At 68.3% G+C, this 56,656-nt stretch carries 51 protein-coding genes, 1 tRNA gene, 2 pseudogenes and 1 riboswitch (1 of these 55 cut by a window edge); of the genes and pseudogenes, 30 read left to right on the forward strand and 24 right to left on the reverse strand.

Going from position 1 to position 56,656, the window contains the following annotated elements:
• The first annotated feature begins 738 nt into the window (after positions 1-738).
• Together E3T25_RS09235 and E3T25_RS09240 are read left to right on the forward strand one after the other, a co-directional pair.
• The gene (locus E3T25_RS09235; protein WP_104100201.1) at positions 739-2,460 is read left to right on the forward strand and encodes an ABC transporter ATP-binding protein; all 1,722 of its coding nucleotides are present in this window, start codon (positions 739-741) and stop codon (positions 2,458-2,460) included.
• Entirely contained in the window at positions 2,457-4,262 is a 1,806-nt protein-coding gene (locus E3T25_RS09240) for an ABC transporter ATP-binding protein (RefSeq protein ID WP_134373831.1), read from the forward strand. The genes E3T25_RS09235 and E3T25_RS09240 overlap by 4 nt, the downstream gene beginning before the upstream one ends.
• Before the next feature lie 28 nt (positions 4,263-4,290).
• Here E3T25_RS09240 and E3T25_RS09245 read toward each other — a convergent pair whose 3' ends face one another.
• From E3T25_RS09245 to E3T25_RS09255, 3 genes are all read right to left on the reverse strand, one after another.
• Complete coding sequence (locus tag E3T25_RS09245) at positions 4,291-4,737, reverse strand: cupin domain-containing protein (RefSeq protein ID WP_198411461.1); 447 nt, start codon at positions 4,735-4,737, stop codon at positions 4,291-4,293.
• A gap of 64 nt (positions 4,738-4,801) precedes the next feature.
• Positions 4,802-5,122, reverse strand: a complete 321-nt coding sequence (locus E3T25_RS09250) for an MGMT family protein (protein ID WP_134373833.1) — start codon at positions 5,120-5,122, stop codon at positions 4,802-4,804.
• Between the two features lie 10 nt (positions 5,123-5,132).
• On the reverse strand, positions 5,133-5,585 hold the full coding sequence (locus E3T25_RS09255; protein ID WP_104100191.1) for a GNAT family N-acetyltransferase: 453 nt from the start codon (positions 5,583-5,585) through the stop codon (positions 5,133-5,135).
• A 191-nt stretch (positions 5,586-5,776) separates the two neighbouring features.
• Between E3T25_RS09255 and E3T25_RS09260 the strand changes: the two genes are divergently transcribed.
• The 5 genes from E3T25_RS09260 to E3T25_RS09280 all read left to right on the forward strand — a co-directional run bounded on the left by E3T25_RS09260 (position 5,777) and on the right by E3T25_RS09280 (position 15,105).
• On the forward strand, positions 5,777-6,991 hold the full coding sequence (locus E3T25_RS09260; protein ID WP_104100190.1) for an NADP-dependent isocitrate dehydrogenase: 1,215 nt from the start codon (positions 5,777-5,779) through the stop codon (positions 6,989-6,991).
• A 140-nt stretch (positions 6,992-7,131) separates the two neighbouring features.
• Complete coding sequence (locus E3T25_RS09265; RefSeq protein WP_134373835.1) at positions 7,132-9,063, forward strand: heavy metal translocating P-type ATPase; 1,932 nt, start codon at positions 7,132-7,134, stop codon at positions 9,061-9,063.
• Positions 9,064-9,219: 156 nt separating this feature from the next.
• A complete protein-coding gene (locus E3T25_RS09270) occupies positions 9,220-12,309 on the forward strand; it encodes a S8 family peptidase (protein ID WP_241980765.1) in 3,090 nt (1,029 codons plus the stop codon).
• 197 nt (positions 12,310-12,506) lie between these two features.
• Positions 12,507-13,724 (forward strand): MFS transporter, encoded by a 1,218-nt coding sequence (locus E3T25_RS09275; RefSeq protein WP_241980766.1) that lies wholly within the window; start codon positions 12,507-12,509, stop codon positions 13,722-13,724.
• A 97-nt stretch (positions 13,725-13,821) separates the two neighbouring features.
• Positions 13,822-15,105 (forward strand): DUF222 domain-containing protein, encoded by a 1,284-nt coding sequence (locus tag E3T25_RS09280; RefSeq protein WP_166785979.1) that lies wholly within the window; start codon positions 13,822-13,824, stop codon positions 15,103-15,105.
• A 402-nt stretch (positions 15,106-15,507) separates the two neighbouring features.
• Here E3T25_RS09280 and E3T25_RS09285 read toward each other — a convergent pair whose 3' ends face one another.
• From E3T25_RS09285 to E3T25_RS09295, 3 genes are all read right to left on the reverse strand, one after another.
• Entirely contained in the window at positions 15,508-15,798 is a 291-nt protein-coding gene (locus E3T25_RS09285) for a hypothetical protein (protein WP_134373841.1), read from the reverse strand.
• A gap of 82 nt (positions 15,799-15,880) precedes the next feature.
• Positions 15,881-16,237 carry a YrdB family protein gene (locus E3T25_RS09290; RefSeq protein ID WP_233191284.1) on the reverse strand — a complete coding sequence of 119 codons (357 nt, stop codon included), beginning with the start codon at positions 16,235-16,237 and terminating at the stop codon, positions 15,881-15,883.
• 28 nt (positions 16,238-16,265) lie between these two features.
• A complete protein-coding gene (locus E3T25_RS09295) occupies positions 16,266-17,138 on the reverse strand; it encodes a formyltetrahydrofolate deformylase (RefSeq protein WP_134373843.1) in 873 nt (290 codons plus the stop codon).
• Positions 17,139-17,304: 166 nt separating this feature from the next.
• On the opposite strand from E3T25_RS09295, the gene E3T25_RS09300 reads away from it, so the two are divergent.
• Complete coding sequence (locus E3T25_RS09300) at positions 17,305-18,621, forward strand: MFS transporter (RefSeq protein ID WP_134373845.1); 1,317 nt, start codon at positions 17,305-17,307, stop codon at positions 18,619-18,621.
• Positions 18,622-18,702: 81 nt separating this feature from the next.
• Here the strand turns inward: E3T25_RS09300 and E3T25_RS09305 are convergent, their stop codons facing one another.
• Both E3T25_RS09305 and E3T25_RS09310 read right to left on the reverse strand, forming a co-directional pair.
• On the reverse strand, positions 18,703-19,122 hold the full coding sequence (locus E3T25_RS09305) for a GreA/GreB family elongation factor (protein WP_104100180.1): 420 nt from the start codon (positions 19,120-19,122) through the stop codon (positions 18,703-18,705).
• Positions 19,123-19,228: 106 nt separating this feature from the next.
• Positions 19,229-20,824 carry an amino acid permease gene (locus E3T25_RS09310; RefSeq protein ID WP_134373847.1) on the reverse strand — a complete coding sequence of 532 codons (1,596 nt, stop codon included), beginning with the start codon at positions 20,822-20,824 and terminating at the stop codon, positions 19,229-19,231.
• A gap of 118 nt (positions 20,825-20,942) precedes the next feature.
• Here E3T25_RS09310 and E3T25_RS09315 point away from each other — a divergent pair, with 118 nt between their 5' ends.
• From E3T25_RS09315 to E3T25_RS09350, 8 genes are all read left to right on the forward strand, one after another.
• Positions 20,943-23,858, forward strand: coding sequence for a Na+/H+ antiporter subunit A (locus tag E3T25_RS09315; RefSeq protein ID WP_134373849.1), 2,916 nt, complete (start codon positions 20,943-20,945; stop codon positions 23,856-23,858).
• The gene (locus tag E3T25_RS09320; RefSeq protein ID WP_104100177.1) at positions 23,855-24,343 is read left to right on the forward strand and encodes a sodium:proton antiporter; all 489 of its coding nucleotides are present in this window, start codon (positions 23,855-23,857) and stop codon (positions 24,341-24,343) included. Before E3T25_RS09315 ends, E3T25_RS09320 begins: the two co-directional genes overlap by 4 nt.
• Positions 24,340-25,899, forward strand: coding sequence for a Na+/H+ antiporter subunit D (locus tag E3T25_RS09325; protein WP_134373851.1), 1,560 nt, complete (start codon positions 24,340-24,342; stop codon positions 25,897-25,899). Before E3T25_RS09320 ends, E3T25_RS09325 begins: the two co-directional genes overlap by 4 nt.
• Complete coding sequence (locus tag E3T25_RS09330) at positions 25,896-26,522, forward strand: Na+/H+ antiporter subunit E (protein ID WP_104100175.1); 627 nt, start codon at positions 25,896-25,898, stop codon at positions 26,520-26,522. The genes E3T25_RS09325 and E3T25_RS09330 overlap by 4 nt, the downstream gene beginning before the upstream one ends.
• On the forward strand, positions 26,522-26,785 hold the full coding sequence (locus E3T25_RS09335) for an MrpF/PhaF family protein (RefSeq protein WP_134342227.1): 264 nt from the start codon (positions 26,522-26,524) through the stop codon (positions 26,783-26,785). Before E3T25_RS09330 ends, E3T25_RS09335 begins: the two co-directional genes overlap by 1 nt.
• The gene (gene mnhG / locus E3T25_RS09340; protein ID WP_134373853.1) at positions 26,782-27,120 is read left to right on the forward strand and encodes a monovalent cation/H(+) antiporter subunit G; all 339 of its coding nucleotides are present in this window, start codon (positions 26,782-26,784) and stop codon (positions 27,118-27,120) included. Before E3T25_RS09335 ends, mnhG begins: the two co-directional genes overlap by 4 nt.
• 6 nt (positions 27,121-27,126) lie before the next feature.
• Positions 27,127-27,216: riboswitch (ZMP/ZTP riboswitch) on the forward strand.
• A gap of 42 nt (positions 27,217-27,258) precedes the next feature.
• Positions 27,259-28,557 (forward strand): serine hydroxymethyltransferase, encoded by a 1,299-nt coding sequence (gene glyA, locus E3T25_RS09345; protein WP_104100172.1) that lies wholly within the window; start codon positions 27,259-27,261, stop codon positions 28,555-28,557.
• 244 nt (positions 28,558-28,801) lie between these two features.
• A complete protein-coding gene (locus tag E3T25_RS09350; RefSeq protein ID WP_104100171.1) occupies positions 28,802-29,686 on the forward strand; it encodes a bifunctional methylenetetrahydrofolate dehydrogenase/methenyltetrahydrofolate cyclohydrolase in 885 nt (294 codons plus the stop codon).
• Between the two features lie 172 nt (positions 29,687-29,858).
• Here E3T25_RS09350 and E3T25_RS09355 read toward each other — a convergent pair whose 3' ends face one another.
• Positions 29,859-30,407 carry a gamma carbonic anhydrase family protein gene (locus tag E3T25_RS09355; protein ID WP_104100170.1) on the reverse strand — a complete coding sequence of 183 codons (549 nt, stop codon included), beginning with the start codon at positions 30,405-30,407 and terminating at the stop codon, positions 29,859-29,861.
• A gap of 49 nt (positions 30,408-30,456) precedes the next feature.
• Here E3T25_RS09355 and E3T25_RS09360 point away from each other — a divergent pair, with 49 nt between their 5' ends.
• On the forward strand, positions 30,457-30,933 hold the full coding sequence (locus E3T25_RS09360) for a YbaK/EbsC family protein (protein WP_104100169.1): 477 nt from the start codon (positions 30,457-30,459) through the stop codon (positions 30,931-30,933).
• Positions 30,934-31,132: 199 nt separating this feature from the next.
• Positions 31,133-32,029 carry an ABC transporter substrate-binding protein gene (locus E3T25_RS09365; RefSeq protein ID WP_104171829.1) on the forward strand — a complete coding sequence of 299 codons (897 nt, stop codon included), beginning with the start codon at positions 31,133-31,135 and terminating at the stop codon, positions 32,027-32,029.
• Between the two features lie 178 nt (positions 32,030-32,207).
• Here the strand turns inward: E3T25_RS09365 and galK are convergent, their stop codons facing one another.
• Positions 32,208-33,368 carry a galactokinase gene (galK, locus tag E3T25_RS09370; RefSeq protein WP_134373855.1) on the reverse strand — a complete coding sequence of 387 codons (1,161 nt, stop codon included), beginning with the start codon at positions 33,366-33,368 and terminating at the stop codon, positions 32,208-32,210.
• Entirely contained in the window at positions 33,365-34,579 is a 1,215-nt protein-coding gene (gene galT / locus E3T25_RS09375) for a galactose-1-phosphate uridylyltransferase (RefSeq protein ID WP_134373857.1), read from the reverse strand. Before galT ends, galK begins: the two co-directional genes overlap by 4 nt.
• Positions 34,580-34,663: 84 nt before the next feature.
• On the opposite strand from galT, the gene E3T25_RS09380 reads away from it, so the two are divergent.
• Together E3T25_RS09380 and E3T25_RS09385 are read left to right on the forward strand one after the other, a co-directional pair.
• Positions 34,664-35,533 carry a DeoR/GlpR family DNA-binding transcription regulator gene (locus tag E3T25_RS09380; protein WP_134373859.1) on the forward strand — a complete coding sequence of 290 codons (870 nt, stop codon included), beginning with the start codon at positions 34,664-34,666 and terminating at the stop codon, positions 35,531-35,533.
• A 9-nt stretch (positions 35,534-35,542) separates the two neighbouring features.
• A complete protein-coding gene (locus E3T25_RS09385; RefSeq protein ID WP_134373861.1) occupies positions 35,543-36,526 on the forward strand; it encodes an aldose 1-epimerase family protein in 984 nt (327 codons plus the stop codon).
• A gap of 88 nt (positions 36,527-36,614) precedes the next feature.
• Here E3T25_RS09385 and E3T25_RS09390 read toward each other — a convergent pair whose 3' ends face one another.
• From E3T25_RS09390 to E3T25_RS09395, 3 genes and pseudogenes are all read right to left on the reverse strand, one after another.
• On the reverse strand, positions 36,615-37,667 hold the full coding sequence (locus E3T25_RS09390; protein WP_241980767.1) for an APC family permease: 1,053 nt from the start codon (positions 37,665-37,667) through the stop codon (positions 36,615-36,617).
• A complete protein-coding gene (locus E3T25_RS17460; RefSeq protein ID WP_241980768.1) occupies positions 37,664-38,071 on the reverse strand; it encodes an APC family permease in 408 nt (135 codons plus the stop codon). Before E3T25_RS17460 ends, E3T25_RS09390 begins: the two co-directional genes overlap by 4 nt.
• A 130-nt stretch (positions 38,072-38,201) precedes the next feature.
• Positions 38,202-38,924 (reverse strand): annotated as a pseudogene (locus E3T25_RS09395) (aldehyde dehydrogenase family protein); the annotation flags it as partial.
• A gap of 17 nt (positions 38,925-38,941) precedes the next feature.
• Between E3T25_RS09395 and E3T25_RS09400 the strand changes: the two are divergent.
• The 3 genes and pseudogenes from E3T25_RS09400 to E3T25_RS09410 form a co-directional block, all read left to right on the forward strand.
• Positions 38,942-39,157, forward strand: a pseudogene (locus E3T25_RS09400) (copper amine oxidase); the annotation flags it as partial.
• Between the two features lie 81 nt (positions 39,158-39,238).
• Positions 39,239-40,561, forward strand: coding sequence for a DUF445 domain-containing protein (locus E3T25_RS09405; protein ID WP_134373863.1), 1,323 nt, complete (start codon positions 39,239-39,241; stop codon positions 40,559-40,561).
• A gap of 123 nt (positions 40,562-40,684) precedes the next feature.
• Complete coding sequence (locus E3T25_RS09410) at positions 40,685-41,881, forward strand: GAF domain-containing protein (RefSeq protein WP_134511195.1); 1,197 nt, start codon at positions 40,685-40,687, stop codon at positions 41,879-41,881.
• A 35-nt stretch (positions 41,882-41,916) separates the two neighbouring features.
• Here E3T25_RS09410 and E3T25_RS09415 read toward each other — a convergent pair whose 3' ends face one another.
• Both E3T25_RS09415 and E3T25_RS09420 read right to left on the reverse strand, forming a co-directional pair.
• Positions 41,917-42,354: a GlgC family sugar phosphate nucleotidyltransferase gene (locus tag E3T25_RS09415; protein WP_134373867.1), complete on the reverse strand. Its 438-nt coding sequence runs from the start codon at positions 42,352-42,354 to the stop codon at positions 41,917-41,919.
• A gap of 169 nt (positions 42,355-42,523) precedes the next feature.
• A tRNA-Lys gene (locus E3T25_RS09420) sits at positions 42,524-42,596 on the reverse strand.
• A gap of 119 nt (positions 42,597-42,715) precedes the next feature.
• Here E3T25_RS09420 and E3T25_RS09425 point away from each other — a divergent pair.
• From E3T25_RS09425 to E3T25_RS09440, 4 genes are all read left to right on the forward strand, one after another.
• Complete coding sequence (locus E3T25_RS09425) at positions 42,716-43,345, forward strand: DNA-directed RNA polymerase subunit beta (protein ID WP_104100162.1); 630 nt, start codon at positions 42,716-42,718, stop codon at positions 43,343-43,345.
• 234 nt (positions 43,346-43,579) lie between these two features.
• Complete coding sequence (gene sigK / locus E3T25_RS09430; protein WP_198411460.1) at positions 43,580-44,176, forward strand: ECF RNA polymerase sigma factor SigK; 597 nt, start codon at positions 43,580-43,582, stop codon at positions 44,174-44,176.
• Complete coding sequence (locus E3T25_RS09435) at positions 44,173-45,021, forward strand: anti-sigma factor (protein WP_134373869.1); 849 nt, start codon at positions 44,173-44,175, stop codon at positions 45,019-45,021. Before sigK ends, E3T25_RS09435 begins: the two co-directional genes overlap by 4 nt.
• A gap of 69 nt (positions 45,022-45,090) precedes the next feature.
• Positions 45,091-45,993, forward strand: a complete 903-nt coding sequence (locus E3T25_RS09440) for an aminodeoxychorismate lyase (protein ID WP_134373871.1) — start codon at positions 45,091-45,093, stop codon at positions 45,991-45,993.
• Positions 45,994-46,170: 177 nt separating this feature from the next.
• Here E3T25_RS09440 and pstB read toward each other — a convergent pair whose 3' ends face one another.
• The 8 genes from pstB to E3T25_RS09480 all read right to left on the reverse strand — a co-directional run bounded on the left by pstB (position 46,171) and on the right by E3T25_RS09480 (position 55,199).
• Positions 46,171-46,950, reverse strand: coding sequence for a phosphate ABC transporter ATP-binding protein PstB (pstB, locus tag E3T25_RS09445; protein WP_134373873.1), 780 nt, complete (start codon positions 46,948-46,950; stop codon positions 46,171-46,173).
• A gap of 41 nt (positions 46,951-46,991) precedes the next feature.
• Positions 46,992-48,092, reverse strand: a complete 1,101-nt coding sequence (pstA, locus tag E3T25_RS09450; protein WP_134373875.1) for a phosphate ABC transporter permease PstA — start codon at positions 48,090-48,092, stop codon at positions 46,992-46,994.
• Positions 48,092-49,036, reverse strand: a complete 945-nt coding sequence (gene pstC / locus E3T25_RS09455; protein ID WP_104100157.1) for a phosphate ABC transporter permease subunit PstC — start codon at positions 49,034-49,036, stop codon at positions 48,092-48,094. The genes pstA and pstC overlap by 1 nt, the downstream gene beginning before the upstream one ends.
• A 144-nt stretch (positions 49,037-49,180) precedes the next feature.
• Positions 49,181-50,269, reverse strand: coding sequence for a phosphate ABC transporter substrate-binding protein PstS (gene pstS, locus E3T25_RS09460; protein WP_370247629.1), 1,089 nt, complete (start codon positions 50,267-50,269; stop codon positions 49,181-49,183).
• Between the two features lie 176 nt (positions 50,270-50,445).
• A complete protein-coding gene (locus tag E3T25_RS09465) occupies positions 50,446-51,384 on the reverse strand; it encodes an NUDIX hydrolase (protein ID WP_134373879.1) in 939 nt (312 codons plus the stop codon).
• Positions 51,381-53,555, reverse strand: a complete 2,175-nt coding sequence (locus E3T25_RS09470; RefSeq protein ID WP_104100155.1) for an RNA degradosome polyphosphate kinase — start codon at positions 53,553-53,555, stop codon at positions 51,381-51,383. The genes E3T25_RS09465 and E3T25_RS09470 overlap by 4 nt, the downstream gene beginning before the upstream one ends.
• A 56-nt stretch (positions 53,556-53,611) precedes the next feature.
• Positions 53,612-54,532, reverse strand: coding sequence for a mycothiol synthase (gene mshD / locus E3T25_RS09475; RefSeq protein ID WP_241980769.1), 921 nt, complete (start codon positions 54,530-54,532; stop codon positions 53,612-53,614).
• Positions 54,507-55,199, reverse strand: coding sequence for a response regulator transcription factor (locus tag E3T25_RS09480; protein WP_104100153.1), 693 nt, complete (start codon positions 55,197-55,199; stop codon positions 54,507-54,509). The genes mshD and E3T25_RS09480 overlap by 26 nt, the downstream gene beginning before the upstream one ends.
• Positions 55,200-55,273: 74 nt before the next feature.
• Between E3T25_RS09480 and E3T25_RS09485 the strand changes: the two genes are divergently transcribed.
• The 3 genes from E3T25_RS09485 to ygfZ form a co-directional block, all read left to right on the forward strand.
• Positions 55,274-55,537, forward strand: a complete 264-nt coding sequence (locus tag E3T25_RS09485) for a hypothetical protein (protein ID WP_104100152.1) — start codon at positions 55,274-55,276, stop codon at positions 55,535-55,537.
• A gap of 206 nt (positions 55,538-55,743) precedes the next feature.
• Entirely contained in the window at positions 55,744-56,358 is a 615-nt protein-coding gene (locus E3T25_RS09490) for a heme-binding beta-barrel domain-containing protein (RefSeq protein ID WP_134373883.1), read from the forward strand.
• A gap of 66 nt (positions 56,359-56,424) precedes the next feature.
• Positions 56,425-56,656, forward strand: partial view of a CAF17-like 4Fe-4S cluster assembly/insertion protein YgfZ gene (gene ygfZ, locus E3T25_RS09495; protein ID WP_134373885.1) — the 5' end (the start) only. Its footprint extends 968 nt past the window's final position; only the first 232 of its 1,200 coding nucleotides appear in the window; it begins with the start codon at positions 56,425-56,427; the stop codon falls past the right edge of the window.

Here is a 56,656-nt window from a genome sequence, read left to right on the forward strand (position 1 = left end):
GCGGTAGCCGCCCCGGGCGGCTCCCCGGTCGCTTCGCCGGCGCTGCGCGCGTGCTGCGCCGCTCCGCGCACGACACGCCACGCGCGGGGCGGCGCATGACCGGCGCGCCGAATCCGAGCCACCCATCTCCGACTTCGAGAAGCTCGAGGGCTGCGTCACCTGCCTGAGCGTACGGGTGCGCTGAATCCCGATCCCCGAATTCGGCGCTTGCGCCCGAGGCCCCGGAACCGTAGTCTGAGAGGCTGCCTGATCAGGGGGGCACAGCTCAGACACCACGCGCTCAGGAGGCCGACATGACCAAGACAGCACCGTTCACGATCGCAACGTGTGCGAACGACGGCGCGCGCCTTGGCGCAGCCACCTCGTTCCCGCGCGCCGCTTAGCCTGCCCCCTCCCGCGATCTCCCGCCCCGCCTCGGGCCTGACCCCGGGCCGCTGACACCCAGCGACCGGCTCCGCCCCGCAGGCCGGCAGCCATGCTGCCCCCGGAAGCTACGGCTTCCACCCCCGCCGACCGACGTGCTCGTCTTCGGCCTCCCGGCGCCGCGCGCCGCCGTTCACTGGAACCAGACTCGTTCAGGACTCACTCGTGACCACGCTCACCGACCACAGCCATCCGCCCGACCCCGACCCCGCAGCGGGAACCGACCCCGTTGCCCTGCCCCGGAGGAACACCCTCCAGGTGCTGCTGCGCCTCTACCCCTTCGCCCGGCCGGCCCTGCCGCGGCTGGCCCTCGGCATGCTCGCCGCCCTGCTGGCGGCGCTTGTGGCGCTCACCATCCCGCAGGTGCTGCAGCGCCTCGTCGACGGGGCCCTGACTCAGCAGGACGCCGCCCAGATCTGGCCGGCCGTCATCGTGGTACTCGCCCTCGGCGTGATCGAGGCGGTGCTGATCGCACTGCGCCGCTGGTTCGTTCTCGGCCCCGGCACCCACATCGAGGCCCGGATGCGCAACGCGCTCTACGCCCGGCTGCAGGACCTCCCGGTCACATTCCACGACAAGTGGCCGAGCGGCCAACTGCTCTCCCGCGCCGTCAGCGACCTCAACCTGATCCGCCGCTGGATCTCGTTCGGCCTCGTGCTGCTCATCGTGAACGTCGTCACCGTTGTGATCGGCGCCGCCATCCTGGTGTCGATGAACTGGATCCTCGGCCTCATCTTCCTCGTCTGCTCCGTGCCGCTGTGGATCGTCGGCTACCTGTTCGAGGAGAAATACTCCGTCGTTGCGCGGCGCAGCCAGGACCAGGCCGGCGACCTCGCGACGGCCGTCGAGGAGTCGGTGCACGGCATCCGGGTGCTCAAGGCCTTCGGGCGCGGCAAGTTCGCGTTGAAGAATTTCTCCGACCAGGCCGAGAGCCTGCGCGGCACCGAGATCGAGAAGGCGCGCGCCATCGCCGGCATCTGGCTGTGGCTGCTGATGATCCCGGATGTGGCCTTCGCCCTCTGCCTCGTCGCCGGTGTCTGGCTGGCCGGCCAGGGCGAGTTCAGCGTGGGCGGGCTCGTGGCCTTCTTCGCCACGGCCACCGTGCTGCGCTGGCCGATCGAGTCGGTCGGGTTCCTGCTGTCGATGACCTTCGATGCCCGCACCGCGACCGACCGGTTCTTCGACGTGCTCGACGCGCCGAACGCCATCACCGACCCCGAGCATCCCGTCACCGTCGACCGGCCCCGCGGCCGCCTCGCGTTCGAGAACGTGCACTTCCGCTACCCCGACTCGCCGAGCCGCTTCCCGGACCTGCTCGACGGCGTGGACCTGGTGCTCGAACCGGGGGAGACCATGGCGCTCGTCGGTCTGACCGGCTCCGGCAAGTCCACCCTGACGGCGCTCACCACCCGCCTCTACGACGTGACGGAGGGGGCGGTGACCCTCGACGGGGTCGACGTGCGCTCCCTCGGCCGCGAGGAACTGCGTCGCCACCTGTCGATGGCGTTCGAGGATGCGACGCTGTTCTCGGCATCCGTGCGCGACAACGTGCTGCTCGGCCGTCCGGAGTGGGCCGAGCGCTCGCCCGAAGCGGATGCCGCACTCGAGGAGGCGCTCATGGTTGCCCAGGCCGGCTTCGCCCACGACCTCCCGGAGGGCGTGGACACGCTCGTCGGAGAGGAAGGGATGAGCCTCTCCGGCGGCCAGCGGCAGCGGATCGCGCTCGCGCGGGCGGTGGCGGCGAAACCCGCCGTGCTTGTGCTCGACGACCCGTTGTCGGCGCTCGACGTGAACACCGAGTCCCTTGTCGAAGCCGCGCTGCGCGAGGTGCTCTCCGCGACCACGGCGCTGATCGTGGCGCACCGGCCGTCCACCGTGATGCTCGCCGACCGGGTGGCGCTGCTCCAGAACGGGCGTGTCACCGCGATCGGACGGCACTCCGATCTACTCCGCGAGAGCGAACACTACAAGTTCGTCATCTCGAGCCTGGAAGACGAAGAACGACGAGAGTCCGCACGAGAGGAGGCGGCGCGATGACCGTCACCGGTGTCGAGGGCGAAGACCGCAGCAACTTCACCGCCGCGGAGAGCAAGCAGATCCGGGGCCGGTCGCTGCGCCTGCTCGGGTCGCTGCTGCACCCGGTGCGCTTTTCGGTCCTCGCGGCAATGCTGATCGTGGTCGTGTCCACGGCCGCGCAGGTGGCCGGCCCGGCCCTGATCGCGTTCGGGATCGACCGCGGTCTGCCCGCGCTGATGGAGCAGGACTGGGTGCCGCTGGCCGCCACGGGGGTGGTCTACCTCGCCACAGGTGTGGTCGGGGCCATCCTGATCGCCTGGTACACGATCATGTCGGCGCGGATCAGCCAGGCCGTGCTGATCGACCTGCGCAAGAGGGTCTTCCTGCACACGCAGCGGCTGAGCCTCGAATTCCACGAGTCGTACACCTCGGGGCGCATCATCTCCCGGCAGACCAGCGACCTCGACGCCATCCGGGAACTGCTGGATTCGGGCATCAACCAGCTCGTGCAGGGGCTGCTGTACATGGTGTTCACGGCGATCGCCCTGTTCCTGCTCGACGGTACGAGCGGGCTTGTCCTGCTCGCGTCGATCGTGCCGTTGGCGCTGCTCACCCGCTGGTTCCAGGTGCGCTCGCAAACGCTCTTCCGCCGGTCGAGAACGGCGTCGGCGAGCCTGATCGTGCAGTTCGTGGAGACCATGACCGGCATCCGTGCGGTCAAAGCCTTCCGGGCGGAGAAACGCAACGAGAAGGTGTTCGGCGAACTGGTCGAGGACTACCGCAAGGTGAATGAGCGGGTCATCCAGCTGTTCGGCATCTTCGATCCGGGTCTCGTGTTGATCGGGAACGTGGCCGTCGCGGTCGTTCTCCTGGTCGGCGGGTTCCGCGTCGTCGACGGCCAGCTCTATATCGGCGCGCTGCTCGCGGCCCTGCTCTACACCCGCCGGTTCTTCGACCCGATGGAAGAGATGGCGATGTTCTACAACTCCTACCAGTCGGCCGCCGCGGCGCTGGAGAAGATCTCCGGGGTGCTCGAGGAGCATCCCGGAGTGCCGGACCCGGTGACGCCGGTCGACCTCTGGGCGGCAAAGGGTGCGGTCTCGTTCGAGAACGTGCAATTCGAATACCAGAGCGACCGGGTCATCCTGCCGCAGTTCGACCTGACGATCCCGGCCGGGCAGACCATCGCCCTGGTTGGGTCGACCGGGGCCGGCAAGTCCACCCTGGCCAAGCTGATGGCGCGTTTCTACGACCCGTCGATGGGTCAGGTGACCCTCGACGGCGTCGACCTGCGCGACCTGCACCCCAAGGACCTGCGCCGAGCGATCGTCATGGTCACCCAGGAGGCCTACCTGTTCAGCGGTTCGGTCGCCGACAACATTTCGATCGGCAAACCGGATGCGACGCCCGCCGAGATCGTGGCGGCGGCCCGAGCGGTCGGCGCGCACGACTTCATCGCGGGGCTGCCGAACGGGTACGACACCGACGTGAACAAGCGCGGCGGGCACGTCTCCGCCGGGCAGAGGCAGCTGATCTCGTTCGCTCGGGCGTTCCTGGCCGACCCGGCGGTGCTCATCCTCGACGAGGCCACCTCGAGTCTGGACATCCCGAGTGAACGCCTCGTGCAGCAGGCGCTGCAGACACTGCTCGGGGGACGCACCGCCGTGATCATCGCGCATCGCCTATCGACTGTGGCGATCGCCGACCGGGTGCTCGTGATGGAGCACGGGCGCATCGTGGAGGACGGCACGCCCGACCACTTGATCGCCGGCACCGGCCGGTTCGCGCAGCTGCACGCCGCCTGGCGCGACTCGCTGGTGTGATCGGCGACGCGACTCGCGGCGCGAGCGGTTAGGCGAACCCCCAGGCCTTTTCCTCGTCGCTCGAGTCGTCGGAGAGCGGCGTGCCCGTCAGGGGGCGGTTGGAGGCGACCGGTCCGAGCGGGTGGTAGCTGGGATCCCGCGGGATCGCGGGCGATTCCTTGAGTTCGACGAAGATCGCGTGCGTCGGCGTGCGGCCGATGTTCACGCCGGCGTGCTCCTGGGCCGGCAGCCAGCGGGTCTCACCGGCGGGCAGCTCGACGTCGATTTCGCGGCCCTCCGACGACAGGCGCCGGGCGTAGGCGCTGAGCGTGATCATGACGCTGTCGGGATGCTCGTGGGGATTGGTCTCATCGCCGGGAGCGTCGAGGAACTCGAGCACGCGAACGCGGTCGTTCTCAAGCAGTACTCGGTAGGCGCCCGGGTCGGTGACGACGGGATCGAGGGCGGTGTGTGCGGCTGTGCTTTCGCTGTCCATGAAAAACGGTAGCATCCGGCGCAGCCTCGAACCAAGCATTGCGGGCAACCCCGGGCGGTGATCGCTATGCGGGGCTCCAGCGCGCCGCCGCGTAATCGATGCGGTAGCCGTATGCCCCGGCCTTCAACGGGGTGCCCTCCGCGGTGTAGTGGGGGAGCGCGCGCTCCTCGTGCCCGATCGGCGGGCGTCCGCCGGCCCGGATCACACGCCACCAGGGCAGCGCGGCGCCGTGGCGCGCCATGATCTGCCCGACCAGGCGGGCCCCACGGGAGCCGAGCACGGCCGCGACATCACCGTAGGTCATCACGCGACCGGCCGGGATCGACTCCACGATTCCGAGAACGTGCGTGACGAAGGCAGGTTCCCGGGTGCCGGCATCCGTCATCGGCTGCGAGTCAGAGCTGCAATGCGCCGATAATCTCGCCGTAGACGGTTTGGCCGATGTCGCTGAAGCCCAGGCGGTGGAAGAACGACTCCGGCCCCTCTTCGCCGGGTTCCCAGATCACGGTAATGTGGTCGAAGCCGCGCTTGCGGGCCTCGGCGGCGAGTGCGTCTGCGGCGAACTTGCCGACACCCTTGCCCTGGGCCTCCGCGTCCACGTTGATGCGCCAGATGCAGGCACGGAATTCTTCGTGCGGTGAGTCGGGGTCAAAGTTTCCGTGAATGAAGCCGGCAACCTCGCCGTCCAGCAGAACGACGCGCTGCCAGGCGGTCGCGGGGTTGATGACGGACGCCGCGACCGCGTAGGAGACGGGGGCGATGAACTGCTCCTGACCCGGTTTCAGGCTCAGGCTGTTCGCCGCGACGATGTTGCGCGCGGACAGTTCTTCCAGTCGTAGTTCACCCATGCGAACAGGCTAACGTGCACCGGAGCCGGCCGGTAGTCGGGTTTTCGGACGACAGGGCGTGGGGGGGGGGGGGGCCCATCCGGAAGATCCGGAAACTGTCTCGATGTCAAGATAGTTGCGTCGCTCCACTAGAATCGGTGTGGCTATTCTTGCCCCCCGATATTCTGAGGAGATTTCCATTNAGATTTCCATTGGCGAAGATCAAGGTTGAAGGCACTGTCGTCGAGCTCGACGGGGACGAGATGACCCGCATCATCTGGCACGCGATCAAGGAGACCTTGATCCACCCGTACCTCGACATCGACCTCGAGTATTACGACCTGTCGATCCAAAAGCGCGACGAGACCGACGACCAGATCACGATCGACTCGGCCCGCGCCATCCAGAAGCACGGCGTCGGCGTCAAGTGCGCGACCATCACGCCCGACGAGGCGCGCGTCGAGGAATTCGGCCTGAAGAAGATGTGGGCGTCGCCCAACGGCACCATCCGCAACATCCTCGGCGGCACCATCTTCCGCGAACCCATCATCATCTCGAACATCCCGCGCCTCGTGCCGGGCTGGAATAAGCCGATCATCATCGGCCGCCACGCGTTCGGCGACCAGTACAAGGCCACCAACTTCCGCTTCGAGGGCGAGGGCACGCTCAGCATGACCTTCACCCCGAAGGACGGCTCGGCCCCGCAAGAGTTCGAGGTATTCCAGGCCCCCGGCAGCGGCGTCGCGATGGGGATGTACAACCTCGACGACTCCATCCGCGACTTCGCCCGCGCGTCGTTGAACTACGGCCTCGAGCGCAAGTACCCGGTCTACCTGTCGACGAAGAACACGATCCTCAAGGCTTATGACGGCCGCTTCAAGGACATCTTCCAGGAAATCTTCGACGCCGAGTTCAAGGCCCGCTACGACGCGGCCGGCCTCAGCTACGAGCACCGCCTGATCGACGACATGGTCGCCTCTGCCATGAAGTGGGAGGGCGGTTACGTCTGGGCCTGCAAGAACTACGACGGCGACGTGCAGTCGGACACCGTCGCGCAGGGCTTCGGCTCGCTCGGCCTGATGACCAGCGTGCTCTCCACGCCTGACGGCAAGGTCGTCGAGGCCGAGGCCGCGCACGGCACCGTGACGCGCCACTACCGCCAGCACCAGCAGGGCAAGGCCACCTCGACCAACCCGATCGCCTCGATCTATGCCTGGACCCGCGGCCTCGCGCACCGCGCCAAGCTTGACGGGAACCCGGCGCTCGCCGAGTTCGCCAACACGCTCGAAGACGTGGTCATCAAGACCGTCGAGAGCGGCAAGATGACCAAGGACCTCGCGCTTCTCGTGGGCCCGGAGCAGGCCTTCCAGACGACCGAGGAGTTCCTCGCGGCCATCGCGGAGAACCTCCAGGCCCGCATGGCCTAACCCGCAGCGACAGGGCGGCAGTCTCACCCCCCCCGGGGTGAGGCTGCCGCCCTTTTTTAGGCGTTTTTCCGGGTTTTCCCGGCCCTGAGGGGAGGCTTTCCTTGCTGGCGGTGGCCGGCGAGTGAGGCAAGAATATGACCATGTCGTCTCTGGTCGCCGCCGTTCGTCGTTACCCGCTCGTCGCCACGACCGTGCTGCTCGGGCTCATCGGCGCGGTGCTCGCCCTGGGCGGTCAGACGGATGCCGTGCGCTGGCTGTTCAGTGGATTCGGCCTGCTGGTCGCCGGTTACGAAACGATCGGCATGGTACGACGGCTGCTGCGCGGCACCCTCGGTGTCGACGTGCTCGCGATCACGGCCATCGTCGCCACGGTGCTGGTGGGCGAATACGTGGCCACCCTGATCATCGTGCTGATGCTCACCGGAGGCGCGGCCCTCGAAGACTTCGCCGTGAACCGGGCCAAGCGCGAGCTCGACGCCCTGCTCCGGCGGGCCCCGCAGATCGCGCACCGGCTCGGCGCCGGCGCCGGCACCGATACCGATACCGATACCGACACCGGAAACGGCGAGGTCGAGGACGTGCCGGCCACCGACGTGCGGCCGGGCGACCTGCTTCTCGTTCGCCCTGCCGAGATCGTGCCGGTCGACGGCGCTCTGGTCTCAGTCAGCGCAGTCTTCGACGAGTCCTCGCTCACCGGGGAGAGCCTCCCGGTCGAGCGTGAAGCCGGCGACGCCGTGCTCAGCGGGTCGATCAACGGCCAGGCTGCCGCCACCATCCGAGCCACCGCGACCGCCGCGGACAGCCAGTACCAGCAGATCATCGCGCTGGTCGAAGAGGCATCGGCCAGCAAGGCCCCCGTGGTGCGCCTGGCGGACCGCTACGCCGTGCCGTTCACTGCGGTCTCGCTCTCGATCGCCGCCCTGGCCTGGATCGTCAGCGGCGACCCGGCCCGGTTTGCCGAGGTGCTGGTGGTGGCGACCCCCTGCCCACTCCTGATCTCCGCACCGGTCGCCTTCATGGGCGGCATGAGCCGGGCCGCCCGCAACGGCATCATCGTCAAGGGCGGTGGGGTGCTCGAAATGCTCTCTCGGGCCAAAACCGTGGTCTTCGACAAGACCGGCACGCTCACCCACGGCAGCCCCACCATCGCCCGCGTGCTTCCCGAGCCCGGCTTCGACGAGGACGAGTTGCTCGTACTCGCCGCGTCCGCGGAGCAGTACTCGTCGCACGTGCTCGCGGCATCCGTGATCGCGGCGGCCCAGACCCGCGGGCTGGAGCTGATCGGGTCGGAGACCGCGAACGAGGTTCCCGCGCACGGCGTCGTGGCCCGGCTGGGCGCCCGCGAGGTCACCGTGGGCAAGCTGTCGTTCATCCGGGAACGGGCGACGGATGCCGTGGCCGCCCCGATCGAGGGCGGCGAACTGGCCATCTACATCGCCGTCGACGGGCGCTTCGCCGGCAGCATCGTCGCCAGTGACACGCTGCGGGAGAACGCACCGCAGACTCTGGCGGATCTGCGGGCGCTCGGCCTGCGGGACACCGTGATGCTCACCGGCGACGCTCGGCCCACCGCCGAGCACATCGCGGCGCTGGTGGGGATCGAGCAGGTGCAGGCGGACTGCCTGCCCGCCGACAAGGTCAACGCCGTGCGTGGCCTGGCCCACCGCCCGGTGATCATGGTCGGCGACGGGGTGAACGACGCACCCGTGCTGGCCGTCGCCGACGTCGGTATCGCCATGGGAGCCCGCGGGGCCACGGCCGCGAGCGAATCGGCCGACGTCGTCATCTTGATCGACGACCTGACCCGCGCGGCCCGCGCGGTCGCGATCGGCCAGGACACCATCCGGATCGCGCTGCAGAGCATCTGGCTCGGCATCGCTCTGAGCCTCGGCCTGATGGTCCTGGCCGCGTTCGGCTTCATTCCCGCCACCGCGGGAGCACTATTGCAGGAATTCGTCGACCTGGCCACGATCCTGAACGCGTTGCGGGCGATCGGCGGCCGCCGGGACGCCTCGGTGCAGGCCCAGATCGCCGCTCGCAAGCCGGCGGCGGCCGGCGCGCTGAGTCGCTGAGTCGCTGAGTCGCGTCACCCTACTGTGCTGGATGCCCCCAGTTCAGGTGTCAACGCGTGCAAGTTGCACAGTCTGAGGTCGAATTCAGCTAGCTTCAAGTTCATGTGCCTCCGTTGGGGGTCAACCTTTCGTCGTTGAACGGATTGGATGATGCACGTGAACTCACGAAATCGGCATTTCTCACCCTGGGACCTCGACCCCCGGCCGCCGCGCGCACTGTGCAGGGCCACCGCGGTGGCCCTGACCGTCGGGCTGGTGGCTACCGCGGCCCTCGTCGGCGGCACCGTCGCAGCCGGCGCCGCACCGCAGCAGGCTCCGCGGTTGGCCATTGAAAAACCGGCCACCGCCTTCGAGGCCGGCCGCTACGTCGTCACGCTGGCCGCCAGCGCGGTCGCCGCCTACTCCGGCGGCGTCGCCGGTTTCGACGCCACCAAGCCGGCCCCGGGCCGGCAGCTCGACGCGAGCTCGAAGAACGCGACCGCTTACGCCGCGCACCTCGCAACCGAGCAGAGAAGGGTCGCCGCGGCCGCCGGGGTGAGCGTCAGCGTCTCCTACACGACCGCACTCAACGGATTCGCCGCCGAACTCACCGCGGTCCAGGCCGCCGCGCTCTCCGCGAACCGAGAGGTTCTCGCCGTCGAGAAGGACGCGATCCGCCGGGTCACGGCGCAGTCCTCGACCGACTTCCTCGGGCTCGGTGACGCCGCCGGCGTCGGCGGGGTCTGGGACGCGGTCGGCGGCGTTGACGCGGCCGGCGCCGGCGTCGTCGTCGGTATCATCGACACCGGCATCGCCCCGGAGAACGGGTCCTTCGCCGGCGACCCCCTCGGCACCGATCTCGGCGACGCTCCGTTTCGCACGGCCGACGGCGGCATCCGCTTCGGCAAGTCCGACGGCGGCACCTTCACCGGCGCCTGCGTCGTGGGTGTGCAGTTCACCGCAGACGACTGCAGCACCAAAATCGTCGGTGCCCGGTACTACGTCGACGGGTTCGGCGCCTCCCGGATCGGTGCCGAAAGCGTCGGCGAGTACCTTTCGCCGCGCGACGGCGACGGCCACGGCTCACACACCGGCGGCACCGCAGCCGGCAACCACGCCGTCGGCGCGTCGGTCGGTGGCATCGACTTCGGCACCATCTCGGGCGTTGCGCCCGCGGCGAAGATCGCCGCGTACAAGGTCTGCTGGTCCGGCCCCGACCCGGTCAGCCAGGACGACGACGGATGCGCCACCAGCGACCTCCTCTCGGCGATCGACCAGGCCACGGCCGACGGTGTCGACGTGATCAACTTCTCGATCGGCGGCGGTGCGGCCCAGACCACGGTCTCCGCCACCGACGTCGCCTTCCTGGGCGCGGCATCCGCCGGCATCTTCGTGGCGGCGTCGGCCGGTAATGCCGGTCCCGACGCCTCCACGCTCGATAACGCGTCGCCGTGGATCACCACCGTGGCGGCCAGCACCATTCCGAGCTACGAGGCCACCGCCACCCTCGGCAGCGGCCCTGCCTATGGCGGCGGCTCGATCACGGTCCCTGCCGTCGGCGTGACCGGTGCGCTGGTGCGCGGTGACCTCGTCGCCGCCCGGCGCGGAACAGACCCCTTGCTCTGCGGGCCGAACTCGCTCGACCCGGCCAAGGTGACCGGCACGATCGTGTTCTGTCAGCGCGGCGTCTATGACCGGGTCGCCAAGTCCGTCGAGGTGAAGCGTGCCGGGGGTATCGGCATGGTGCTGGTGAACAAGACGGCCAGCTCGCTCGACCTCGACCAGCACGCGGTGCCGACGGTGCACCTCAACGCCGAAGCGTTCGCCACGGCCTTCGCCTACGCAGGCACCGCCGGGGCGACCGTGACCCTCACGCCGGGCAATGCGCTCGGGACCACTCCGCCCACCCCGCAGGTCGCCGGGTTCTCCTCGCGCGGACCGGTACTTGCCGACGGCAGTGACATCATCAAGCCGGACGTCTCGGCGCCCGGGGTTGCGATTCTCGCCGGCGGTGCCAACGCTGCGGGCGCGGCAGGCACGTACCAGTTCCTGTCCGGAACGTCTATGTCGTCGCCGCACGTGGCGGGCCTTGCCGCCCTCTACCTGGGCCAGACGCCGAGCGCGAGCCCGGCCGAGGTGAAATCGGCCTTCATGACCACCGCCTACAACACGGTCACCGGCTCCGGCGCTGCCGTGACCGACCCGTTTCTGCAGGGCGCCGGCCACATCGACCCGACGAAGTTCTTCAGACCGGGACTCGTCTACCTGAACGGGGAGAGCGACTGGATGTCCTACATCAAGGGCGCCGGCTACACCGGGGGCGGCCTGGACGCCGTCACCGCGGTCGACCCGTCGAACCTCAACCTGGCCTCGATCGGCATCGGTTCGCTCACCCGGCCGGAGACGATCACCCGCACGGTGACGTCGACCCAGGCGGGCACCTTCGACGCCTCGGTGTCCGGCCTCGCCGGCATCGACGTGACGATCGAGCCGTCCACGCTGATCTTCGGCGCGGCAGGGGAGACTCAGTCCTACACGGCGACGTTCTCCCGAACGGATGCGCCCGTCGACACGTTCGCGACCGGCTCGCTCAGCTGGACCAGCGGCGCGACCGTCGTGTACAGCCCGGTGGCGGTCAAGCCCGTCACCCTCGAGTCGCCGATCACCGCCGACGGAACCGGTCTGGCCGGCTCCGTCGGCATCCGCGTGACGCCCGGCACGACAGCCGACATCCCCCTGGCGACCGACGGCCTCGCGGCCGGCGTGCTGCTCAGAGAGAAGAAGGGCGGCCCGGGCAAGGCCTACACCGGAACGGGGCTCCCCGGAACGGAGATCGTCTTCACCGTGCAGGTTCCGGCGGGAACGGTGTTGCAGCGCTTCGACCTTGATTCACTAACCGACGCCGCCGACCTTGACCTGGTGGTCAACCGATTGAGCGGCAAGGGCGGCACGCCGATCGAAGGCTGGCAGTCGGCCACGGCGGCGACGGACGAACACGTCGACCTGCTGAACCCGACGGCCGGGTACTACCAGGTTGTTGCGTCGGTCTTCAGTGGCACCGACCGGTACGACCTGACCACCTTCACGGTCGCGCCGGGTGCCGGCGCCGGAGCGTTCACCGTTGCCCCGAACCCTCTCCCGGGAGTGCAGGGCGTTGAAGCGACCTACACGGCCTCGTGGAGTGGTCTGGCCGCGGGCACGGATTACCTCGGGCTGGTGCGCTACGGCGACACTGGCTTCTCGACGGTCGTGGCGGTGGAGAACTAGCGGCCGCCAGGTTCGTCAGCGAGGTCGGACTCGCCCCCTGCGTCCGGCGTCGAACCAATTCGACGGAGATTTTGCGACACGAGGCCGCTTGCGAGCTGTTTCGAACCCGCTTTGGGCAAAATCTCCGTCGAATTCGTCAGGGGTGCGGTTCTGGGCGGGCGGCGGACGGACACCGAGCGAAGGCTTACCCTGAGGGAATGCGATTCGCACGAATGCGCCGAGGCGGCGAGACCCTCGGCGTGAGCCTGCCGCGGCTGTCCCGAGAGGTCTACGTGCTCGGCGTGATCGCGTTCTTCGTGATGGTGGGCTTCGGCGTTGTCGTGCCGGTGCTGCCCGTCTACGTGCGCAGCTTCGGGGTCGGCTACCTGGAAATCGGCGCCGTCGTCTCCGCGTTCGCGCTGATGCGCTTCGTCTCCAGCCCGTTCACCGGGCGCCTGATCGACTGGGCCGGCGAACGCGTGATCCTGGCCTCCGGCATCGGGATCGTCGCCGTTTCCAGTGGGCTGGTCGGCGTGGCCCAGAACTATCCGCAGCTGCTGCTCCTGCGCGGAGCCGGCGGCGTCGGTTCGGCCATGTTCACGGTGGCGGCCATGACTCTCCTGCTCGGCTCCACGGCACCGGGATTCCGGGCCAGGGCCATCGGGTTCTACCAGGGTGGGTTCCTGCTCGGCGGGATGGCCGGCCCCGCGCTCGGCGGACTCCTCGCCACGATCTCGCTCACCGCGCCGTTCTTCTTCTACGCCGCGACACTCGCCGTTGCCGGCATCCTCGGGCTCGTGCTGCTGCGCCCGGTGCGGGGTGGGGTCGTCGCCGCGGCCGGCCCGGCGCCCGAGCGCATCCCGTTCCGAACGGTGCTGCGGGACACCCGGTTCCGCGCGGCGTGCATCGCCAACTTCTCCACCGGCTGGAACTCGTTCGGCGTGCGCAACGCGCTGATCCCCGTGCTGGTCGTCGAGGTGCTGCGGGGTCCGACCGCCTGGAGCGGCATCGCCTTCGCCTTCGCGGCCGTCGCCCAGACGGTGGCACTCGCGCCGGCCGCGCGGTTCGTCGACATTGTGGGCCGTCGCCCGGCCATCATCGGGGCGTTCCTGGTTGCCGGGCTGACCATCCTCGCGGTCCCGTTCTCACCCAACATCATCGTGCTCACCATACTGCTCTGCCTCTACGGCGTGGCCTCGGCGTTCATGGGCACCGCCCCGGCCGCATCCGTCGGCGACGCGGCCGGCGCCGGTGGTGGTCGACCCGTGTCGGTCTTCTCGATGTTCTCCGACCTGGGTGCCATCGTCGGCCCGCTCGCGGCCGGGTTTCTCGTTGACAGCGCCTCCTATCCGGTCGCCTTCGGCGTCGGCGCCTTGCTGTTCTTCGCGACCTCTGTCTACGCACTGCGGATGCCGCGGCAGGCCCGCCCGGCGTAGTCCCGCCCCGAGAGGGGTCGAATAGAGCTACGAAACTGTCACCAATAAATAGTGACAGACACTCGACTTCATGTGCGCAACGAGGTATCGTCGTAACATGACGAACCTCGCGGAAGACCTCAGGCAGGCGGCCGACGCCGTCGCGCTGTTGGGTTCCTCGAGCGCCGACCTCGCAGCCCTTCCCGACGCCGAGGCGCCGGCCGGCCAGAAGCGAATCGCATGCGCCCGCCGTCTGCTCGACACCTATGCCGCGTTGATGGCCGCAACCATTGCTGACCGTTCGAGGCCGGAGCTCGGCCATTCGGGGTTTGCCGCGCAGCAGGGGTACTTGTCCCCGGAAGCCCTGATCCAGAACTGGACGGGCTCGTCCAAGGGTGACGCCTACAAACTGGTCGCAGTCGGCACGATGATGGCCGACACCGAGGCGGCCGAGAAGCTGGTCAAGGAGGCGCTCTCGTCGCCCGACACGGATGCCGCCGAGGTCGCCGAATTCGTCGCGAAGGTGCCGTGGCAGGCGCCGATCGCCCGGGCCGTCACCGCCGGCACGCTCTCGGTCGACGCGGCCGAGTCGATCCGCGGCGGCCTCGGCCAGATCGACGCCGCCGTCACCGCCGAGAAGCACGTAGCGGCGCTGGAGTCCCTGCTGGCCGAGGTGTCAACGTTGAACGCCGACGAGGTCTTCAAACGCGCAAGACGGATGCGTGACCACCTTGACGAGGCCGGCATCGCCGCCCGGGAGAAGCAGGCCCACGACGCCCGCTACCTGAAGGTCTACCGGCTCAGCAACGGGAACGTGCGCCTGAACGGCCTCTTCGCCACCGAAGACGGCGAGTTCGTGCTTTCGACCTTTGACTCCATCACCGGCCCGCGCCGCGGCGGGGTGCGATTCGTCGATAAGGAGCGGGCCGCCTGGGCCGAGAAGATGCAGGCCGACCCGCGCAGCAACGAGCAGATCAACGCGGACTCGCTCGTCCAGCTGCTCACGATCGCCGGCGAGGCCGACCCCGGCCGCGTGTTCGGCGGGCGACACCCCTCGGTGCGCGTGATCGTGACCGAAAAGACGCTCAAGACGGGGCAGACGGTGCAGGCCGGGCAGACCGGGCAGGCCGGGCAGCCGGCTCCGGTTCCGGCCGGGCAGACCGGGCCGGATCAGGCGGCCGAACCCGCCGCGCACGGGCAGATCGAGGGCAACCCGGTCCCGATCTCGCAGGACACCATCGACCGGTTGCTCTGCGACACCGGCACCCGTGGCATCAAATTCGAGGAAGACGGTCAGATCGTCGGCCGTGACGAACGACTCTTCACCGAGGTAGAGCGCGCCACGATGGCAGTGCGTGACGGCGGATGCCTTTGGGTCGGCTGCGACCGATCACCGGCCTAGAGCGAGGCCCACCACATCAGTGAGTGGCTCACGGACAATGGATACACCGACCTCGCCAACGGAGTGCTGCTGTGCCACCCGCACCATTTGCTGCTGCATAATCAGCACTGGAAGATAACCCGCACCAAAACCCAGTACTGGCTGCGTCCACCGGCGGAAGTCGACCCGGAGCAGACGCGTATTGTATTGCAGAGCAAGAGGACCGGGATGTAGGGCGGGGGTCTGGCCCTTGGTCTCGACAGGCTCGATCAGCGTCGCGGGAACCTCCGGAGGACCGGTCGCCGGGTCTTGACAAGCTCGACCAGCGTCGGGGGAACCTTGGGAGGGTTCGTCACCTGGTCTGACAAGCTCGGCCGACGTCAGGGGAACCTTGGGGCCGGGATCCTCCCGGCTCAACCCGGCTCAAACCGGTTCTGCACGGTTCTGCCCGATGCGGCCGCCAGCGCCAGCGCACCGACTCTCCCCGAGCAGTTCCCGGTGCAGCATCGCGGTTGCCACGTTATCCTTCGGGAACCTCATCTCGGCCACGGTGCCGAGCACGACCAGGCAGACTCCGGTCCCCTCGGCAAGCAGGATGGTGCCCAGCGGGAGGGTCGCGAACTTCGCCAGGAGCAACTGGCAGCGCCCGATCGGGTTGGAGACCAGGAGGTCAATGGTGCCTCGGGCATCGGCGCCTGCCCGGTTGTCGGCCACGGCATGCCTAACAGCAACCGGATGGTCGACGTCTTTCCGGCGCCGTTCGAGCCAAGGCAGCCTGACTGTGCGGCGGCCGCCCTCAATGCAGTTCTGCGCGGCCCGAGATGACGCCGCTGACCGTGGCCACCAGGGCGAAGATCACGGCGACCAGCGGCAGGCCGAGGTCCCACCAGGCCAGCGCGGCGGCCCCGAAGACGCTGATCTCGACGATGGCCTTGCCGAACGGGTCTAGGCGGAAGACCGCCTTGGGCGAGCGGAACAGCGCCCAGAGCACAATGGCGAAGGCAGGGGCCAGGATGCCCATGAGCATGCCCGGCCACGGCAGCGGCCACGCGGTGAAGCCCCAGATGCCCAGGCTGATGAACGCGAACAATTCGAGCAGGAAGCGCACGATGTCGTTGGGGCTGGTACTGGTCGTCGCGCTCGTATCGGTCACTCGCCCCATCCTACCGAGAGGCGGGAGGCTACCTGAAGATGATGGTGCGGGCGCCGTCGAGCAGGACCCGGTGCTCGGCGAACCAAGTGACCGCCTGGGTCAGGGTGCGGCTCTCCTCGTCCTGTCCGATGGCGACGAGTTCGGCCGGGCTGCGCGAGTGGTCCACCCGCACGACGTTCTGCTCGATGATCGGACCCTCGTCGAGGTCACCCGTGACGAAGTGGGCCGTCGCCCCGATCAATTTCACCCCGCGGGCGTGCGCCTGCTTGTAGGGGTTGGCGCCCTTGAACCCGGGCAGGAAGGAGTGGTGGATGTTGATGGCGCGGCCTTCCAGCAGCGTGCAGAGTGCGGGGGAGAGGATCTGCATATACCGGGCGAGCACCACGAGCTCGATGTCGTGCTCGGTGATGGCATCGACGACGCGAGCCTCGAAGGCCGCCTTGCCGGCGGCATCCGTCACCGGACGCGACTCGAACGGCACCCCGTAGAAGCCGACCAGGTCGCGCAGCGTGCCGTGGTTGCTCAGCACCAGCGGAACCTCGATAGGCAGCTGACCCCCGCGCTGGCGGAAGAGCATATCGTTGACGCAGTTTCCGGCGGTCGAGGCCAGGATCAGGGTGCGCTTGGGACGCCCGACGATATCGATGACGGATTCCATGGCGTATCTGCGCACGACCGGGGCGAGCTCGTCCTCGAGATCAGCCTGGCTCGCCGCGGATTCCACCTGCAGCCGCATGAAGAACCGGCCGGTGTCGGCGCTGGTGAACTGCTGGCTCTCGGTGATGTTGCCGCGCGCCCGCACGATCGCGCCGCTGACCGCGTGCACGATACCCGGCTGGTCGACGCAGACGAGAGTGATCACCCAATGGTGGCGCGGGTTCGGTGCAAGGGAAGAGGTCATCGGACTAGGTTACCGGCCCCCTGCCGCACACTCGGCCCGTCGGCTAGGCTGGAAAGCGGTCGGCGCAGCACGCCGGCCCCGGGCGCGCACGTCGGCGCGCAGTCGATCCGGACCGGCCCGCGGCACACCCGCGCTGCCCCTGTTCCCGTCTGTGAGCCACAGAGCCATGTCATTCACCGCACCCATCAACCTGCCCTCGCTTGAAGCGCTGGAAGCGCCGCACGCGCCGGAGAGCATCGCGGCCGCCGCCCGACCCTTCCCCTGGGTGGGCCTACTCGCCCTGGCCGCCGCCGTCTTCCTCTCCGTCACCTCCGAGATGCTTCCGACGGGCCTTCTACCCGACATGAGCCGGGCGCTCGGGGTCACCGAGGGACAGGTCGGCCTGCTCGTTTCCTGGTTCGCGTTCACCGTGGTGCTCACGAGCACCTCGCTCGCCCACCTCACCCGCCGCCTGCCGCGGCACGGTCTGATTGTGCTCGTGCTCGTGGTGCTGGCGATCAGCAATGTGCTCACCGCCATCGCCCCCAACTACGCCTTCATGGTCGGCGGGCGCATCATCGGCGGAATGGCCCACGGCCTGTTCTGGGCCGTCGTCGGCGCCTACGCCGCGCACCTCGTGCCGCGGGAACAGATCGGCCGCGCCGTGGCCATCACCGTCTCGGGCGGCACGCTCGCCTTCGTGTTCGGGGTGCCCATCGCCACCGCCGCCGGGCACCTGCTCGGCTGGCGGCTGTCGTTCCTGGCCCTCGCCGCCCTCATGCTGATCGGCGCGGTCGTCGTCTGGCGGTTCCTGCCGCCGGTGTCGCACTATGGTGCTCGTGTGACGGATGCCGCGGCTAGCGATCCGACCGCGGCCGGCAACGCGGGGGCCGCCGCCGCACATGCCGCCACTGCTATCGCTGAACCGCGTCGCGACCCGACCATGCGCGCCGTGATCCTGCTTTCCGTGATCACCGGCCTGACCATGGTCGGGCACTACACGTTCTACACGTACATCGCCCCGTTCCTGATCGACGAGATGGGCGTGGACTCCGGCGCGGTCGCCCCGCTCCTGTTCGCCTATGGGATTGCCGGTGCGGTCGGCCTGGTGCTCTCCGGCACGGTCTTCGGCCCCCGGCCGCAGCTCGGGCTCGTCATCGGCATCGCCGTGTCGGCGCTGAGCGTGACCGTGCTGGCCCTCTTCGCGGCGACGCTGCCGGTTGCCATCACCGCCTTCGTGCTCTGGGGTCTGGCCTTCGGCATGCTGCCGCCGCTGCTGCAGACGCGGCTGCTGCGTACGGCCTCGCTCCGCATCCGTGACACCGCCAGCGCCATCTACACGACCGCGTTCAACGCCGGGATCGGCGGTGGCGCCCTTCTCGGCGCCGCGCTGCTCGGCTCGGCCGGAATGCAGGCCGTGCCGCTGGTCTACGTCGGAATCCTGGTGCTGGCCTTCGTGCTGGTGATCGTCAGCGACGTCGTCGTGCGCCGCCGGGCGGCCTGACCGGCGGCGTGTCGACCTGAAACGGCTGAGACGACACGATTGCGGGGCGCGGAAGCATCCGCACCCCTCAATCGTGTCGGTTCACCGGCCGCCGGTGTACGGGACCGCTGCGAGGATCTCGATCTGGATGCTGACGTTGGTCGGCGTCGTGTACGCGACGGTGTCGCCGACGTGGGTTCCGATGATGGCCTGGCCGATCGGTGACGAGGGGGAGTACACGTCTACCTTCACTTCAGGGTCGAGGGAGACAAGTTCACGCTCGCCAAGGAGGAACACGGTCGCCCGGGTGTCGCCGGAGAGCATCGCGGTGATCCTCATCCCGGGCTCGACCAGGCCGTCGTCCGGTTTGACCGAGGCCTCGGCCTGGCGGAGGGTCGTGCGCAGCTCCCGGATTCGCTCGGACGTGGCCGCGTTCGGGGTGGGGTCGCTGCCCAGCACAGCGAGTTCCTCGATCAGGAGGGCGAGCGAGCGGGGTGGCAGCCACACCGATTCGGTGGTCATAGAGTTCTCCGTAAATCGCGAGGCAATCTGCCGCGCAGTGATCAGTCGGCCATGCTAGCCGCCCCGGCTCCACGCATGGGGGAATCGGCGATCGGTGGCGTGGCGGCTACTCCTCGCGGTCGGCGTCCTTCCGGTCGGCGCCCCGCAGCTGGTCCGACAGCGGGCGGCTGGGAAGGATCGGCACCTGGCCGGTGAACCCCTCGCGGGCGCTCGCGATCTCGAGAATGCGGCCGCGGCAGGCGTACCAGCCCACGATCAGCAGCGGGATGATGATCACGAGCGAGCTGATCGTGAGCGTGCCGACCGGCCAGTCGAAGGCCATCAGCACGAGCACGGCGACGAGGAAGACCAGGCTGGCGTACCCCGAATACGGTGCTCCGAACATCCGGAACGCCGGTCGCCGCAGGATGCCGAGCTTCGACCAGGCGTGCAGGCGCAGCTGGCAGAGCACGATCATGCCCCAGGCGCTGATGATGCCGATGGCGGCCATATTCAGCACGATCTCGAAGGCCTTGTCGGGCACGACGGCGTTCAGGGCGACGCCCAGCAGGGTGACCACGCCGGTGAGCAGGATGCCGCCGAACGGCACACCCGTGCGGCTCACCTTGCCGGCGAAGCGCGGCGCCGATCCCGCCAGCGCCATCGACCGCAGGATGCGCCCGGTCGAGTACAGGCCCGCGTTGAGCGAGGACAGGGCCGCGGTGAGCACAACCAGGTTCATGATCACGTCGACGCCGCCGACGCCGATGGTGCCGAAGAACGTGACGAATGGGCTCTCGCCGGCCTTGTACGCGGTGTAGGGCAGCAGCAGGGAGAGCAGCAAAATCGAGCCCACGTAGAAGACGGCGATGCGAATGATGACGGTGTTGATCGCCTTCGGCATCACCTTCTCCGGGTTCTGGGTCTCCCCGGCGGTCGTGCCGACCAGCTCGATCGAGGCGTACGCGAAGATGACGCCCTGCACCACGAGAACGGATGCGATCAGCCCGTTCGGCAGCCAGCCCCCGTTGTCCCCGATCAGGCTGAAGCCCGTCTCCTGGCCGGGGATCGGCGTGCCGAAGATGACCATCCAGGTGCCGACCAGCAGGAAGGCCACGATGGCGAGCACCTTGATCAGCGCGAACCAGAACTCGAGTTCGCCGAATACGCTCACTGACAGAAGGTTCAGGGACAGCACGACGGCGAGGGCGGCGAGCGCGTACAGCCACTGCGGCACATCACCGAAGGGTGCCCAGTACTTCGCGAAGAAGTTCATGTACAGCGCCACGGCCGTGACGTCGACGATGGCGGTCATCACCCAGTTCAGCCAGTACAGCCAACCGGTGACGAACGCCGTCTTCTCGCCGAAGAACTCGCGGGCGTAGGAAACGAACGAGCCCGACGAGGGGCGGTGCAGCACGAGTTCGCCGAGCGCGCGCAGGATCAGGAACGCAAAGAAACCGCAGATCGCGTACACGAAGACGAGGGAGGGCCCGGCGATGGCCAGGCGTCCTCCTGCCCCGAGGAACAGGCCGGTGCCAATGGCCCCGCCGATGGCGATCATCTGCACCTGGCGGGCCTTGAGGCCCTTGTGCAGCCCCTCATCCTCGTGCACATTGAGGGCGTCCGAGATGTGCTCGAACGGCGTCTCCACGCCACGACCGTGGTATTCGGGGTGGTCAGGTTTAAGGGGGAGTTGTGGCTTCCGGCTTGCACGCGTCATGGGGCTCTTCCGATAGATCCGGTTTTGGCCAACCCTAGCCGCCCCCGCACGGGGTCGGCGTCCACGGCCTCCGGTAGACTGACTCGATATTCTGACTTCACGAGAGCCGGGAGGCCGCATGGCGACAATCCTCCTGACCTTTGTTGCCCTATCCACGCTCACCCCGATCCTCACGCGGTGGCTCTCGCTGCGTGTTTTCTACGTCATCGCATTGCTCCCCGCGACCGTCTTCGGTTATACCCTCACCCAGACCCGGGCCGTGTCGAGCGGCGGAGCGATCACCGAGAGCGTCCCGTGGATTCCCGCGTTGGGTATCTCGCTCTCATTCCGCGTCGACACCCTCACCTGGCTGCTCGCCCTCGTCGTGACCGGGGTCGGCGCGCTCGTGCTGGTCTACTGCGCCCGCTACTTCAGCGCCGACGAGCCGGCGCTCGGGCGCTTCGCCGCGGTCCTGCTGGCGTTCGCCGGCGCGATGTACGGCCTGGTGACATCCGACGACATCGTCGTCATGTTCATCTTCTGGGAGATCACGAGCGTGCTCTCCTACATTTTGATCGGGCATTACACGTTCAAACGGGCGAGCCGCGGCGCCGCCCTGCAGGCGTTGCTGGTGACCACCTTCGGCGGGTTGATCATGCTCGTCGGGGTCGTCATCCTCGCGGTGGAGGCCGGAACCACGTCGCTCGCAGCGATCGTCTCCGACCCCGTCACCGGCCCGGCTACCACCTGGTCGGTGCTGCTCATCCTGGTCGGCGCGCTGTCTAAGTCCGCGCTCGTGCCCTTCCACTTTTGGCTGCCGGCCGCGATGGCGGCGCCCACCCCGGTGAGCGCCTATCTGCACGCGGCGGCGATGGTCAAGGCCGGCATCTACCTGGTGGCGCGCCTCGCCCCCGGCTATGCCGACACGCCGGGCTGGATGCCGGTGCTCGTCACCCTCGGCGTCGTCACCATGCTGGTCGGCGCGTGGCGTTCGCTGCGCCAGTACGACCTCAAGCTGGTGCTTGCCTATGGCACGGTCAGCCAGCTCGGGTTCCTGATGGTCGTCGTCGGCTTCGGCACCCGGGACGCCGCGCTCGCCGGGGTGGCATTGCTCCTCGCCCACGCCCTCTACAAGTCGGCGCTGTTCCTGACCGTCGGCATCATCGACCACCGGGCCGGCACCCGCGACTGGCGACAGCTCTCCGGCGTGGGGCGCAACGCGCCCGTGCTGGCCGTGATCGCCCTGCTATCGGTCGCATCTATGGCCGGTATCCCGCCGCTGCTCGGCTTCGTCGCCAAGGAGTCCGTGTTCACGGCATTCCTCGAGGCAGGCCTGGCCGGCGACGGATGGGGCTGGGTGGCCCTGGTCGGCACCGTGGTCGGCTCCGTGCTGACGGTCGCCTACAGCGCCCGCTTCTTCTGGGGTGCCTTCGGCACCCGGGTCAGCCTCGCAGACACCGCCCTGCACCCCGCCCGCTGGGACTTCCAGCTGGCGCCGGGACTGCTCGCCGTGGCCACCCTCCTGCTCGGCCCCCTCGTCTTCCTGCTCGACCCGGTGCTGGTCTCCTACGCCGACACCGTTCCCGGCGGCGGCGACTACCGCCTCGCGCTCTGGCACGGCTTCGAACCGGCGCTCGCCCTGAGTGCCGTTGTTCTCCTGCTCGGCGCCGTGCTGTTCTGGAAGCGGCCGGGCGTGGCCCGGCTGCAGGGCACGGTGCCGGCCTACATCGACGCCGGTCAGGGCTACGGCTCCACCGTGCGCGGCATCGACCGGGCCGCGGCGCGCATCACCCACTTCGCCCAGCAGGGCGGGTTGCCGCAGTACCTGTCCACCATCCTCGTCGTCTTCGTGCTGGCCCTAGGCTTCGCGGCCTTCGTCAACCGCAGCTGGCCCGAGGAGGTCGTGCTCTGGGACTACCCGGGCCAGGTCGTGATCGCCCTCATCATGGGCATCGCGGCGGTGATGGCGGCTCGCGTCGGTGAGCGCATCACTGCCGTGCTGCTGGCCGGCGTCACGGGCTACGGCCTCGTCGCGTTCTTCGCCTTCCACGGCGCTCCCGACCTGGCCCTGACGCAGGCCCTGGTCGAGACGATGACCATCGTCGTCTTCGTGCTGGTGCTGCGCCGGCTGCCGCAGAAGATCGCCCAGCACAACCGGCCGATGCACCGGCGGCGGCGCGTGCTGATCGGCGTGCTGGTGGGCGCCGTGATGGGCACCATCGGCGTGATCGCGCTCGGTGCACGGGAGGCCCCAAGCATCGCGGCGGAGCTTCCGCGCCTCGCGGTCGAGGAGGGGCACGGACGCAACATCGTGAACGTGATGCTCGTGGACATCCGTGCCTGGGACACGATGGGTGAGATCTCCGTGCTGATCGTGGTGGCCACCGGCGTCGCCAGCCTCCTCTTCGTCTCGGGCCGCAACGCGGTCGTGCCCCGGCTGCGCGATTCCCGCAAACGCCGGTCGCTGCCGCACCGTCGCAAGGTCGTCGCCGACCCGGCCGCGTCCTCCGAGGGGCATGCGGTCACTCGCCAGTCCTGGCTCCTGGCCGGCCGTACGGTTGCCGAGAAGGACCGGTCGATCATGCTCGAGGTGCTCGTGCGGCTGCTGTTCTACCCGGCCATGATCGTCTCCGTCTACCTGCTCATCGCCGGCCACAACGCTCCCGGCGGCGGCTTCGCCGGTGGCCTGATCGCCGGGCTGGCGCTCGTCTCCCGCTACCTCGCGGGAGGCCGCTACGAGCTGGGCGAGGCGGTACCCGTCGATCCGGGCAAGATCCTCGGGCTCGGCATCGTGCTGGCGGTCGGGATGGCCGTGGTCTCGCTCTTCTTCAGCGGCATCCCGCTGGAATCCGCCTACTTCGAAACCACGGTACCCGTGCTCGGCCCCCTCTCTTTCGGCACCTCCACCATCTTCGACATCGGCGTGTACCTGGTCGTGGTCGGTCTCGTGTTGGACATCCTGCGCAGCCTCGGCAGCGAGGTCGATCGACAGCAGGAAGCCGGCGAGACCGAGCCGCACCCGCAGTCCGAGCAGGGCGCGGTGGTAGCCGGATGAGCGCCTCCCTCACCCTCGTGATCGTGATGGCGGTCCTGTACGCCGCCGGCGTCTACGTGATGCTGGAGCGCAGTCTCACCCGGGTGCTGATCGGATTCCTGCTGGTGGGCAACGCCACGAACCTGCTGATCTTCATCATGAGCGGCCGCCCCGGCAACGCGCCCATCGTCACCGGCACGGCCGCCGACGCTGCGATGGTCGACCCGGTGCCCCAGGTGCTCATGCTCACCGCCATCGTGATCAACTTCGGCATCACGGCGCTCATCCTCGCGCTGATCTACCGGTCCTGGTGGCTGGCCCGGCTGGGCGACGAGGGTGACACGGTCACCGACGAGCATGCGGCCGAGACCGTGGCAAGCACGGAGGAGTCCTTCCGCTCGGTCACCGAGGACGAGGCAGCCAGCCAGGAAGACCTCGACGCGAGCGAGCGCGAGAGCGAGCTCGGTGCCCCTGCCAACGCGCCGGACAAGGGGATGAAGCTATGAATCTCCTCGTTCCTCTGGTCGTCACCATCCCACTGCTCGGAAGCGCTCTGACCCTCGCCCTCGGCCGCCGTCGCCCCCAGCAGATCGTGGTCAGCGTGATCGCCCTGACGCTGGTGGCGATCATCGGCGCGGTCCTGCTGGTGCAGGTCGATCAGATCGGCCCCGCCGTCGTGCACGTGGGCGGCTGGGATGCGCCGTGGGGCATCGTGCTCGTCGTCGACCGGCTCTCGGCGATCATGCTTCTGGTCTCCGCGCTGATGCTGCTCGGCGTGCTCCTGTTCGCCGTGGGGCAGGGCATCGTGGACGGAGACCGGGAAACCCCGGTTTCGATCTTCCATCCCACCTATCTCGTGCTGGCGGCCGGGCTGTTCAACGCGTTCATCGCGGGGGACCTGTTCAACCTCTACGTTGGTTTCGAGATGCTGCTCTCGGCTAGTTACGTGCTGTTGACGCTCGGCGGGACGGGTGCGCGCATCCGTGTCGGTGTCACCTACATCGTGGTGAGCCTGGTCTCCTCCATCCTGTTCCTCAGCGCGATCGCCCTGATCTATGGGGCCACGGGCACCGTCACCATGGCGCTCATCGCCGAGCGGGTGGCGGACCTCCCGCCGGACGTGCAGCTGATCCTCAACCTGCTGCTCCTGCTGGCCTTCTGCGTGAAGGCCGCAGTGTTTCCGCTGTCGTTCTGGTTGCCCGACTCCTATCCCACGGCCCCGGCGCCGGTCACTGCGGTGTTCGCGGGGCTGCTCACGAAGGTCGGAATCTACGCGATCATCCGCGCTCAGACCCTGCTCTTCCCCGAGAGCCCGCTGTCGGTGCCGCTGATGGTGGTGGCGTTGCTGACCCTGATCGTGGGCATCCTCGGGGCGCTCGCGCAGGCGGACATCAAGCGGCTGCTGTCGTTCACGCTGGTGAGCCACATCGGCTACATGATCTTCGGCATCGCGATGGGCACGCCGCTGGCGATCGCGGCCACCATCTTCTACGTCGTGCACCACATCACGGTGCAGACGACCCTCTTCCTCTGCGCGGGGCTGATCGAGCGGGTGGGCGGCACCACCTCGCTGGCCCGGCTCGGCGGACTGTTGACGGCGGCGCCGTTCGTGGCCTTCCTGTTCTTCGTTGGGGCGCTCAACCTCGGCGGCATCCCGCCGTTCTCGGGCTTCCTCGGCAAGATCGCCCTCTTCCAGGCCGGCGCGGACATCGCCGAACCGGTGACCTACATCCTGATGGGCGCCGGCGCCGCCACCTCGCTGCTCACGCTCTACGCCTTGGCCCGCGTCTGGAACATCGCGTTCTGGCGGGGGGCCGGCGAGGTCGAGGACTACGAGTCGCCGATGCTCGATGCGCTCCTGGACGACCCGGACGACGAGGGCACGGTCACGACGCGCACCATCTCGCCGCTGATGACCGGCGCGACGACGGCGCTGCTGCTGCTGACCGTCTCACTCACCGTGTTCGCCGGGCCGGTGTTCGCGTTCACCACCCGTGCGGCGGCCAACATCGAGAACCCGGCCACGTACATCGACGCCGTCTTCCCGAACGGCACGCCATGAGCACCCCGAAGCAGCGCCTCGTCGCCATCGCCAACCAGGCGCCGCTGTTCCTGGGGCTCGTGCTGCTGTGGATGCTGCTCTGGGGCTCGTTCTCCTGGCTCAACCTGCTCACCGGCACGCTGCTGGCCACCCTCGTCTCCGTGGGCTTCTACCTGCCGGCCGTGGAGCTGGGTTTGCGCCTTAACCCGTGGTACACCGTGCTCTACTTGATCCGGCTCGGGTTCGACATCGTCCGGGGCTCGCTGCAGGTGGCAGTCCTCGCGCTCTCCCCGCGCTACACACCCAGCAACGCGATCGTGGCGGTGCACCTGCGCACCCGCAGCGACTTCATCCTGACGCTGACCGGGGTGTCGACGTCCATCGTTCCCGGGGCGATCGTGGTCGATGTGGACCGGGTGCAGTCCACCCTCTATCTGCACGTGCTGAACGTGGCGCATCCGGAACAGGTGGAGCGGTTCCGGAACGGCGTGCTGGCCGAGGAGCGCCGGATCGTGATGGCCCTCGGGTCCCGGGAAGACGTGGAACGGCTCCACCGGGTGAGCGGCGAGGACCGGAGTGAGAAAGACCAGCGCGCACGCGACCAGCATGCGAATGAGAAACTGAAGCGGGGAGGAACCGCCTGATGCACATCGTTGCCGTCATTGCCGGGGTGCTGTTCGGGGCCGGTGCCCTGTGCGCCCTCTATCGAATCGTGCGGGGACCGACCGTGCTGGACCGGGTGATCGCCTCGGATGTCCTGGTCGCGACCGTGATCTGCGCCATGGGTGCGGAGATGGCATTCAACCGGCACACCGACACGCTGCCGGTGCTGCTGGTCCTCGCCCTCTTCGCGGTGCTCGGCTCGCTGAGCATCGCCCGCTTCCTGCCCGTGCGGGATACCGAATGACCGACGAACTGCGCGACGTGATCTCGGCTGTCCTGGTGCTCGCCGGGGCCGTGATGTGCTTCGCGGCCGGAATCGGCGTCATCCGTTTCCCCGACGTACTATCGCGGCTGCACGCCGCCACCAAACCGCAGATCTTCGGCCTCATGGCGATCACGGCCGACGTCGCTCTGAACAACTTTACCGTGGGCACCGTCACCCTCGTCATGGCCATCGTCGTGTTCCAGGCGTTGACCGCCCCGGTCGCAGCGCACATGGTGGGCCGGGCCGCCTATGACACCCACCATGTGCGTGTCGATGTGCTCATAATCGATGAGCTCGGTACCCGGCCCGACTGATAAGATCGTCTCTGTCGCGACTGGCGTAGCACGAAAGATGGGTCACCATCGGGGAGCGACTGACACGGTTAGTGACCGCACGCCTGGGCCACGACGATTGATCATCACGTCGTTAAACAAGAAGTCTGAGGAGACCCCGTGCCCGAATCCGTGCCATCCACCGTTCTGCGGTCCACATTCAACGAGCCCCTTGAGGTCGTCGACCCCGAGATCGCCGCCGTTCTCGAGCAGGAGCTCGGACGCCAGCGCGACTACCTCGAGATGATCGCCAGCGAGAACTTCGTGCCGCGCGCTGTGCTGCAGTCGCAGGGCTCCGTGCTCACCAACAAGTACGCCGAGGGTTACCCGGGACGCCGCTACTACGGCGGCTGCGAGTACGTGGACGTCGCCGAACAGCTCGCCATCGACCGGGCCAAGTCCCTCTTCGGCGCCGCGTACGCCAACGTGCAGCCGCACTCCGGCGCCACCGCGAACGCCGCCGTGCTCTCGGCCATCGCGACGCCCGGCGACACCATCCTCGGTCTGGAACTTGCCCACGGCGGCCATCTCACCCACGGCATGAAGCTCAACTTCTCCGGCAAGCTCTACAATCCCGTCGCCTACGGCGTCGACCCGACCACCTTCCTGGTCGACATGGACGTCGTGCGCGAGACGGCACTCGAGACCAAGCCCAAGGTCATCATCGCCGGCTGGTCCGCCTACCCGCGCCACCTCGACTTCGAGGCCTTTCGCAGCATCGCCGACGAGGTCGGCGCCCTGCTCTGGGTCGACATGGCCCACTTCGCCGGACTCGTCGCCGCCGGCCTGCACCCGTCGCCGGTTCCCTACGCGGATGTCGTGTCCACCACCGTGCACAAGACCCTCGCCGGTCCCCGCTCCGGTCTGATCCTCTCGCGCGACATGGCGCTGGCGAAGAAGCTCAACTCCAACGTGTTCCCCGGCCAGCAGGGCGGCCCGCTGATGCACGTGATCGCCGCCAAGGCGACCGCGTTCAAGCTCGCGGCCGAGCCCGAGTTCAAGGAACGTCAGGAGCGCACCCTGCGCGGTGCCAGCATCCTCGCCGACCGTCTGATGGCGGATGACTCGCGCGCCGGCGGCGTCGACGTGCTCACCGGCGGCACCGACGTGCACCTCGTGCTCGCGGACCTCCGCAACTCGCCGATCAACGGACAGCAGGCCGAGGACGCCCTGCACGCGGTCGGCATCACGGTCAACCGCAACTCGGTGCCGTTCGACCCGCGCCCGCCGATGGTCACCAGCGGCCTGCGCATCGGAACCCCTGCCCTGGCCACCCGTGGCTTCGGCGATGAGGAGTTCACGGTCGTCGCCGACGTCATCGCCGAGGCGCTCAAGCCCGACGCCGACATCGAGGGCCTCCGCGCCCGCGTCAAGGTGCTTACCGAGGCCTTCCCGCTGTACCCCGGTCTGCAGCAGTAACGTCCGCCGCGCACCCGGCCGCCCTCGACCCGGGTGTCAACGCCGCAGGCTCCGCACCCTGGCGTACGGCCTGTGAACGATTTCGACGGAGATTTTGCTGCGAAAGCCCGCTGAAGGCATCCGTCACCGGCGTGTTGCCCAAAATCCCCGTCGGATTCGCACGCGCCTTCGGCACCTGCGCACCTGCGCACCGGAGCACCGGAGCACCTGCAAACGTCAGAACGACCGACTGAATGGATCCACAATGACGGCAATAACCCTCGACGGAGTCACGACCGCCTCCGTGGTCAAGACCGAGCTCATCGACCGGATCGCGGAGCTGCGCGCGCACGGGATCGTGCCCGGGCTCGGCACGCTCCTGGTCGGCGATGACCCGGGCTCGCGCTCGTATGTCGCGGGCAAGCACCGCGACTGCGCCGAGGTCGGCATTGAATCGATCCGGGTCGACCTGCCCGCGTCGGCGACCAGCGCCGATGTGCGCGCCGCAATCGCCGACCTGAACTCCGCCCGCGAGGTGACCGGCTACATTATTCAGCTGCCGCTGCCGGTCGGCCACAACGACAACGCCATGCTCGAACTGATCGACCCGTCGAAGGATGCCGACGGCCTGCATCCGACGAACCTCGGCCGCTTGGTGCTCGGCATCGAGGGCGAGCTGGACTCGCCGCTGCCCTGCACTCCGGCCGGCATCGTCGAGCTGCTGCGCCGCTACGACGTGCCGATCGTCGGCCAGCGCGTCGTCGTCGTCGGGCGCGGCCTCACCGTCGGGCGCCCGCTCGGACTGCTGTTCACCCGCAAGGGTCTGGATGCCACCGTCACCCTGACGCACTCCCGCACGGTAGACCTGCCCGGCGAGGTGCGGCGCGCCGACATCGTCGTGGCCGCCGTCGGCGTGCCGCACCTGATCCAGGCGGACTGGGTGAAGCCCGGCGCCGCCGTGCTCGACGTGGGCATCACCCGGGTGACCGACCCGATCACCGGCAAGGGCACCCTGACCGGTGACGTGCACCCGGGTGTCGCGAACGTCGCCGGCTTCCTGTCCCCGAATCCGCGCGGCGTCGGCCCGATGACCCGTGCCATGCTGCTGTGCAACGTGGTGAAGGCAGCCGAGCTGTCGCTCAGCAGGTAGTCGGGCGCCACGGGCGGTCGCCTCGTAACGGTCGCCTCTCCGGGCTCGCGCAGGTGGCCGTGCGGGCGAGGCTCGGTGGTACCGCCGTCGCGGCGCACGCTGTGGAAGCCGGCGCACGGTATTCCCTGCGCCGTGAGCCGTAGCCCGCGCCGCGACCGTGAGGCAGACCGGCTCAGCGCTGCGGCAGCGCCGTCACCGAGGCGTGCAGGGCGCAGTGACGCAGATACTCCGCTGCGTTGTGGCCGAGGCCGGCCACCTCCTCATCCGTCAGGGGCCGCCGCACCTTGGCGGGAACGCCGGCGACCAGCGATCTGGGCGGGATGACGGTGCCCTCGAGCACGACGGCTCCGGCGGCGACGAGGGACCCGGAACCGACGACGGCGCCGTTCAGCACCGTCGCCATCATGCCGATCAGCGAGCCGTCCTCGACCGTGCAGCCGTGCAGCACTGCCCCGTGCCCGACGGACACATTCCGGCCGACGATCAGCGGGAATCCGTGGTCCACGTGGCAGGAGACGTTGTCCTGCAGGTTGGAGCCGGGGCCGATCCGGATGGGTTCCGCCTCGGCGCGCAGCACGGCGTTGTACCAGACGCTGGCGTGTTCGGCCAAGGTGACGTTGCCGACGACCACGGCGCCCGGGGCGACGTAGGCGGTCTCGGCCACGACCGGTCCGGGTCGGTCGGGCAGGGTGATGATGCGGGCGGCGCTGTCGGCAGTCATACGCGTCAGCCTATCGGGCTGCCTCGCGTGCAGGCTCTAGGATTTCGGCATGGTCAATTCCGCGCATCCGTCCGTCGATCGGGTTCGGGAGGCTCTCCGCGCCCACGGCCTGGACCCGGAAATTCGCTGGTTCGACGATGCGGCCACAACCGCCGCCGCCGCCGCGGAGGCGCTCGGTATTTCGCGCGGCGCCATCGCGAATTCGCTCGTCTTCACCCTCGATGGTGAGCCGTTGCTCGTGCTCACCTCGGGGGCTCACCGGGTCGATGCGGCGTGGCTGGGGGACAGACTGGGCGGCACGATCGGACGTGCCTCGAAGGATGTCGTCAGGCAGGCCACCGGTCAGGTGATCGGCGGGGTCGCGCCGCTGGGACATCCGTCGCCACTGCGCACCCTGGTCGACGTCGCCCTCGCCGAATTCCCGGTCGTCTGGGCGGCTGCGGGCCACGCGCACACCGTGTTCCCGACCACGTTCGACGAACTCGTGCGAATCACCGGCGGCGAGCCCACCGCCGTCTCGCCCTAGATCCCGACGGCCTGATCTCCGCCACTCGCGCACCGCCGGGCCGGGAGAATGGCTCCCTCGCCGGTGGGCAAAGTCACAGTTCGGCGGCGTACGGCGACGGATGCCCGGCACGTCCCGGGCGCGACCGGCACTGAACATAGACTCGGCAGAGTTGCACCTCTGATCACTTCGATGGCGAAAAATTCACAAAGGATGCTCAATGCGCGCTCGACATGCTCTCCCGGCCCTGGCCGCCGTGGCCGCCCTCCTGCTTACCGCCTGCGTGGACAACTCCACTCCGACGACTGGCGTCACGGAGGGATCCGCGGCCGAGGTGGTGACCACCGACGAGGAGGCCGCCGCGCTCCTCCCGGAAACGACCGCGACCCCGGGCAAGCTCGTCTTCGGCACCAGCCCGAATTACGCGCCGAACGAGTTCAAAAACGACGCCGGTGAACCGATCGGCTGGGCGATCGACCTGAGTGATGCGATCGCCGCCAAGCTCGGGCTCGAGGCCCAGTACACGGTGGCCAAATTCGAGAACATCATCCCGAATGTCGTCGGCGGCAAGATCGACGTCGGCATGTCGTCCTTCACCGACACGGCGGAGCGTGAAAAGCAAGTCGATTTCGTGAACTACTACCTCGCAGGCATCCAGTGGGCCTCGCCCGCGGGCACGACCGTCGACCCCGACGATGCGTGCGGACTCAAGGTCGCCGTGCAGTCCACGACCTACCAGGACACCGTCGAGATCCCGGCGAAGAGTGACGCCTGCGTCGCCGCCGGCAAACCGCCGATCCAGAAGGTCCCCCTCGACACGCAGGATGCCGCGGCGAATGCCGTCGCGCTGGGCCAGGCCGACGCTTTTAGCGCCGACTCCCCGGTCACCCTCTACGGGATCGCACAGTTGACGGGCAAGCTGCAGACCGCGGGAGAGACGTTTGAGGCGGCACCATACGGTATGGCCGTGCAGAAGGATTCCGGGATGGCCGAGGCCGTGCAGGCCGCGCTGCAGTCGCTGGTCGACGACGGCACCTACGAGGCGATTCTGGACGACTGGGGGGTCGTCGACGGCGGCCTCGACACGATCACACTCAACGCCGGCGCGAGGGGCTAGGCACGTCGCCGCCGCTGGGCGCCGCCTCGACCCCGGGCACCGGTTTCGGCCGTCGCGTGCGTGGCTAACTCAGGAGATCCCCGCCGAACCTCGTTCGCACCCGCACAGGTCTGCGGATGCGCACGGGCGGCGGCACGACTTCTCCTGAATTAGCCACGTGGGGCGAGTTCCCGCTGTGTTATTGCTCCCGCGCCGCCCCGTCGGCCGCGCGCACCACGAACAGGTCCGGGGCCGCGAAGCCCCGGGCTGCGAACGCGGCCGTGACCGCCGCCGTAACCGCGGGGATCAGGGCGCGCGGGGTAAGGGCGATGGCGGCGCCGCCGAAGCCGCCGCCGGTCATCCGGGCGCCGATCGCCCCGGTGCCGCGCGCGGTCTCCACGGCGAGGTCGAGTTCGGGCACGGAAATCTCGAAGTCGTCCCGCATTGACAGGTGCGAGGCGTCCAGGAGGGCGCCGATCGCGGTCGGTCCCTGCTCGCGCAGGGTGCGCACGGTGCCCTGTACGCGCTGGTTCTCGGTGACCACGTGCCGCACCCGGCGGAACGTCTCGTCGTCGAGCACGTCGGCGGCCCGGCCGAGGTCGTCCACGGTGAGGTCGCGCAGGGAGGGGACCCCCAGCATCCGTGCACCCAGTTCGCAGGATGCCCGGCGCGAGGCATACCCGCCGGTCGAGTGCGCGTGGCTCACCCGCGTGTCGATGATCAGCAGGTCGAGGCCGGCCCCGTCGAAGCCGAGCGGGATCACCTCGGCCTCGAGGGTGCGGCAGTCCAGGAAGACGGCGGAGTCGGCCTCGCCCAGCAGGGACGCGGACTGGTCCATGATGCCGGTGGGAGCCCCGACGGCCCGGTTCTCGGCCAGCTGGCCCACCCGGGCGAGCATGCGCCGGTCGAGTCCGAGCTGCCAGAGGTCGTTCAGGGCCAGGGCAACCGCACTCTCGATCGCGGCGGAGGACGACAGTCCGGCCCCGATCGGCACGTCAGAGTCGATGAACACGTCAAATCCGGGCCGGGTGGCCAGGTCGGCGCCGAACTGGCCGAGGGCCCAGGCCACGCCGAGCGGGTACGCCGACCAGCCGGCCAGGTTCTCCGGAGTCAGGTCGTCGAGGGAGAGCTCCACCGTTTCCGCGGCGAACGAGCTCGCCACCCGCAGCTGGCGGTCGCCGCGCAGGCCGAGCCCGACGAGCGTGCGCCGGTTGATCGCGAAGGGAAACACGAACCCGTCGTTGTAGTCGGTGTGCTCGCCGATCAGGTTGACGCGGCCGGGGGCCGACCAGAGTCCGGCCGGGGCCGCGTCGAAGCGGCTCGTGAAGCCATCCGTCACGGTCTGGATGAGATCGGTCATGCGTGGGCCTGCCCTTCGAGTGTGGTGCTGATAGCGGGAACGGATGCCGCGGCGCCGGCCGCCGCTTCGGTCGCGTCCGTCCCGGCGGAGCGTTGGACCGCGCGGCGAATGTTGTCGGCCGCCTGCTCGGGCGTGACGTCTCCGATCCAGGCGCCCATGGCGGCCTCCGACCCGGCCAGGAACTTCAGCTTGTCTGCGGCCCGGCGAGGACTCGTCACCTGCAGCATCAGCCGGATCTCGTCGCGGCGCACCGAGACCGGGGCCTGGTGCCAGGCCGCGATGTACGGCGTCGGGGTGTCGTAGAGGGCATCGATGCCGCGCAACAGCCGCCGGAAGAGCACGGCGAGCTCATCGCGCTCAGCCAGGCTGGTCGCCGCGAAGTCGGGCACGTGCCGGTGCGGCAGCATGTGCACCTCGATGGGCCAGCGCGCGGCGAACGGCACGAAGGCGGTCCAGTGCTCGCCGGTCAGAATGACCCGGCCCCCGGCCTGCTCGCTGGCGAGGATGTCCGCGAACAGGTTTGGTCCGTACTGGTCGAGGGAGGCGATCACGCGCTGGGTGCGCGGCGTGACGTAGGGGTAGGAGTAGATCTGGCCGTGCGGGTGGTGCAGCGTGACGCCGATCGCCTCGCCGCAGTTTTCAAACGGGAAGACCTGTTCCACGCCGGGTAGCTGTGACAGGGCGTACGTGCGCTCGGCCCAGGCCTCGATCACCGTGCGGGCGCGCACGACCGACAGGCTCGCGAACGAGCCCTCGTTCTCGGGGCTGAAGCAGACGACCTCGCAGCGGCCGACCGAGGTGCGGACGCGGTTCAGTCCGATGGTGTTCAGGTCGTCGAGCCCGGCGGGGGCGTCGGCGTCGGTGAGGAGGGGCCCGAACGAGGGCGACTTGTTCTCGAACACGGCCACGTCGTAGTTGCTGGGCACTTCTGACGGGTTCCCCGGCGTCGACGGGGCGAGCGGGTCCAGGTGCGCGGGCGGAAGGAACACGCGGTTCTGGCGGGCGGCGGCGATCGAGACCCATTCGCCGCTGAGCGGGTCCTGGCGCATCCGGGCGGTGGCCGGGCGCGGGTCGAGTTCGCGCAGGTCGGCCGCCCGATCCGGCGGCAGGCTGGACTGCGGGTCATCGAAGTAGATGAGGTCCCGGCCATCGGCGAGGGTGTGGCGGTGACGGATGATGCCGGTGTCGGCTACGAAGTCTGGTGTGTTCATGGCGAAAACAACGTTATCTGATTTGCACATGTGAAACCAGGTCTTTCCGGTTGATAACCAAAGTAAACTAAGTGAAGATTGGGTATGGCTCCTCGCGAATCGACCGAATCGACCGCCACGGCCGACCTCATCGACGTGAGCGACCGGCCCGGCGACCGCGACACGCTCCCGGCCCACCAGCGGCGGGAGCAGATCCAGCGCCTCGTCGGGGAGCGCGGTTTCGTACGAGTGCGCGAGTTGCGCGAGGCGTTCGGAGTGTCCGGCGTCACGGCGCGGGCCGACCTCGACGTGCTTGAGTCCGCCGGGACGGTGCAGCGCGTGCACGGCGGGGCGGTTCCGGCCGCGCCACTCAGCGGCCGCCCGCTGCGGGAGTTCTCCTTCGAGGAGGCCCTCGCGTCATCCGTGCTGCCCAAGCAGCAGATCGGCGTGCTCGCCGCGGCCCTCGTCACGAGCGGGCAGAGCATCCTCCTCGACGTCGGCACGACCACCCTCTCTATCGCCCACGCGCTGCTGGCCCGCACCGATCTGACCGACGTCGTCATCATCACGAACGGGCTCAGCATCGCCCTCGCCCTCGAGCCGGCCATCCCTCGGTTCACCGTGATCGTCACGGGCGGTTCGCTCCGCCCGCTGCAGCACTCCCTGGTCGAGCCACTCGCACGGACGGTGCTCAGCCAGGTTCACGCCGATTTGGCTTTCATCGGCTGCAACGGCGTCGATGCCGGCTACGGGGTCACGAACATCAACCTCCCCGAGGCTGGGGTCAAAACGCTCATGCTGGCCGCCGCGACCCGGGCGGTCGTCGTGGCCGACGCCTCCAAGCTCGGCCAGGTGCACCTCGGGCAGGTCGGCCCGCTGCGCGCGTTCGACACCCTGGTGACGGATGCCGCGGCCGACGAGGTCATGCTGGCGCCCCTCCGCGAGGCCGGCCTGACCGTTCTGCAGCCGGAGTAGGTTGACACTATGCGCGCTGCAACGGGTTTCCAGTATGAGTTGAGGGTAGCCACGCCGAGTGGGCCTGCGCTGGCGATCGTCACCGAGGTGGCCGCCGGCCTCCGGCTGTATTCCGTGGACGGCATAGACCTCGTCGAGCCGTTCGCGCCCGAGGCCACCCCACCGTGGGGCGCCGGCATCGTGCTGATGCCGTGGCCCAACCGCATCCGGGACGGCCTCTGGCGGCACCAGGGCGTCGTGCAGCGCCTGCCGCTCACCGAGCCGGAACAGCAAAACGCGATCCACGGCCTGCTTCGGTATTCGTCCTATCGCATGCTCGACCGCAGCCCGAGTTCGGTCACTCTGGCCGCCACGGTCTTTCCGCAGGCCGGATACCCGTTCCTGCTCGACACGACCGTGCGGTATGCGCTCACCGACAACGGTCTTGCGGTCACCCACACGGTGCGGAACGTAGGCCGGGACGCGGCCCCGGTAGCGCTCGGCGCGCATCCGTACCCGAAGATCGGCGGCGTTCCCACCGAGGACCTCGTGCTCACGATCGCGGCGCGCACCCATATCGACGTCGACGACCGGCAAAACCCCGTCGGGGAATCTTCCGTCGTCGGCACCAGGTTCGACCTGCGCACGGGGTGCCGGGTGGGCGACGTCGATCTCGACGACGGCTTCGGCGGGGTGGGGCCTGAGGCTCCCGAGGTGCGGTCCGACGTGACCGGCGAGGAGTCCGGCACCGCCAGCGTGGCCTCCTTGACCGCGCCTGACGGCCGCAGCGTCACGATCTGGGGCGACCGGAACGTCCGCAACGTTCAGGTCTTCACGCCGCGCAACTTCCCCTTCCCGGGGCCGGGCGGCCCGTTCCTGGGCCTGGCGGTGGCGATCGAGCCGATGACGGCCCCTGCGAATGCCTTCAATTCGGGCGCGGGGCTGCGCTGGGTCGAACCAGGGGAGTCTTGGTCTGTGCGCTGGGGCATCCGCCACCAGGGATTCCGCCTCTGACCCGGCATCACCGCGCCCATCACGGTCCGACGGGCAGAGAGACGGGGTGTCCGCCTCGCGGCGGTCACCCCGTTTCACGGCTTGCCGGCTACGAGAGGACGTCCTTGACCAGGGCCTCGTTCTCGGTGTGCGACCAGAGCGAGTGCAGGTAGCCGACGAGCAGGAGCACGAAGGGCAGGGACACGAGCACCCAGCCGATCGGGCTCAGGCACCACGATGACATCGTCGGGTCCACGCCCTCGGCCACCGTGCCGGCGAGGAGCCCGAAGCGGCTCATCAGCAGGTACTCGCCGAGGATCAGACCGATGGTGGCCAGCACCGGGGCGATGATGGTCTGGACCACGTTCTCGCTGCCCGCATTGCGGTGGAAGAACGCGATCACGGCGATGCAGACGAGGATCTCGATCAGCACGATCGCCACCACGGCGAGACCGCTGAACCAGTAGAACATGTTGAGCACCGGGTCGAGCCGGAAGACGGCGAAGGTGACGATGACGAGATCCGTGAGGACCGACGTGGCGAGGGAGGCGGTGCTCGGGGCGCCGCGACCGTTGACGTGGCTGAGCGGCGCGGGCAGCGCGCCGCCGCGGCCGAGGGCGAAGAGGTACCGGCTGGCCGCGTTCTGAAAGGCCAGCGGTCCGGCGAACAGGCTCGAGATCACCAGGACGCCCATCACGGTGGCCATCCACGGTGCCACGTACTGGGTCGCGAGGGAGAAGAGCACCGCGGCCGGGTCGGCCAGGGGAACCCCGTCGAGACTCGACAGCTCCACGGTCTTCTCGACGACCGAGGATGCACCCATTCCCGTGACCATGGCGAACGCCGTCAGGGCGAACAGCGCCGTGATCACTCCGACCGCCAGGTAGGTGGCGCGGGGGACCACCGTCTTCGGGTCCTTGGATTCCTCGCCGTAGATTGCGGTGGCCTCGAAGCTGATGAAGGACGCGAACGCGAAGGCGAACGCGATGCCCGCCGAGCCGGCCAGCCCGCCGGCGAGGATCGCGGCCGGGTTGAACGAGGCCCAGAAGTTCAGGCCCTCCGGCCCGCCGTCGGCCAGGATGGCGACCGAGGTGACGACCAGTGCCAGGAGTTCGAGCAGCATCAGCACGCCGAGCACCTTGGCGCCGACGTCCACGCTCACCAGGGGAGCAGGCCGACCTGGGCGCCGAGCAGTCCGCCGAAGAACCCGTAGATCGCGAGCTGGATGGCGAGGTAGGCGAGGATCGAGACGAAGGCCGACGCGCTGCCGAGCTGGTGGCCGAGGCCTCGGCCGATATAGGCGAAGAAGGCTCCGGCATTGGTGACGCGCTGGCTCATCGCGGCATAGCCGACGCTGAACAGCAGCAGGGTGACGCCCACCACGAGGTAGGCGCCCGGGGCGGCCGCGCCGTTACCGAGAACGATCGCGACCGGGACCGCACCGGTCATGCCCACGAGCGGTGCGGCCACCGCGACCACGAAGAAGACGATGCCGATCACACCGAGGCGTCCCGTGCGTAGGGTGGTCTGGGAGTCGGACTGAGGGGTACTGCGAGTGGTCGTCATGGGTTTACTCCTCATTGAGTTGACGAGTGAGTGAGTTGACGAGTGAGTGAGTTGACGAGTGCGTGAGTTGACGAGTGCGTGAGTCGACGAGTGCGTGAAAACGAACGGATGCCGCGAAAAACCCGTGCGGCTAGCTGCGGTAGTGCATCCAGACGCCCTTGACCTGCGTGTACGCGTCGATCGAATCCGGACCCATCTCGTTGCCCCAGCCGCTGGTCTCGAACCCGCCCCACGGCGCGGCCATATCCGGCACCGGTGGCATGTTCACGAAGATCGCACCGGCACGGATGCCGTTGGCCAGGCGGTGTGCCTTCTCGAGGTCCTTCGTCCAGAACGTGGCGGCGTGCCCATAGTCGGTGTCGTTGGCCCGGTTGATGAGCTCCTGCAGGTCGTCGTCATCGTCGTAGGACATGATCGAGAGCACCGGCCCGAAGACCTCGTCGGTCGCGATGGCCATGTCGTCGCGCACACCGGCGAACACCGTCGGCTGGAAGAAGGAGCCGACCTCGCCGGCCCGGGCGCCACCGGTCACGAGTTCCGCGCCCTCGGCACGGCCGACCGTGACCATCCGTTCGACGTGGTCGAGGTGTCTTTGAGAGACCAGAGGACCCAGCTGGGTGCTGGGGTCCATCCCGGCGCCAAGCTTCATGCCGGAGACCCCGGCCGCCATTTTCTCAACGAATTCGGCCTCGCGCTTCTTGTTGACATAGAACCGCGTGTAGGCCGCGCAGACCTGCCCGGAATTGAGCGTGACGCCCGCCAGGTTGCCGCCGAAGGCCGCGTCGATGTCGGCGTCCGCAGTTATGATGAAGGGGGCCTTGCCCCCGAGTTCGAGGGTGATCCTCTTGAGGTTCGAGGCGGCGGAGCCGGCCTGCCTACATCGAAGCCGACCGCGACATCGACGGCCAGGACATCGTGCTCTGGCACACGTTCGGCCTCACCCACTATTCGCGCATCGAGGACTGGCCGATCATGCCCGTGGACACCGCTGGTTTCAAGCTGAAGATCGATGGCTTCTTCGACCGCAGCCCGGTGCTCGATGTGCCGCCGTCGACGCCCGTCGAAGAGGGACACTGCCACTGCTGAGTATGCAGCGCGCCGGGGTCGAGGGAAGACGGGTTTCCCTCCCCGGCCCCGATCCGGCAGTCTGGGAGGATGGCCGAGAAGATGAGGCAGAAAGACCAGACCGAGACCGGTCCACGTGCAGCACGGGCGGCAGCCGCCGCCCGGCCGCCGCTGAGCCTGCCGGACGCCGTGCGCCTGACGGCCCTGATCCGCATGAAGCGGCTCGCCATCGGCCTGCTCCTCCTGATGGCGGTAGTGTTCGCCACCTCGTTCGCGCTGCAGGAGAGCTACCCGTGGCTGCAGTACGTGCGCGCCGCGGCCGAGGGCGGCATGGTCGGCGCCGTAGCGGACTGGTTCGCCGTGACGGCCCTGTTCCGGTACCCGCTGGGCCTGCGCATCCCGCACACGAACATCATCGCCAGCCGCAAGGACGAGATCGGGGCCAGCCTGGGTGAATTCGTCGAGACGAATTTCCTCTCCGAGGCGGTCATCCGTGGCAAGCTCGAATCGCTGGGTGCGTCCCGTCGGCTCGGCGCGTGGCTCTCCCAGGAGGAGAACGCGCGTCGGCTCACCGACGAGGTCGCGGTGGCGGGCGCCGGTCTGCTCAACCTGCTCAGCGACGACGCGATCCAGGAGCTGATCGAAACCGTTGCCCGCGAGAACCTGCTGAAGCCGGAGTGGGGTCCGACAATCGGGCACGTGGGGGCGCGGCTGGTCGAGTCGGGGCAGCAGCACGCCGCCGTCGACCTGCTGCTGGAACGGGCCGAGGGCTGGCTGTTGGAGCATCCGGAGGCCTTCGGGCGGGCCGTGTCCCAGCGTCTGCCGACCTGGCTCCCCGGTTTCGTCGACAAGCTGGTCGACGACAAGGCGCACCGGGAGGTGCTCGCCTTCGTGGCCACCGCGCGTGCGGATGCCGCGCATCCGCTCCGCCAGGCCATCGATCGTTACCTCGTCGAGGTGATCGACGACCTGCAGCACGAGCCGGCGATGATCGAACGGGTGGAGGCGCTCAAGCTCGAACTGCTCGACAGTGCCCGGCTGCGCGATTTCGCGAGCAAAACCTGGGAGGCCGTGAAGGTCTCCCTGACGGCGGCGCTGAACGACCCCTCGAGCGGGTTGCGCACGGGCATCCGCTCGACCGTCATGGAGGTCGGCGGGAGACTGTCGACCGACCCGGCCCTCGGCGCCCGCGTCGACCGGTGGCTGGCCGACAGTGCAAGCTACATCGTGCGCCGGTACCGGCACGAGAGCGCCGAGGTGATCACCGAAACCGTCGCGCGGTGGGACGCGGCCGAGACGGCCGAGAAGATCGAACTGCAGATCGGAAAGGACCTCCAGTTCATCCGCATCAACGGCACCGTGGTGGGCGCGCTTGCCGGCCTGGTCATTTTCGCGCTCGCCCAAGCCGTTGTGGCACTGGTGTGACGCGGCCCTGGACCCTCGCCCCGAATGGGGGATACTTGAAACCCGGTCTTGGATACACCCTTGTGTCTTAGCAACAAAGGGGCATCTGTGCGGGAACTCATACGATGGGCGCTGGCTCCCGCCATGCGCACCTGGGCCGCCGCGTCCGAGCGCGGCTTCGGCGATGTCCCCATGCCCACGGATGCTCCGCAAGCGCACTCCGCGGGCATTGATCCCGACCGGATCCTCATCCTCGGTTCGGGGCTGGCGGTCGGCCGCGGGGTCGTGAGCCACAACCTGGCCCTGCCCGGCTCGCTCGCCCGCGCCCTGTCCGCGCAGACCGGCCGCGGGGTCGACGTCGACCTCATCGCGAATCCCCGCATGACCGTCGCTACGGCCCTCCTCGAGCTGACCGGGGTGCGGCTCACCCGTTTCGAAGCGATCGTGCTGGTCCTGGGCGTGAACGAGGCCGTGAACTTGGTCTCCGCCCGGGCCTGGCGGCGCGATCTGGCGAATCTGCTCCGGTTCCTCACGGCGTCATCGCCCCGCAGCACCAGCATCATCGTGGCGGGAATCCAGCCCATCCGGTCGATCCCGGTGTTCGATTCCAGGCTCGGAAATCTGGCTGACCACCACGGCCGGCTCCTGAACCGGGTGACGGTACGACTCGTCGCCGACAGCAGCGACGGGGTCGCGTTCGTACCGTCCAGTGCGGCGCCGACGCCGCCGCCGGGCCGATACCGGTCCACGGATACGTATGCGCACTGGGCCGACGTTCTCGCCTCCCGGATGGCGCCGCTCCTCGGCGCCGACCGGGTCGCGACCCCTGACGCCGAACCGGTGCCCTCCGACGACCAGGCGAGGGCGAAGGAGGCGCGGCGCCAGCTCGCGGTCGACCAGCTCGGGATCGTCGACACCCCGCCCGAGGAGCGCTTCGACCGCATCGCGGCACTGGCGCGGACCCTGTTCGGCACCCAGTCCGCGGCGCTCACGGTGATCGATGGCGATCGCCAGTGGCATAAGGCCCGCATCTGCGTGGCCGATGCCGAGTCGCCGCGGTCCAATTCGTTCTGCGAGGTGACCCTCACGGGCACCGCGGCTATGGTGATACCGGATGCCCTCCTCGACGACCGCTTCCGAGACAATCCACTCGTGGTGGGCGAGCCGAAGATCAGGTTCTACGCCGGATTCCCGATCGAGTCGCCGTCGGGGGAGCTCATCGGGGCTCTCTGCGTGTTCGACTCGGAGCCGAGGGCGGCAGGAACCATCGACCTCGTGCTGTTGCGCGAGTTGGCGCTGATGGTGCAGCGAGAACTCGCAAGCCCGTTCACCGCCGAGTAGCGGACGCGCCCGTAGACGCACCCGTAGACGCACCCCTAGGCGGCGTGGGCGACACCGGCGGGTGCCGATCCGGGCGACAGGCGCGTGCGCGGGGCCGCGCCAATCACGGCGTTGTCCGGAACCCGCAGATCGCGTTCGACGACCGCTCCGGGGCTGAGCCGTGCCCCGCGACCGATCCGCACATAGCTGCCCAGCCGCGCGGCGCTGCCGACGACCGCGTCCGCGCCGACGTGCACGTTCTGGCCGATGAACACGTGAGAACCGATGACCGCGTCCTGGTCGATCCAACTGCCGGGGCCGATCCACGACTCCGCCCCGACCCGCGCGCCGCTCTCCACGTAGGCGGTTCGGGATACGAACGCCTCGGGGTGCACGCGTGCGCTGGGGGACACCAGGCCGCGTCCGTTGGGGTGACGCCGGTACCGGGTGATGATCCCGGTCTTGATTTCAACTTCTTCATTCACTCTGCCCACGGGGCCTCCTTCTCAGGTCGTCGGCATCGGGCATGCCGGCACCATGTCAGAGAAGTATGGAGGAGCTACCCGAACGCCGCCCGAATCATCGCTGGGTGCTCGCCGGGAGTCCGGATTCGATGCTGGGCCCACGCGAGACCCGGGTCTGCACCGACGCTGATCCTGTGAGTGGGCCCCGTCGGGCTCGAACCGACGACCCAAGGATTAAAAGTCCTTTGCTCTACCAACTGAGCTAGAGGCCCGCGGTTAATAATGTACAGGGGATTTCGGATCCGTTTTTCTAGGTACCGTGGGAGAGGGTTTTCTGCAGACGAGACGGATGTGCCCACAGCGAACACGAAACCGAGCCCAGGAGGATGCCATGGCCGAGAATTTCCACAAGCCGACCCAGTTCTCCGGCAGCAAATTCGAGTCCTTCCAGGGGGGCGAAGACCCGGCACTGATCAGCCGGGTGGCGCATGAAACCGCGCACGCGCTTCTGGCCCGCGTGCGCAGCGACCCTGACCCCGACATCGTCGAGCGGCTCGTGACCTACACCGACGAGAACGGCGTCGACGCGGTGGCCGAACTCTGGTCGCGGGCAACGCCGCGCAGCCTGCCCGGGGCGCTCTGGCGGATCTACCTGGTGCGGTTGCTCATCCGCCAGGATCCCGAGGGCACGGCGTTCCTCTACCAGCGCGGAACCGAAGTCACGGTGGCGATCGACCCGGTCATTGCCGGGGCCGCGGTGCCCACGGGCACGGCGGAGATCATCGTCCTGGCCGACCAGATCCTGCGGGGGATCTTCACCGGGGATTTCGCCGTGGCACTCGACCGCGCGGCGGCGTTCTGCCGCGTCATCTCCGTCGGCTGCACCAGCGTCGCGGACGACCTGGAGACGACCGAACCGCTCCGGTCCACCGAACTGACCACCCGTGCCCTCCGGTTCTCCACCACCGCCCAGGAATTCGGCTCCTGCGCCCGGCTCTGGCGCAGTGACTCGCTGGACTGACCTGTCTAACTGATCGGCCGCGAGCCGTCCCGCCGGGTGCGCGATCCGCATCCGGGTCGTTTACACTGGAGTCTGGTCGGGCCGCAGTAACCCCGGGCTCCAATATTCGCCGCTGTGAGCGGCCTCGCGCCGAGAGGCGTTCTGCGGTCCGGCCTTCACTCCTCCTCTGCCTGGCGTGACACACCAATCCGATTCGGTCTCCGCGCCGAACCATGGACGTGGACAAGACCTGAGATGCTTGTTCTCATGAGTGCTGAATTCAACGTCAACCGGGAGGGGACTGTTCCTGTCTCCCATGAGGAATTGCTGGGCCGGGTGGCGCAGGGAGATGAAGGAGCATTTGGAGAGCTGTATGACCGGATGGCCTCGCGTGTTCTCGGTCTCGTTCGACGTCTTCTGGTTGACCCCTCGCAGTCGGAGGAAGTGACGCAGGAGATCTTCCTGGAGATCTGGCAGACGGCGACGAGGTACGAGGCCCAGCGCGGCGGGGCGGCGACCTGGATCCTGACCATGGCGCACCGCCGCGCGATCGACCGAATTCGGTCGTCGCAGGCCAGCCGCGACCGGGATATCAAAATCGGCATCCGTGATCTTGCGGTTGCCTACGACGAGGTGTCCGAAACGGTCGGAGTACGAATCGAGCACGAACGAGTGGAAAAGGCGATGTCCAGATTGACGGAACTGCAACGCCAGGCGATCAGCCTCGCCTACTACGGCGGCCTCAGCCAGAGTGAAGTCGCCGAGCGGTTGCAGATCCCTCTCGGAACTGTGAAAACGAGGCTGCGCGACGGCATGATCCGCCTGCGCGACGAGTTGGGAGTGGCGTCATGAGCGACAACACCCGGAATGACGACACCCGCAACGCCGCCGGGCAGAACCCGGGCGAGCTCGCCGGCGCCTACGCCCTCCACGCCCTGGGCGCGGAAGAGGCCGCCGTCTATGAGGAGCACCTCAAGGCGTCCGAGCCGGCCCGCATCGAGGCGGCCGAGCTGAGTGACACCGCGGTGGCGCTGGGCCTTGCCGCCACCCCCGTGCAGCCCTCGGCCGGACTCAGGGCCTCCCTGATGGCCAAACTTGCCGCCACGCCGCAGCTCGCGCCCCTGCCGGCCGATCAGACGGCACCGGCCACCCCCGCGCCGCGCGTCGATCCCGCTCCGATCCGAGGCGCCACTGCAGCGGGCAGCGCCTCCGAGCGCGCCCGCCTGCGCTGGTTCCAGCGGCCCGTCGGCGTTCTCGCGGCGGCCGCCGCGGCCGTCGCCCTCTTCGCGGGCGGCACCTTCGTCGGCCAGTCCCTGGAGTCCGACCAATTCGAACAGGACCAGGCGGCCGGTCTCGTGCAAATCACGGCGGCCGCTGACATCCAGCGCGCGTCGGCGACCACCGCCGACGGTCAGGAAGCCACCCTGGTCTGGTCCGAAGAGAGCGGACTCTCAGCGCTCCTGGTCGACGACCTGCCGGACTTGCCGTCCGACCGGGACTACCAGCTCTGGTACATCGGCGGCTCCGGCCCGGTTCCCGCCGGAATCTTCGACTCGTCCGGCACCGGCACCGGCACCGTCTGGCGCGTGCTCGACGGCAGCCTCACCGCCGGCGACACGATCGGCGTCACGGTCGAGCCTAAGGGCGGCTCGGAGCAGCCCACCAGCGACCCGATCCTCGCCATCCAGAGCTCCTGAGCTGCTTGATCTGAGTCGATCCCGACCTGATCCTGACCTGCTCCTGACCCGATCCTCTATGCTCGTCAAATGACTGTTCGGCGAACGACGCTGCCCTTCACCCTGCTCCTCGACCCGGTTCCCGCCGACGCGCCGCAGACGGAATTCGACGACACGTTCCACGAGGTGGACTCGGATGCCCCGGCGTTGCGGGTGGGGGAGTTGAGCGCCCAGCGGGGCGACGGCGTCTTCGAGACACTTGGCGTGGTCGGCGGCCACCCTCAGGCGGTCGGCCCACACCTTGCCCGGCTGGGCACCTCGGCCGCGACCTGTGAGCTGCCCGAGCCGAACACGGCTCAGTGGCTGGCCGCGATCGCGCACGTGGTCGATCGCGTCCCGCACGAGGGCGAAGTTGTGCTCAAACTCGTCTACAGCCGCGGCGTCGACTCCGGCCCGGCACCCACGGCCTGGCTTCACGCGACCCCCGCGCCCGACTTCGCCGTCGTCCGCGAGGACGGCATCCGGGCGGTCACCCTGGACCGCGGCTACCCGCACGGCGTCGCAGAGCAGGCGCCCTGGCTCCTGATGGGCGCGAAGACGCTCAGCTATGCGGTCAACATGGCCGCCCTCAGGGAGGCCCGCCGCCGCGGCGCCGACGACGCGATCTTCCTCACCCACGACGGCTTCGTGCTCGAGGGGCCCACCTCGACCGTGATGCTCTGCAGGGGCGACGTCTACGTCTCTCCCCTGCCGAGCGGAGCAATCCTGCACGGCACCACCCAACAGAGCGCGTTCGAGCACCTTCGGGCGGCAGGGGAGCGCACGGAATACCGCGACATGAGCGTCGACGAGCTACGGTCGGCGGATGCCGTGTGGCTGCTCTCCAGCCTGCGCCTGGCCGTGCACGTGACCGAACTCGATGGCAGACCAATGCCCGTCGACTCCGAGCGCACCCGCACCCTCAACGCCGCCCTGCTCGCCCGCACCGTCTGACGCCCCACCGCAGCGCGTCGCCCCGCAGCCCGCTTGCTAACCAGTTCGACGGAGGTTCTGCTCTAATCGTGCCGTTTCACGCGTAATCGGCGCGTTCAGGGCAGAATCTCCGTCGAATTCGTTCGGGGCGCGGAGCGAGGGCGCACTGCTGTCCGCGCGCCAGGCACGGAACCGGGCTTAGCCGAAGCGGCCGGAGACGTAGTCCTCGGTGGCCTGCTCGCTCGGGTTGGAGAAGATCGTGGTCGTGTCGTCGTACTCGATCAGCTTGCCGGGCTTGCCGGTGCCGGCGATGTTGAAGAATCCGGTGCGGTCGGAGACCCGGGATGCCTGCTGCATGTTGTGAGTGACGATCACAATCGTGTAGTCGGCCTTCATCTCCTCGATCAGGTCCTCGATCGCCAGCGTCGAGATCGGGTCGAGGGCCGAGCACGGCTCGTCCATCAGGATGACGTCGGGGTGCACCGCGATCGCGCGTGCGATGCAGAGGCGCTGCTGCTGCCCTCCGGAGAGGCTCGAGCCGGGCCTGTCGAGGCGATCCTTGACCTCTTTCCAGAGGTTCGCGCCCTGCAGCGACTTCTCGATCAGGTCGTCGGCGTCGGACTTGGCCATCCGGCGGTTGTTGAGCTTCACGCCGGCCAGCACGTTGTCGCCGATCGACATGGTCGGGAACGGGTTCGGGCGCTGGAACACCATGCCCACCTGGCGCCGCACGAGCACCGGGTCGACTCCCTGACCATAGAGGTTGTTGCCGTCGATGAGTACATCGCCCGTGACGTACGCCCCGGGGATGACCTCGTGCATGCGGTTCAGCGTGCGCAGGAACGTGGACTTGCCGCATCCGCTGGGCCCGATCAGGGCCGTCACGGTTCGAGGCTCGATCACCAACGACACGTCTTCGACAGCCAGAAACTTGCTGTAGTAGACGTTGAGGTCGTTGACTTCAATGCGCTTGGACATGCATTCCTTTGGATCAGACGGCCGAGGCCGGGAGGTGGAGCCTAGCGGCCGAGCTTGGGGGAGAAGATTTTGGCGATGACGCGCGCGCCCAGGTTCAATAGCATCACGATCAAGATGAGCGTCAGGGCGCCGGCCCAGGCACGGTCGAGGTAGGACTGGGTGTCTGCGCCCTGGTTGGCGTACTGGGTGTAGACGAACACAGGCAGGGTCATCATGCGCTCGTTGAACAGGTCGTAGTTCATGCTGGCCGTGAACCCGGAGATGATCAGCAGCGGCGCCGTCTCACCGATCACGCGGGAGATCGAGATCATGATCCCGGTCACGATCCCGGCGAGGGATGTCGGCAGCACGACCTTGACGATGGTCAGCCATTTCGGCACACCGAGCGCGTACGCCGCCTCGCGAAGCTCGTTGGGAACAAGCTTGAGCATTTCCTCGCTCGAACGAACGACGACGGGGATCATCAACACTGTGAGGGCGATGGCGCCGCCGAATCCGAAGCGGATGCCGGGGTCGTTGAACAGAAGAGAGAACAGGGCGAACGCGAAGAGTCCCGCGACGATCGACGGGATGCCGGTCATGACGTCGACGAAGAACGTGATCGCCCGAGCCAGCCGACCTCGGCCGTACTCGGTGAGGTAGATCGCTGCCAGGAGGCCGATCGGCACCGAAATGAGCGTGGCCACACCGGTGATCAGCAGCGTGCCGATGACGGCGTGCAAGGCGCCGCCGCCCTCGCCCACGACGTTGCGCTGGGATTGGGTGAAAAAGCTCGGGGTGAGGAACGCCGGCAGTCCGTTGACCAGGGTGGTTATGACGAGCGAGAAGAGCGGCAGAAGGGCGACCGCGAAGGCCACGGTCACGAGGGCGGTGACCAGGCGGTCCTTGGCCTTGCGCACGCCCTCGACGAAGTACGAGAGCAGGTAGATGGCGACGCAGTAGACGACGGTGCCGAAGAAGAGCGTTCCGACGATGTTGAATCCCTCGGCAGCGCCGGAGAGCATCACCACGAAGAAGAACGCGCCTGTGACCAGCCAGCTGGCCAGGAGCACGGCCAGAGAGGTGTGCCGAGGAAGCTTGCCCGCGGTGAGGGAGTTCGTCAGGGGCGCGGCCGTGTTCGAGGTCGTGGTCGTCAGGCTCATCAGTTCGCTCCGGAGAATGCCTTGCGGCGGTTGATGATGACGCGGGCGATCATGTTCACCACGAGCGTGATGACGAAGAGAATGAGACCCGTCGCGAGCAGAATATTGACGCCGACGCCGTGCGCCTCCGGAAAGTTGAGGGCGATGTTCGCGGCGATTGTGGTGGGGTTCTGCGAGGTCAGGAGCTGGAAGATGACGTCCCGGCTCGGTGAGAGCACCATGGCGACGGCCATGGTTTCACCCAGGGCCCGGCCGAGGCCGAGCATCGAGGCGGAGATGATCCCGGCACGGCCGAAGGGCAGCACGGCCATGGCGATCATTTCCCAGCGGGTTGCGCCGAGGGCCAGTGATGCCTCCTCGTATAGCACGGGGGTCTGCAGGAAGATCTCCCGGGACAACGCCGTGATGATCGGCAAGACCATGACAGCCAGCACGATGGCGACCGTGAGCGTCGTGCGCCCGGTGCCGGAAACCGGGCCGGCAAAGAGGGGGATCCAGCCGAACCACTCGACCAGGTTCGTGTAGAACGGCTGCACGAGCGGCGCGAGCACGCCGATGCCCCACAGCCCGAAGACGACGGAGGGCACGGCGGCGAGAAGGTCGATCAGGTAGCCCAGGCCCTGCGCGAGCTTGCGGGGGGCATAGTGCGAGATGAAGAGCGCGATGCCGATGGCGACGGGCACGGCCATGATCAGCGCGAGGAACGCCGCCCAGAGTGTGCCGAACGCGAGCGGCCAGACATACGACCAGAAGTTGGTGGTGTCGCCCTTGAACTCCTCCGGGTCGGCGAGGAAGGCCGGCAGGCTCTGCACAAGCAGAAAGGCCGCTACGGCGGCGAGAATTGCCAGGATGAGGCTGCCGGCCACAATCGTGCTCGTGGCGAAGATGCGGTCGCCGGGGCGTTCCTTGGCCTTGAGCGAGGGTCGCTCTACTGCGGTCGTCATGCCGGGTATCTCCCTGGGAGGGTTGGGGCAAAAGCTAAGAAAGAGAGGTTCAGGTCACAGGCCACGAACCCCAGTCTGCCCGACCCGGTGCTCGCAAGCCATGCGAGTCCCGGATCGGGCAGCTGAGGAACGGCGAAACAGGAGCTACTTGATGGTCTCGAGAACCGCTGCGACCTTGTCCTGGAGTTCGGTCGTCATCGATGCCGCGCCGGCGGATGCTACCGCTTCGGCCTGGCCCTCGGCGCTGGCCATGTAGCCGACGTAGGCCTTGACGAGCTCAGCCTGGGCGGGGTCGGCGTACTCGGTGCAAACGATCGCGTAGCTGACCAGGACCAGCGGGTACTCGGCCGGGTTGTCGGTCATGCGGTTGAGGTCGAACGCGAGGTCGTTGGCTTCGCGGCCCTCGACGAGAGGAGAACCGTCGACGACGGCGGCGGCGGCTTCGGCGCTGTACGCGACGAACTCGTCGCCGACCTTGAGCTTGGCGACCCCGAGGTCTCCGGCGCGCGACGCGTCGGCGTAGCCGATCGTGCCCACGCCGTTGGTGACGGCGTCGACGACGCCCGAGGTGCCCTGCGCACCCTCACCGGTCTGGAACGGGAAGGTGTCGGAAGCCTTCTCGGTCCACACGTCCGGGGCGTTCTGGCCGAGGTAGTCCGCAAAGTTCTTCGTGGTGCCCGAGTCATCCGAGCGGTGCACGGCGGTGATCGCGGTCGACGGGAGCGAGACGCCCTCGTTCAGTGCGACCAGGGCCGGGTCGTTCCAGGTGGTGATGGCGCCGGAGAAGATCTTGGCCAGCGTGTCGGCGTCGACGTTGAGGTCGTCGACCCCATCGACGTTGAAGATCACGGCAATGGGGGAGATGTAGACGGGCAGGTCGACCGCGGTGGTGTCCGCTGCGCAAGAACCGAAGGTGCCGGCGAGCTCGTCGTCGCTCAGGTAGGAGTCGGAGCCTGCGAAGTCGGAGCCACCGGCGATGAACGCCTCCCGACCTGCGCCGGAACCGGACGGGTCGTAGTTGATGGTGACGTCCGGGTTCGCGGTCTGGAACGCTGAGATCCAGGCTTCCTGGGCTGAGCCCTGGGAGGACGCGCCACCGGCGTTGATCGTGCCGGTGAGGGCGCTGGCGGAGTCGGACTCCGGTGCAGCGCCTTCGTTCGCGGCGCAGGAAGACAGTGCCAGTGCGGCGACGACGGCGATGACCGCGGGTCGGCCAAAACGCATGAAATTCACAGATATCCCTTTCGAGGGTTGACTTCATAACAAGTGACTGCAGGTTCGAGGCCGGTGCTGGCCTCACCGTGACCATATTCCGCCTGGTTAACGACACCCCTGCGAAAAGGTTAACGGAAGGTGAACGCGGCGGGGCAGGCCGAAAGAAGCAGCGGGGCATTCACCGAATACCGTGGTCAAAGGGCAGGCGAGTGTGTTTCGATCGCGACGATTCCCGCGCTCGGATTGTCGGCGGAGAGGTGCACCACCGAGAACGACCCGGTTTCGAGGGCCGCCGCGTCGGAGATGTACGCACCGTGGGTGGTGCCGGTGGCCAGGGCGATCTCGTGCAGGATCTCGGGGAGAACCGGCCCGTGGCTACAGATCACAGCAGTCTTTCGCGACCGCACCCGCTTGCCGATGCCGGAACGGACATCCGCCAGGCCCTGCTCGAACGCGTCCTGGCTGTAGCGTTCGGTGCGCTTGATCTGGATGCCGGTGGCCGCCGCGAGCGGGGCCACGGTGGTCACGCAGCGGGTCGCCGTGCTCGACACGATCCGCAGGGGCTGCCAGGCGGTGATCGTGGGCACGATGGCGGCGGCCTGCTTGACGCCGCGCTCGGTCAGCGGCCGACTGCAGTCGGGGCCGTCCCAGTTGCCGGGCTGCACGGTCTTGCCGTGGCGGAGCGCGATCAGGGCGAAGGTGCGGGTGACACCGGTGTCGACGAGCTTGGCGAACGCGTCGATGATCTCCACGTCGGGCGTGTAACTGAGGTAGGTGCGGGCCTTCTTGATGGTGACCCACTCGATCGCCGCGACCTCGCCGTTGGGCACGAAGGTCGAGTGCTGGATGGCCGCGGGCGTGATCTCTGCGGCCCAGTAGTGAACGATCTTCTCGCGGCCGTTGAGCAGCGAGTAGGCGGAGATTCCCAGTGGCACGCCGAGGGCCACGGCCAGGCCGGTCTCCTCCCCGATCTCGCGCACGGCCGTCTGCGGCAGGGTCTCGCCTGGGTCGACCTTCCCTTTGGGAATGGTCACGTCGCCGTACACGGTGCGATGGATCAGGAGAACGTGGATCTTGCCGTCGATCAGGCGCCAGCAGACGGCGCCCGCAGCGTAGATGGCAAGGTCGCTCATCGGCGCCCCGCCGGGCGCTTGCGGAGGGAGATTTGTTGCATGAGCCTGTTTTGCATGTCGTCGAGCGGATGGCCGGAGCCGTCCAGGTGGTGGCGCGTCCATTCGCCCGAGCTGTCCAGCCACCACGATGAGGTTCGGTCGTCCATGGCCCGGGTGAAGAGGGCGTCGATTTCGGTCAGGTGGTCAGGGTCGACGAGGCGCACCAGCGCCTCGACCCGGCGGTCGAGGTTGCGGTGCATCATGTCGGCGCTGCCGATGTAGACCTGCGGGTCACCGTTGGTGTGGAACGAGAAGATCCGGGAGTGCTCCAGGTATCGCCCGAGAATCGAGCGCACCTTGATGGTCTCGCTCATCCCGGGGACCCCGGGCTTCAGGCTGCAGATGCCGCGCACCCAGATCTCGATCGGCACGCGCGCCTGGCTGGCCCGATACAGTGCGTCGATGATGGCCTCGTCGACCATGGAGTTCACCTTGATCCGGATGCCCGACGGCTTGCCGGCCTGGGCGGCCGCGGTTTCCGTCGCGATGCTCTTGAGCAGGGCGCGGCGCAGGTGCAGCGGCGCCACCAGCAGGCGCTTGAACTTCTTCTCGATCGCGTAGCCGGAGAGTTCGTTGAACAGACGGGTGAGGTCCTTGCCCACCTGCGGGTCCGCGGTCAGGAGCCCGAGGTCTTCGTAGAGACGGCTGGTCTTGGGGTTGTAGTTGCCGGTGCCGATGTGGCTGTAGTGGCGCAAAACGCCGTCTTCGTTCCGCACCACGAGCGCGAGTTTGCAGTGCGTCTTCAGGCCCACGAGGCCGTAGACCACGTGCACGCCGGCCTTCTCGAGCTTGCGGGCCCAGGTGATGTTGGCCTGTTCGTCGAAGCGGGCCTTGATCTCCACCAGGGCGAGCACCTGCTTGCCCGACTCGGCGGCTGCGATCAGCGCCTCGACGATGGGGCTGTCGCCCGAGGTACGGTACAGGGTCTGCTTGATGGCGAGCACGTCCGGGTCGGCCGCGGCCTGCTCGAGGAACGCTTGCACGCTGGTCGCGAACGACTCGTACGGGTGGTGCAGCAGGATGTCCCGGCGCGAGATGGCGCTGAAGATGTCCGGTTCCGCGTTCGGTTCCGGGGCGAGCAGCTGAACGGCCGTCGTCGGCACGTGCTTCACATAGCGCAGGTCCGGGCGGTCGATCCGCAGGTCGAACAGGCCGCCCAGGTCGAGCGGGGCCGGCAGGCGGTACACCTCCTGATCGGTGACGTCCAGCTCGCGCACGAGCAGGCCGAGGGTGACCTCGTCCATGTCTTCGGTGATCTCGAGACGGATGGGCGGGCCGAACCGGCGGCGCAGCAGCTCCTTCTCGAGGGCCTTGATCAGATTCTCGGTCTCGTCCTCTTCGATCTCGACGTCTTCGTTGCGGGTGACCCGGAAGACGTGGTGCTCGAGGATGTCCATGCCCGGGAACAGATCTCCGAGATGGTTCGCGATCAGGTCCTCGAGCGTGATGAAGCGTACGCTGTCTGCCTTCTCGCGTCGGTCCACGCGCACGAAGCGGGGGAGCATGGTGGGCACCTTGAGCCGGGCGAACTCCTGCTTGCCGGTTTTGGAGTTGCGAACCCGGACCGCGAGGTTCAGCGAGAGCCCGGAGATGTAGGGGAATGGATGCACCGGGTCGACCGCGAGGGGCATCAGCACCGGGAAGATCTGGTTCGAGAAGTAGTCGCGCAGGGAACGGCGGTCGGCATCGTCCAGGGTGTCCCAGTTGACGATGTCGATCCCGGCTTCGGCGAGGGCCGGGCTGACGAGGTCCTGGAAGGCGTGGGCGTGCCGGGCCTGCAGAACGTGGGCCGTGGTGGAGATGTCGGAGAGGGCGTCCTGCGGGGCGCGCCCGATGTTGGTCGGCACGGCCAGCCCGGTGAGGATGCGGCGCTTCAGGCCGGCGACCCGCACCATGAAGAATTCGTCGAGGTTGCTGGCGAAGATGGCCAGGAAGTTCGCCCGTTCCAGAGCCGGGAGATCGGGGTCCTCCGCGAGCTCGAGCACCCGCTGGTTGAAGGCCAGCCAGCTCAGTTCCCGGTCGAGGTAGCGCTCGGTGAGGAGCGCCGGATCGTTCACGCCGATCAGGGGATCGAAATCATCGTCAAAGTCGCTGCCCAGGCCCGAGTCGGTCTGAATGTTATCGCCGTCCATTCAACCATCTTGACACTGTGGACCGCGCGAATGCGACGATCTTGGATGAACACTGGTCAACGCGGGCTGCGGCGGTACTGCACATCGATCGTTCGCTCGGTGAACCCGAGCGAACGATACAGGGCCACCGCGGCGGCGCTGTCGGCCTCCACATACAGGTCCGCGGTACGGCACCCGCGTTCGCGGAGGCGGTCGAGCCCGGCCAGCATGAGGCGGCGGCCGACGCCGCGACCGGCGGCATCCGGGTGCACGCCGACGACGTAGATCTCGCCCACCGGGGAGCCCGACTCGATCTTCAACCAGTTGTAGCCGACCATCGGACCGGTGCCAGTGCCGGCGTCGCGGGCCACCAGGAAATCACCGGCCGAGAACCACGGTTCGGCACAGCGGGCGGCCAGATCGCTCGCGGTCAGAGCCCCCTGCTCCGGGTGCGCGGCGAACACCAGCGCGTTCAGCGCCACCCATTCCGCGTCGTCCGGCCCGGGCCGGAACGCGTCGATCTGGACGGCGGCACGGATGCCGGTGCGGGCAGGGGCTCCGGGCTCGGCCGGCGCGCTGCCGGCTGTCTCCTTCGACAGGTCCAGCCGCAGCTGCAGCAGGGTGCGCTCGGCCGTGAAAGCGAACCGATCGGCGAGCGCCCGGGCAGCGGGGTGGTCGCCGTGCGACCAGATCGTCAGTTCCCCGGGCGCGTCGGCCAGGATTTCGGCCAGGGCGGCCGCGCCGTACCCGTGCCGGCGTCGGGCCGGGTCGACGACGAGGTCGAGTTCGCCGGCGCCGAGGATGCCCGCACCCACGACGACGTTCCCGTCCTTCTCCACGACCAGGAACGGGGCGCGGTGCCCCGCGGCCACGTCGAAAAGGGACTGTTCGTTGAACGGCGCGTAGCCGTCGCCCTGGGTAGCGGTGGCGCTGACCCGGTGGAACTCGGCCGCGAAGGCGGCATCCGTCAGATCAGGCGCAAACCGGATGAATGCCACGGGTGCCGTCCTGTTCCTGCACATTGAAGCGGTAGCCCACGTTGCGCACGGTGCCGATCAGGGATTCCTGGTCGCCGAGCTTGGCCCGCAGTCGCCGCACGTGCACGTCCACCGTGCGGGTGCCGCCGAAGTAGTCGTAGCCCCAGACCTCGCTGAGTAGCTGTTCCCGGGTGAAGACCCGCGACGGATGCGCGGTGAGAAAGCGCAGGAGCTCGAATTCCTTGTAGGTGAGGTCCAGCGGCCGGCCGTGCACCTTGGCGGAATAGCTGGCCTCGTCGATGATGACCCCGGCGGCGCGGATGGTGGCGGATTCCTCCGTGCGGGGCACGCGCCCGACGGCGAGGCGGATGCGCGCATCCACCTCGGCCGGCCCGGCCGTCTCGAGGATGACGTCGTCGACGCCCCAGTCCGGGCTCACCGCGGCCAGGCCGCCCTCCGTGATCACGAGCAGCAGCGGAACGGTGTTTCCCGTGGTGCGCAGAATCTGGCAGAGCGACTTGGCCGCCATCAGATTGGAGCGGGCATCGACGAGCATGAGGTCGGCGTCGGGCGCCGTCACGAGCTGGTCCGGCTGGGCGGGGATGGTGCGCGTGCCGTGTGACAGCAGGGCGAGGGCGGGAAGAACGTCACTGTTGACCGCCGAGGTCAGGATCAACAACTGGGCCACACTCACCCTCCAAGGATTGTGCGCCCCATCCTAGCGTGCCGCGGAAAGGGTCCCGGGCAGGGCAGAATGAGAGGGTGAGCTGGCAGTGGAAGAGCGTCGTCGTGGTGTGGTTGTTCGCGTTCGCGTGCGCCGTGCTGGCCGGATGGCTGTCCCTGCCCGGCCAGCATCTGATCTGGATGAGCCTCTCCTTCGCCGGCTGCACGATCGGAACCCTGAGCGTACAGCTCGCGACCGGACGCAAGGAAGGTTACGTGGACCGGGTGACGACCAGCCTGGTCGGTGCCGTGGCCGTGCTCGCCGCCGCCACCGGAATCTTCGCTCTCGCCGGGCTCCTCTGACTCTGATCTGAGTCAGCCCGTGCTCGTGTGGTTCTGCTGAGGCGTGCCGAGGGGTTATCGCGCGCGAGCGGGCTAGAGTAAGACGTATGTCTATCCTCGCTATCGAAATCTTCTTCCTGGGGCTGCTCGCGCTGGCGAGCCTGTCGATCGCCTGGGTGTCCGGCTTGGTTCTGTTCAAGCTGTACCGGGGGCAGCGGTAGCCCTCGATGTTTGAGCTGCCCCCTCAGCTCCCCTCCGAACTGGTGCCGCTGTCGTGGCTCCTCGGGGTGTGGGAAGGTTCGGGAATCATCGACTATCAGATCGGCGAAGAGTCCGTCAGCCGGGAGTTCGGTCACCGGTTGAGCTTCAGCCACGACGGCCTGCCGCACCTGAATTACAGCTCCTACACCTGGCTCGAGCCGACGCCCGACTCCGACGGCGGTGAGTCGACGCCGCTGATGACGGAAACCGGGTACTGGCGGCTAAGCCGTGCCCAAGGGCTCGGCGATCCCGGTCCGGGTCTGCTGCCGGCCGTGGGTGAGCATCCGTTCGTCACCGCTGCGGCGGTCGAATCCCTCCGCAACGCCGACAACGGCTTCGATATCGACGTGACCATCGTGCACCCCGGCGGAGTCGCGGAAATCTACCTCGGCCAGGTCAAGGGTCCGCGCATCGACCTGGCGACGGATGCCGTGATGCGCACCCAGGGTGCCAAACCCTACTCGGCGGCGACGAGGCTCTATGGTCTGGTCGACGGCCATCTGCTCTGGGCCTGGGACATGGCCGCCTTAGGTCAGAGCCTGCGCACCCACGCGTCCGGCCGCCTCAAGCGCGTCGAATAAACCGGGCATCCCTGCGCGTCACATCCAGGCGCCCCGGCGCCGAACCGTCCGTTGGAAAGAGTTCCCATGACCGATGCACCCGTGTCCCCTCTCCCGTCCTTTCTCCCGTCCTCGCCGCTCAGATCCCCGCTGCTCGAACTCGACGGCGCGGTGCAGGCCGAGGGCATCGACGCCGGCGTGGCCGCGCACTACGGCGGACCTCTCACGGAGCAGCGCCGGCTCCTCGCCGGCGGAGCCGTCGTCGACCTGTCCCACCACGGCGTGCTGAGCGTCGCCGGACCGGACCGGTTGACCTGGC

It is taken from the genome of Cryobacterium sandaracinum, assembly GCF_004403415.1.
GTDB classification, from domain to species: Bacteria; Actinomycetota; Actinomycetes; order Actinomycetales; family Microbacteriaceae; genus Cryobacterium; species Cryobacterium sandaracinum.

What these genes read in the sequence shown, in the direction of transcription:
- E3T25_RS09235 (WP_104100201.1), top strand. Translation starts at nt 739, where the DNA reads ATGCTCGCCGCCCTGCTGGCGGCGCTTGTGGCGCTCACCATCCCGCAG.
- E3T25_RS09240 (WP_134373831.1), top strand. Translation starts at nt 2,457, where the DNA reads ATGACCGTCACCGGTGTCGAGGGCGAAGACCGCAGCAACTTCACCGCC.
- E3T25_RS09245 (WP_198411461.1), bottom strand. Translation starts at nt 4,737, where the DNA reads ATGGACAGCGAAAGCACAGCCGCACACACCGCCCTCGATCCCGTCGTC.
- E3T25_RS09250 (WP_134373833.1), bottom strand. Translation starts at nt 5,122, where the DNA reads ATGACGGATGCCGGCACCCGGGAACCTGCCTTCGTCACGCACGTTCTC.
- E3T25_RS09255 (WP_104100191.1), bottom strand. Translation starts at nt 5,585, where the DNA reads ATGGGTGAACTACGACTGGAAGAACTGTCCGCGCGCAACATCGTCGCG.
- E3T25_RS09265 (WP_134373835.1), top strand. Translation starts at nt 7,132, where the DNA reads ATGTCGTCTCTGGTCGCCGCCGTTCGTCGTTACCCGCTCGTCGCCACG.
- E3T25_RS09275 (WP_241980766.1), top strand. Translation starts at nt 12,507, where the DNA reads ATGCGATTCGCACGAATGCGCCGAGGCGGCGAGACCCTCGGCGTGAGC.
- E3T25_RS09280 (WP_166785979.1), top strand. Translation starts at nt 13,822, where the DNA reads ATGACGAACCTCGCGGAAGACCTCAGGCAGGCGGCCGACGCCGTCGCG.
- E3T25_RS09295 (WP_134373843.1), bottom strand. Translation starts at nt 17,138, where the DNA reads ATGACCTCTTCCCTTGCACCGAACCCGCGCCACCATTGGGTGATCACT.
- E3T25_RS09300 (WP_134373845.1), top strand. Translation starts at nt 17,305, where the DNA reads ATGTCATTCACCGCACCCATCAACCTGCCCTCGCTTGAAGCGCTGGAA.
- E3T25_RS09305 (WP_104100180.1), bottom strand. Translation starts at nt 19,122, where the DNA reads ATGACCACCGAATCGGTGTGGCTGCCACCCCGCTCGCTCGCCCTCCTG.
- E3T25_RS09310 (WP_134373847.1), bottom strand. Translation starts at nt 20,824, where the DNA reads ATGACGCGTGCAAGCCGGAAGCCACAACTCCCCCTTAAACCTGACCAC.
- E3T25_RS09315 (WP_134373849.1), top strand. Translation starts at nt 20,943, where the DNA reads ATGGCGACAATCCTCCTGACCTTTGTTGCCCTATCCACGCTCACCCCG.
- E3T25_RS09320 (WP_104100177.1), top strand. Translation starts at nt 23,855, where the DNA reads ATGAGCGCCTCCCTCACCCTCGTGATCGTGATGGCGGTCCTGTACGCC.
- E3T25_RS09325 (WP_134373851.1), top strand. Translation starts at nt 24,340, where the DNA reads ATGAATCTCCTCGTTCCTCTGGTCGTCACCATCCCACTGCTCGGAAGC.
- E3T25_RS09330 (WP_104100175.1), top strand. Translation starts at nt 25,896, where the DNA reads ATGAGCACCCCGAAGCAGCGCCTCGTCGCCATCGCCAACCAGGCGCCG.
- E3T25_RS09335 (WP_134342227.1), top strand. Translation starts at nt 26,522, where the DNA reads ATGCACATCGTTGCCGTCATTGCCGGGGTGCTGTTCGGGGCCGGTGCC.
- mnhG (WP_134373853.1), top strand. Translation starts at nt 26,782, where the DNA reads ATGACCGACGAACTGCGCGACGTGATCTCGGCTGTCCTGGTGCTCGCC.
- E3T25_RS09350 (WP_104100171.1), top strand. Translation starts at nt 28,802, where the DNA reads ATGACGGCAATAACCCTCGACGGAGTCACGACCGCCTCCGTGGTCAAG.
- E3T25_RS09355 (WP_104100170.1), bottom strand. Translation starts at nt 30,407, where the DNA reads ATGACTGCCGACAGCGCCGCCCGCATCATCACCCTGCCCGACCGACCC.
- E3T25_RS09360 (WP_104100169.1), top strand. Translation starts at nt 30,457, where the DNA reads ATGGTCAATTCCGCGCATCCGTCCGTCGATCGGGTTCGGGAGGCTCTC.
- E3T25_RS09365 (WP_104171829.1), top strand. Translation starts at nt 31,133, where the DNA reads ATGCGCGCTCGACATGCTCTCCCGGCCCTGGCCGCCGTGGCCGCCCTC.
- galK (WP_134373855.1), bottom strand. Translation starts at nt 33,368, where the DNA reads ATGACCGATCTCATCCAGACCGTGACGGATGGCTTCACGAGCCGCTTC.
- galT (WP_134373857.1), bottom strand. Translation starts at nt 34,579, where the DNA reads ATGAACACACCAGACTTCGTAGCCGACACCGGCATCATCCGTCACCGC.
- E3T25_RS09380 (WP_134373859.1), top strand. Translation starts at nt 34,664, where the DNA reads ATGGCTCCTCGCGAATCGACCGAATCGACCGCCACGGCCGACCTCATC.
- E3T25_RS09385 (WP_134373861.1), top strand. Translation starts at nt 35,543, where the DNA reads ATGCGCGCTGCAACGGGTTTCCAGTATGAGTTGAGGGTAGCCACGCCG.
- E3T25_RS17460 (WP_241980768.1), bottom strand. Translation starts at nt 38,071, where the DNA reads ATGACGACCACTCGCAGTACCCCTCAGTCCGACTCCCAGACCACCCTA.
- E3T25_RS09405 (WP_134373863.1), top strand. Translation starts at nt 39,239, where the DNA reads ATGAGGCAGAAAGACCAGACCGAGACCGGTCCACGTGCAGCACGGGCG.
- E3T25_RS09410 (WP_134511195.1), top strand. Translation starts at nt 40,685, where the DNA reads ATGCGCACCTGGGCCGCCGCGTCCGAGCGCGGCTTCGGCGATGTCCCC.
- E3T25_RS09425 (WP_104100162.1), top strand. Translation starts at nt 42,716, where the DNA reads ATGGCCGAGAATTTCCACAAGCCGACCCAGTTCTCCGGCAGCAAATTC.
- sigK (WP_198411460.1), top strand. Translation starts at nt 43,580, where the DNA reads ATGCTTGTTCTCATGAGTGCTGAATTCAACGTCAACCGGGAGGGGACT.
- E3T25_RS09435 (WP_134373869.1), top strand. Translation starts at nt 44,173, where the DNA reads ATGAGCGACAACACCCGGAATGACGACACCCGCAACGCCGCCGGGCAG.
- E3T25_RS09440 (WP_134373871.1), top strand. Translation starts at nt 45,091, where the DNA reads ATGACTGTTCGGCGAACGACGCTGCCCTTCACCCTGCTCCTCGACCCG.
- pstB (WP_134373873.1), bottom strand. Translation starts at nt 46,950, where the DNA reads ATGTCCAAGCGCATTGAAGTCAACGACCTCAACGTCTACTACAGCAAG.
- pstA (WP_134373875.1), bottom strand. Translation starts at nt 48,092, where the DNA reads ATGAGCCTGACGACCACGACCTCGAACACGGCCGCGCCCCTGACGAAC.
- pstC (WP_104100157.1), bottom strand. Translation starts at nt 49,036, where the DNA reads ATGACGACCGCAGTAGAGCGACCCTCGCTCAAGGCCAAGGAACGCCCC.
- E3T25_RS09465 (WP_134373879.1), bottom strand. Translation starts at nt 51,384, where the DNA reads ATGAGCGACCTTGCCATCTACGCTGCGGGCGCCGTCTGCTGGCGCCTG.
- E3T25_RS09470 (WP_104100155.1), bottom strand. Translation starts at nt 53,555, where the DNA reads ATGGACGGCGATAACATTCAGACCGACTCGGGCCTGGGCAGCGACTTT.
- E3T25_RS09490 (WP_134373883.1), top strand. Translation starts at nt 55,744, where the DNA reads ATGTTTGAGCTGCCCCCTCAGCTCCCCTCCGAACTGGTGCCGCTGTCG.